Below are 45539 nucleotides of genomic sequence, written 5' to 3'. Positions count from 1 at the left end.
TCTCGAAACCATTGGGGATAGCGCATTCGACGGCTGCATTGGACTGACGGGCATCACTTTGCCGGACGGTGTCACCTCGATTGGGTATGGCGCATTCTACGGCTGCAGCAGCCTGACGGGCATTACTCTGCCCGACGGTGCTACCTCCATTGGGGAGGGTGCATTCTACGACTGCAGCAGCCTAACCGAGCTGGTGCTGCTGGCCCAAACGCCCCCGGATCTGGGGATGAGTGCCTTGTTTGGTGTCGGTTCGACGCTTCGCATCGTGGTTCCCGGGGGGAGTGTGGAAGCGTACAAACAGGCTCCAGACTGGGTGGGCTATGCCGCCTCTATCGAGGCCCTGTCCTATGGGCTGACAGTCGCCACGGACAGCCCTTCCCTGGAGCTGCCCCAGGGGGCAACCCCCGCTGGGGCGGCGTTCACCATCACCAATAACAGCAACGTCACCGTCTCCGGCCTGAAGGTCTCCTTAACCGACAGCGGCAATTTTGAGCTGGACACCTCAGAAATGGCCGCTTCCCTGGCCCCGAACGGCGCCACGACCTTTACCGTCACCCCCAGGAGCGGCCTGGCGGCGGGCTCCTATTCCACCGATGTCAATGTGACCAGCATGATTTCCAGCGTACCCGCCACCGCCAGCCTGACCTGTACCGTGAAGAAGGTGGAGATTGCCGCCGATCCCGCCAGCCTGGACTTTGGCAGCGCCTACACCGGCTATACCCAGCCCGGGAGTCAGACCGTCACCGTCACCAACACGGGTGAGCAGGCGGTTACCCTGACCCAGCCCCTGGACACCGCCTACTTTACGGTTGGCCCCCTCTCCGACGCTGCCTTGGCCGCAGGCGAACAGGCTGCCTTCACCGTCCAGCCCAAAACCGGGCTTGCCCCGGGGGAATATAGCGAAACCCTTGCCATTTCCGGCCAAAGCGGCGGCAGACCGGTGAAGCTCCAGGTGCTCCTCTCCTTCAAGGTGGCGGAGCCGGTCTACGGGATTTCCTCCGATACCACGGTATGGAACTTCGGGACAGTGACCGAAGGCTATTCAGAGGCCCCCGCCGGGAAAGAAGTTACCGTTACCAATACCGGCAACCAAACGGTAACGGTTACGCTGCCCGCCGGCACGAATTACGCCATCACAGCGGGAGCGGGCTTCGCGAATGACGCCGCTACCCTCGCCCCGAATGGTACGGCCGCCTTTACCATCCGGCCCAAGACCGGACTGGCCCCGGGAACTTACAGCGAAACCCTTACCGTTTCCGGCACTTACAGCGTGAGCGCCGACGTGGCGCTGCGCTTTGTGGTGGAGCGGCAGAGCGGTGGCGGCAGCTCCGGCGGCGGTGGCGGCGGCTCCGGCAGCGCCATGTATGCCGTGTCCCTTGCCGCTCCGGAGCACGGCACAGTGACGGTATCCCCCAAGAGCGCCGTCAAGGGCAGCACCGTGACGGTGACCGCCACCCCCGATGAGGGCTACCGGCTGGACACCCTGACCGTCACCGACAGCCAGGGCAACCGGCTGAAGCTTACCGACCAGGGCGGCGGCAAGTTTACCTTTATCATGCCCGGCTCCCAGGTGAAGGTGGAGGCCTCCTTCGTCCTGATCCCCCAGGAGCCGGAGCCCCTGCCCTTTGCCGACGTGGCCGAAACCGCCTGGTACTACGACGGGGTGCGCTATGCCTACGAGCATGGCCTGATGACTGGCACCAGCGAAACCACCTTCAACCCCGACGGGGCCACCTCCCGGGCCATGCTGGCCGCCATCCTGTGGCGGCTGGAGGGCAGCCCGGTGGTCAACTACGCCATGGATTTTGCCGATGTGGAGGAGGGCCAGTGGTATACCGAGGCCATCCGCTGGGCGGCTTCTGAGGGGATCGTCACCGGCTACGGCGACGGTACCTTCGGCACCAACGATTCCATCACCCGGGAGCAGTTTGCCGTCATGCTCTACCGCTACGCAGGCACGCAGCCCGCCTCCAGTACGCTGAGCGCCTTCCGGGACGGGGCGGCCGTCAGCGAGTGGGCGGCGGAGGCCATGGGCTGGGCGGTGGAAGCGGGCCTGATCACCGGCACCGGCGACGGCTCCGCCCTCACTCCCCAGGGCCAGGCCACCCGGGCCCAGGCCGCCGTCCTGCTCATGCGGTTCTGTCAGGAATACATGGCCTGAGCGGCCCACCATACGAAAAAAGCCCCATAGGTACGGTTCCGTACCTATGGGGCTTTCCCTTTGTCTACAGCAATGTGGGAATTAGCTCCGCCAGCTTCTGAGCCAAAAGCCGGTGGCTCTCCTTTGTCAGATGCATATGGTCCACGGTGTTCTGCGCCAGGCCCAGCTGGTTTGCGTCCAGGAAGGAGCACCCCAGCTCCCTGGCGGCGGCCCGGAACTGGCCGGGCAGCCGGAGGGACTTTTCCACACACCCGGCCCCCATCTCCTGGGCCACCGGGGAGCGCTCCACCCCCTTGCCGATGGCCAGGGGGGCGATGACCAGGATGTTGGCTCCGCCCGGCCCCCAGCAGTCTATGGTCCGGGCCTTCCGGACCAGCCGGGTCAGGCCCTTTCCGATGGCGCAGGCGTTGGCGCCCAGCCGCTCCTTGGTGTCGTTGGTGCCCAGCATGATCACCAGCAGGTCCACCGGGGCGTGGCTGTTCAGGCAGGGGTAGAGATAGGGCAGGGCGGGCATGCCCTCCTCCACCGGGTCCTCAAAAACCGTGGTGCGTCCGGGCAGACCCTCCTCCACCACCAGATAGTTCTGGCCTAGGAGCGCCTGCAGCAGGCAGGTCCACCGCTCCTCCTCCCCAAAGCGGAAGAAGGGGGCCTCGGGGCTGTAGCCGTGGGTGTTGGAATCCCCCAGACAGACGATGTGCCGGCGCACTTACTTCAGCTCGGGCAGGGAAGCGGCGGCCACCGACTGACCCACCCGGCGGGCCTTCTCGTCGGGCAGGGTGGGGATGATCTTGCCGGAGAGCTCCGGATACTCGTCGGCCAGCACCTGCTTGCAGGTGTCCAGGATGATGTCGCCGCCCTTGCCGGACATGACCCGGCCCAGCAACAGCACGTGCTTGAAGCCGTAGAAGTGGTGGTACAGGGCCAGAGAGTGGCCCAGATACACGCCGATGGAGCGGTAAATGGCCTCTGCCGGGGAGTTGGGGCTCTCCATGATCTTCTGGACTTCCTTCAGCTTCTCGGCGGGGGAGAGGTCGGGGGAGAGGTTGATGCCGGCGGCGGGAGCCAGCTTGATCACGCCGTCCTGGGAGAAATACTTCACGCCGCAGCCGATGTCGCCGGACCACTCGTCCTCCATGGCGGCGGGGTTGGCGTCCACCGGGGCGAAGGCCAGCTCGTTGAGCCAGCCGGTGATGTTGCCGTTCTGGTCCACGTAGCCCACCGCCTCGCTGGTGCCCATGGCGATGCCCATGATGTTGTTTTCCTCCAGGCTCATGGCCCCGGCCAGGGCGGACACGTCGCCGTCGTTGGCCACCACGTAGGGCACGTCGCCGAAGGTATCGGTGATGGCCCGGATATAGATATCCTTCACCTTGGCGTCAAAGTCCTCCTTGGGCACCTTCAGGAACAGGGAGGCCACCATGGTGCGGTTTTCGATGTAGATGCCGGCGGAGGACACGCCCACCGCGTCTACCCGAGGCATATGCTCGGCGGCCGACTTGAGGGCGGCCACAATGCCGTCGTAGTGGTAGTCGGGGTCGGAAGTGGTCTTGGGGTGCCACACCACCTCCTCGGAAAACACCGGCTCGCCGTCGATCACGGCGGACACCTTCCGGTCGGAGCCGCCGGCGTCAAAGCCGATGCGGCAGCCGCCCAGGTGGCGGCCCACCGCCTGGGGATTGCTGCACTCGGCGGGCAGAGCGTCGCAGGACACCACCTCAAAGGGCTTTTCATAGACGTTGGACATAAACTCGGCGTCGAAGGACCGCTGACCGCCCACGCAGTAGGTGGCCTTCATGGCCGCGAAGATATCCTTGTCGCCGCAGATATAGACCTTGAAGCCGCCCATGTACCACAGCATGGTCTTGATCAGCCGGTCCACATAGTACCGGTCGGCCTGGGCCATCTCCGGGGTGCCGTGGATGAAGGTGTTGTACACCGCCACCTCGCCGCCGGCCCGCTCCACCGCGATGCCCAGGGGCTTTTTGGCGTCCTTTAAAAAGGCCTGGAAGAATTTGCCCAGAGGCAGAAAGCCGGGGTCCAGCTCCGGGCTGTGCTTGACGGAGACCTCAATTCCAAGATGATTCATAGAAACCGTTCCTCCTTATTTTATATGAAATAGACGGCATTGCTTGTCTATAGGCTATCAGCTTTTTTGAATCTGTCAAGCATATTTTCAGAGTTTTGAAAATTATTTTCTTTTTTCCCTTGACGGGGCGTAAACCGGCGGGTATGATGGAGGTAGTTCAAGGTGTTTTTTTAAGTTTGGAAAGGTGGGTTTGATCATCATGGATATGACCGCGCGTCTGCAAGGGCATCAGAAGTGGATCCAGGAGGAGCTGGAGCGCAGCGTGGCCTTCTGGCTGAACAACGGAATGGACCTGGTCCACGGGGGCGTCTATACCTGTCTGGACCGGGAGGGCAAGGTGTTTTCCACCGACAAGAGCGTGTGGATGCAGGGCCGGTGCGCCTGGACCTTCGCTTACCTGTGCCATGTGTACGGGGTAAAGGAGGAGTGGCTGAAGGCCAGCCGCAGCTGTCTGGACTTTATGGAGAAGTACTGCATCAACCGGGAGGCGGGCAACCGGATGTACTTCACCGTCACCGCCGACGGCAAGCCCCTGCGCCAGCGCCGGTACTGCTTCTCCGAGGGCTTTTATGCCATCGCCAACGCCGAGTATTACGGCGTTACCGGGGAGAAGGTGTGCCTGGAGCGGGCCCGGGCGGCCTATGAGCTGATCTGGAATCTGAACCAGGGCCTCATCAAGGACCCCACCGGCCTGGGGGCCAAGACCATCCCCGAGACCCGGTCCGGCCGGGCTCTGGCCAACCCCATGATCTACCTGAATATCACCTCCGTGCTCCGCCGGGTGGACCCGGAGCAGGAGGCCCTGTACGATCAGCGGGCCAAGCAGTGCGTGGAGGAGATCTTCCGCTACCACTACAAGCCCGAGCTGGGCTGCACCCTGGAGAGCGTGGGCCCCAACGGGGAGTTCCGGGGCGACGTGACCGAGGGCCGGGTAGTCAATCCCGGCCACGACATCGAGTGCTCCTGGTTCCTGATGGAGGACGCCAACCGCCGGGGGGACAAGGATCAGCACGCCACGGCGGTGAAGATCTTCGACCAGGCCATCAACGCCGGCTGGGACTATCAGTACGGCGGCCTGCTCTACTTTATTGACTGCCTGGGCCGTCCCCCCGAGGCCTATGAGCACGACATGAAGCTGTGGTGGCCCCACGACGAGATCCTGATTGCCTCTCTGATGATCTACCGTGACACCGGCGACGAGAAGTACCTGACCTGGTTTGAGCGTACCCTGGACTACTGCAAGGAGCACTTCTCCGACCCCGAGTTCGGCGACTGGTACGGCTATCTCCGCCGGGACGGCAAGCCCACGGAGCCCGCCTGCAAGGGCAGCACCTTCAAGGGCCCCTTCCACCTGCCGCGCATGCTCATCATGTGCGACCGGATGCTGGACCAGCTGCTGAACAAGAAATGAGGGGGCGTCTATGCCCTTGGGTAATGTTTTTGAGAAAATCAACACCGAGTATTATGAATTGACCAGCGCTGAGAAAAAGGTGGCCGACTATGCGGTGATCCACCAGCAGCGTACCCAGTTCATGTCCATCTCCGAGCTGGCGGAGGAGGCGGGAGTGGCGGAGGCCACCATCTCCCGCTTCTGCCGCCGGCTGGGCTATAAAGGGTACAGCGCGTTCAAGCTGGCCATTGCCACCGCCACCGCCGGACGGGGGGAGCAGACGCCCAGGGAGGACCAGGTGCTGTCGGCGGACAGCGTGCAGGAGATGGCCCGGAAGGTGTACGACGCCGACCTGGCGGCCATGACCCAGACCCTGGAGCTTGTTCAGCCGGAGGCCATCCGCAAGGCGGCGGATCTGCTGGTGTCGGCCAACCGGGTGCTGTGCATGGGACAGGGGGGCTCCATGATCCTGGCCCAGGAGTGCGCCCATCTGTTCAGCACCGTCCAGCCCAATTTTGTTCCCGTGATGGACTCCCATCTACAGGCCATGGTCGCCGCCCAGCTGACGCCGGGAGACGCGGTGATCTACTTTTCCTACTCCGGCTCCACCAAGGAACTGCTGAAAAACCTGCGCATCATCCGGGAGCGGAAGGCCAGGGTGATGCTGATCACCCGTTTCCCCAAGTCTCCCGGCGCCTCCTTCGCCGACGTGGTGCTCCAGTGCGGCTCCCGGGAGGGCCCGCTGCAGGGCGGCTCCGTGGCCGCCCGCATCGCCCAGCTCTACCTGCTGGACGTGCTCTTCGGCGAGGTGTGCCGCCGGGACCCGGAGGGCTGCCTCCGGCGGCAGGAAATGGTGGCCGAGGTGCTGTCAGACAAGCATATCTGACCGGGGCTGAAAATGAAAGAAATTTGCAGAAGGAAAAAGAAAAGAAAAAAGTTTTGAAATCGTATTGACAAATCCTGCACAAAACTGTACAATCTATACAACGGGTCCTTTGTAGGAAAGAAGCAATTTTATAAAAAATGAGGAGGATACGACTATGAACATGAAGAAACCTCTTGCCCTCCTGCTGGCCGCTGGCATGACCCTCGGCCTGGCTGCCTGCGGCGGTACCCAGGGCAGCACTGAGTCCCCCGCTGCCGGCGGCGAGACCGGCGGCAGCAACACCGGCAGCACGGTGGAGCTGAGCCTGTGGGCTTTCAACATCGGCGGCTTTACCGAGGCCTCCAACTGGGATTCTCTGATCGCCGCCTTTAACGAGGCCAACCCCGGCATCAATGTCACCGTCACCCCCATCAACTACCAGGACGGCGACCAGAAGCTGACCACCGCCATCAGCTCCAACAACGCCCCCGACATCATCTTTGAGGGCCCCGAGCGCATCGTGGGCAACTACGCCCGCAACGGCCTGATGGTGGATCTGGGCGACCTGTGGACCTCCGGCGGCTCCGACATCGCCGAGGGCATCTCCTCCGTGTCCCAGCTGGACGGTACTTACTACATGTATCCCCTGAGCGTGGCCGCCCACTGCATGGCCATCAACTACGAGGCCTTTGAGGCCGCCGGCGCCCTGCAGTATCTGGACGAGGAGAACCGCACCTGGACCACCGACAACTTCGTGAAGGCCATGGAGGCTGTCCGCGACGCCATTGCCGACGGTACCATCGCTGTGAAGGTTCCCGGCATCATCTACTGCGGCGCCCAGGGCGGCGACCAGGGTACCCGCGCTCTGGTGAACAACCTGTACTCCGACTACTATGTCAATGAGGACGGTACCTCTTACCTGGCCAACAGCGAGAACAACGTGAAGGCCCTGACCCTGCTGCAGGATATGGTGAACAACGGCTCCATGAGCGCCAACGCCAGCTTCGCCGCTGCCGACGAGCTGCAGGCCTTTGCCAACCAGACCGCTGCCGTGACCTTCTGCTGGAACTACTCCAACTACACCCAGTATGCCGAGCAGACTCAGTTCACTCCCTTCGCCATGGCTTTCCCCTCTGACGACGGCGTGCCTGAGCTGGAGATGGCCGGCCCCTATGGCTTTGGTATCTTCGACAACGGCGACGAGGCCAAGATCGAGGCCGCCAAGAAGTTCATCCAGTTCGTCTGCGACGACCAGACCGCTGGCGTGGAGGCTGTGAAGACCACCGGCTTCTTCCCCGTGCACTCCAGCTGGGGCGACGTCTATGCCGGCGCTGAGGACGCCGAGCTCCGCGCTCCCTTTGCTCTGATGAGCGATTACCTGGGCCGTTATTACAACCTGACCGGCGGCTGGACTGAGCAGCGTGCCCTGTGGTGGCCCATGCTGGCTGCGATCATGACCACCGGCGCCGACGTGCAGACTGAGGCTGACAACTTTGTTCAGCAGGCTAACGCCAACATCGGCTGACCCTGAGCCGACAAGCCTGACGTGAGGTAACAATGTTGTGCCCGCTCCCTGAGAGGGGGCGGGCACATTTTTTATCCCCGGGAGGTCCCGGACGAGCGATACTGGATTGAAAGAGGGGAGAGACTCATGGCGCAAAACACCGTAGCGGCTCCAGCCCAGACCAAGCCAAAAAAGCAGAAGCCATCCCAATTCTCCGGCATGAGCAAGGCGTTGGTCCGGAGAGAGACCATTTCCGCCTACTTGTTCCTGCTGCCCAGCCTGATTTTCTTTGTTTCCTTTGTGGTGGTACCCATGTTTATCTGCGTGGTGTACAGCTTCCTGGAGTACGATCTGAGCGGCGTAAGGGGCTTTGCCGGGCTGGATAACTACATCAAGCTGTTCCAGGACCCTGTTTTCCACCGGGGCTTTCTGAACACGGTGCTCATCGTGGTGGTGGCGGTGCCCACGGTTGCCGCCTTCTCCCTGTGGGTGAGCTCCGCCATCTATAAGATGCACCCCCTGCCCCGCTCCTTCTTCCGCTGTGTGTTCTACCTGCCGGTGGTCACCGGCTCGGTGGCCATCACCGTGGTGTGGAAGTGGATCCTCCACCCCTATTACGGCCTGCTCAACCAGGTGGCCGGCACCGGCACCTTTGACTGGCTGGGCAATCAGCACACCGCCATCTGGTTTATCATCCTGATTCTGTTCACCACCTCCATCGGCCAGCCCATCGTGCTGTATGTGGCGGCCCTGGGCAACGTGGACCAGTCCCTGGTGGAGGCCGCTCAGGTGGACGGCGCCACCAAGCTCCAGGTGTTCTGGAAAATCAAATGGCCCCAGATCATGCCCACCACCCTGTACGTGCTGGTCATCACCACCATCAACTCCTTCCAGTGCTTCGCCCTCATCCAGCTGCTGACCAAGGGCGGCCCGCTGAACTCCACCATGACCATCATGTATCAGGTGTACGATACCGCCTACCGGCTCAACGATCTGGGCTACGCCAACGCCATCGGCGTGGTGCTGGCCATCATCATTGCCATTTTCTCCGCGGTCCAGTTCAAGCTGGCCAAGACTGAGTAAGGGGGGAGAGAGAACATGAAAGCAAAAACCACCGATCTGAGCGGAACGTCCACCGGCTACAAGGTATTTGCCGCCGTGGTGCTGGTGCTGCTGGCGATTTTCTTCCTGTTCCCCCTGTACTGGATTGTCACCGGCTCCTTCAAGAACGTCATTGAGATCAACGCCAACTATCCCATCTGGTTTCCCCAGAACCCTACCTTAGAGAACTATGCCACGCTGTTTGAGCGCCCCGCGTTCAAGTGGCTGTTCAACATCATTTTCATCTCCGCCGCCGCCATGGTGCTCACCTGCCTTACCGCCGCTCTGGCCGGCTATGCCCTGGGCAAGAAGCGGTTTTATGGCCGGGCCGTCCTGTTTACCATTATCATCTGCGCCATGGCCCTGCCCAAGCAGGTCATCGTCATCCCCCTGCTGCAGGAGATGACCTTTTTCCACATGAATGACAACCTGTGGGCCGTGATCCTGCCCACTGTGGGCTGGCCCTTCGGCGTATTCCTGATGAAGCAGTTCTCCGAGACCATCCCCAACGAGATCCTGGAGGCCGCCCGGGTGGACGGTGCGGGCGAGCTGCGCACCTTCTTCAGCGTGGTGTTCCCCATGATCAAGCCGGGCATCGGCGCGCTGGCCATCTTCACCTTCGTCAATACCTGGAACGACTACTTTCTCCAGCTGGTCATGCTGACCAGGGACAAGAACTGGACCCTGCCCCTGGCCATTGCCAACCTGCAGGGTGAAATGTCCACCGACTTCGGCCTGATCATGGCCGGCGCGGCCCTGGCGGCCATCCCCATCGTGGTGGTGTTCATCGCCTTCCAGAAATACTTCACTCAGGGTATTGCCATGGGCGCCGTAAAGGGTTAAAATGATATAACAAGATTGAGAGAAGGATTGTAATATGAGCGACCTGAAAAAGTACCAGGGCGTCATCCCTGCTTTTTATGCCTGCTATGATGAGGCGGGCAACATTTCTCCCGAGGGCGTCCGCGCCCTGACCCGCCACCTGATCGGCAAGGGGGTCAACGGCCTGTATGTGGGCGGCTCCTCCGGCGAGTGCATCTACCACAGCGTGGCTGAGCGCAAGCTGGTGCTGGAGAACGTGATGGCCGAGGCCAAGGGCAAGGTGGTCATCATTGCCCATGTGGCCTGCAACAACACTGCCGACTCCTGCGAGCTGGCCGCCCACGCCGAGAGCCTGGGTGTGGACGCCATCGCCGCCATCCCCCCCATCTATTTCCACCTGCCTGAGTACGGCATTGCCCAGTACTGGAACGACATTTCCGCCGCCGCCCCCAATACCGACTTCATCATCTATAACATCCCCCAGCTGGCCGGCGTGGCCCTCACCCCGTCCCTGCTGGCTGAGATGAAGAAGAACCCCCGGGTCATCGGCGTGAAGAACTCCTCCATGCCCGTCCAGGATATCCAGATGTGGCGGGACGCCGGGGTGATCGTGTTCAACGGGCCCGACGAGCAGTACATCTCCGGCCTGGCCATGGGCGCCTGCGCCGGTATCGGCGGCACCTACGCCGTCATGCCCGAGCTGTTCCTGAAGATCTATGACCATTTCCAGAAGGGCGAGATGGAGCCCGCCCGTCAGATCCAGAACGACATTGACCGCATTATCTATAAGATGTGCTCCGCCCACGGCAACCTGTATGCCGTGATGAAGGCCATTCTGGCCAAGAGCGGCGTGGTCTGCGGCTCCGTCCGCAAGCCCATGCCCGGCCTGATTGACAGCGACGCCGCCGTGGTGGACGAGGCTGCCGCCATGATCGCCGACGCTATCGCCAAGTATTGTTGATAGGAGATAACCGGTATGCGTATTTATCAATCGGAAGACTACAAGGCCATGAGCCGCCGGGCGGCCAATATCATTTCCGCCCAGGTGATCTACAAGCCCGACTGCGTGCTGGGTCTGGCCACCGGCGGAACCCCGGTGGGCACCTACAAGCAGCTGGTGGACTGGTACAAGGAGGGCGACCTGTCCTTTGCCGAGGTCCGCTCGGTGAACCTGGACGAGTATCTGGGCCTGTCTCCCCACCATGAGCAGAGCTACCGCTATTTCATGCAGAGCAATCTGTTTGATCACATCGACATCAAGCCGGAGAACACCCACGTGCTCAACGGCCTGGCCAAGGACCCCCAGGCGGAGTGCGCGGCTTACAACAAGCTGATCCAGGACCTGGGCGGCATTGACCTGCAGCTGCTGGGCATGGGCCACAACGGCCACATCGCCTTCAATGAGCCCGGTGACGACTTCGGCCTGGAGACCCATCTGGTCACCCTCACCGACCGCACCATCGACGCCAACACCCGGTTCTTCGACAGCCGGGACGACGTACCCCGCCAGGCCCTGAGCATGGGCATCAAGAACATCATGAACGCCCGGCGGATCCTGATGGTGGTCAGCGGCGAGGACAAGGCGGAGGCCGTGCTCAAGGCCTTTGCCGGCCCCGTGACCAAGGAGGTGCCCGCCTCTGTGCTGCAGCTCCATCCCGACGTAACTCTGGTGGCCGACAAGGCTGCCCTCAGTAAATTGGTGGAAGCAGGTGTGTCTGTATGCGGATAACCGGCGGTCAGGTCTTTGACCTGCAGGAGGGGTTTGTACAGCGGGACGTGTGCTTTGACGGCCGCCTTCTGTCCAACTCCAGCTCCGACGGCCAGAGCTATGACGCTACTGGCTGCTACGTGATCCCCGGCCTCACCGACCTGCACTTCCACGGCTGCAAGGGCCACGACTTTTCCGACGGCGACCCGGAAGGGCTGCAGGTGATGGCTGAGTACGAGCTGTCCCGGGGCGTGACCCAGATCTGTCCGGCGGGCATGACCCTGCTGGAGGAGCAGCTGACCAAGATCTGCCAGGTAGCCGCCGCCCACCGGGCGGCCGACAAGCCGGGCGCCGCCCTGTGCGGCATCAACCTGGAGGGGCCCTTCCTCTCCATGGCCAAGAAGGGCGCCCAGAACGGCGACTGGCTCCACGCTCCCGACGTGGCCATGCTCCGCCGCCTGATGGCGGCCTCCCAGGGCCTGGTGAAGCTGGTGTCCCTGGCCCCTGAGGAGCCCGGTGCCATGGAGTTTATTGAGGCGGTGGAGAGCGAAGTTACCGTCTCTCTGGCCCACACCACGGCGGACTACGACACCGCTATGGAGGCCTTCCGGCTGGGCGCCCGGCAGGTGACCCATCTGTTCAACGCCATGCCTGCCTTCAGCCACCGGGCTCCCGGCGTGGTTGGAGCGGCTTTGGATACCCCTCTGTGCAATGTAGAGCTGATCTGCGACGGCGTACATATCCACCCCGCGGTGGTGCGTGCCGTGTTCAAGATGTTCGGCGCCAAGCGGGTGATCCTGATTTCGGACACCATGCGGGCCGCCGGCATGCCCGACGGCGCTTATACCCTGGGCGGCCAGGACGTAACCGTGAAGGGCAAGTACGCCACCCTGGCCGACGGCACCCTGGCCGGCTCGGTCACCGACCTGATGAGCTGCATGAAGACTGCCGTGTCCTTCGGCATCCCTCTGGCGGATGCCGTCCGGGCCGCTGCGGTCAATCCGGCCAAGTCCATCGGCATTTTCAGCCGGGCCGGCAGCCTGGAGCCCGGCAAGCGGGCCAACGTGGTCATTCTGGATGAGAATCTGGAAGTCAAAGATGTCTTTTTCCGCGGCAAGCCAGTCAGCCGCTGATAAAGAACCCCCAAATCAAGCCTCCGGTCCTACTCCATTTTTATAGGGCCGGGAGAGCCGTCAAAAAGGAGGAAAAAACCGCCGGCCGGCGGTGCGGCAGTGTGGAGACCTGTCGTAAAGTCCGTGGGGTAGCCACTCCCCGCGGGTGAGAGGGCGGTTGCGGAGGTAGCGTCCTTACGGCCAAGCATTATGGCAACAGTATCTCTGAAAGGCATCAAGAAGATCTACGACAACAAGGTGACTGCCGTCCACGACTTCAATCTGGAGATCGCGGACAAGGAATTCATCGTGCTGGTTGGACCTTCCGGCTGCGGCAAGTCCACCACGCTGCGGATGGTGGCCGGTCTGGAGGACATCTCGGAGGGCGACCTGCTCATCGGCGGCAAGCGGATGAACGATGTGGAGCCCAAGGACCGGGACATCGCCATGGTGTTCCAGAGCTACGCGCTGTACCCCCATATGACGGTCTATGAAAACATGGCCTTCGCCCTGAAGCTGCGGAAGGTGCCCAAGGAGGAAATTGACAAGAAGGTGCGGGAAGCCGCCGCCATTCTGGATATCACCCAGTATCTGGACCGCAAGCCCAAGGCTCTGTCCGGCGGCCAGCGTCAGCGTGTGGCCATCGGACGCGCCATCGTCCGTGATCCTCAGGTGTTCCTGATGGACGAGCCGCTGTCCAACCTGGACGCCAAGCTGCGTAACCAGATGCGCGCCGAGATCATCAAGCTGCGCCAGCGCATCAACACCACCTTTATCTACGTGACCCACGACCAGACCGAGGCCATGACCCTGGGCGACCGGATTGTGATCATGAAGGACGGCTTCATCCAGCAGATTGGCACCCCTCAGGAGGTCTTTGACCGTCCCGCCAACCTGTTTGTGGCCGGCTTCATCGGCACGCCCCAGATGAACTTCTTTGACGGCAAGCTGACCAAGCAGGGCGGCAAGTACCAGATCACCGTGGGTACCGCGGTGATGGAGCTGGCCGACCAGGCTCAGCAGATTCTGACCGAGAAGGGCGCCGGGGACATGGACGTGACCGTGGGCGTCCGGCCCGAGCACATTACCTTTGCGCCTGAAGCCGGCTCTCACACCATCTCCAGCAAGGTGGACGTGTCCGAGATGATGGGCAGCGAGGTGTACCTCCACGTCAACGCCGTGGGCAAGGACGTGGTGCTGCGGGTGCCCACCGTGGACCTGCCTGAGGAGCACCGGGCCGGTATTCCCTATGGCACCGAGATCAACTTCACCTTCCGGCCTGAACTCATCCACCTGTTCAACCCCGAGACCGAGCGCAACGTGCTGTATTGATTCCAACAAAAAGCTCCGCGAACCTTTGGTTCGCGGAGCTTTTTCTTTTTAGTAGGGATCCAGCGGATCCACGTCCACCGGATGGGTTTTGCGGTACTCCTTGGTCCAGCGGGAGAGCTGAAACAGGGTCCACAGGTCGGCGGCGCCGGAATAGACCAGGGCTGCGCCGATGAGCTGCACCAAGGTAGCGCCTGCCAGCATGGGCCAGAATACCACCACCAGGCCCAGTACCACGGTGATGAGGGAGAGCACCAGATAGATGGTCCAGCCGCCGTGCTCCATCCGCCGCAGCTCCAGGGCCCGCTTCAGGTTGAGCAGCCCGTCAATGAGGATATAGATGCCCAGAATCATGGTCAGGATGTTCTGGAACAGGGTGGGCTGGAAGAGCAGCACCACGCCCACTGCGGCGGCCACAATGCCCAGCAGCAGCGCGAGGAAGCTGACCGCCCGCCGCTCCTCCGCCCGGCAGAAGCCCACGATGGCAAATATCCCGTACAGCAGCAGGATCCCTCCGGTGAGGTAGCACAGCACGTCCATCACCGTGACGGGCCACAGCAGCAGCACCAGACCCAGCAGCACATAGAGGATGGCCAGCACCACAAAGCTGACGGTGAGATTTTTCAGCCGGTCTCTCATGTTACGACCTTCCTTTCCGGGGGCAGCAGCTTACTGCCAGCCCTTGCACACGTCAATCCAGCCGGCGCTGTTTGCCAGCTGGGCCAGCTCGTCGCAGTTGAGCTGAACGGCGGAGGCGGCGTTGCCCGCCGCGGGGTAAATGGTGTCAAACCGCTGCAGGGATACGTCCAGATAGGCGGTGACGTTGGGGTGGGTGATGGCGAAGGGGCACACCCCGCCGATGGTGTGTCCGGTGAATTCCACCACCTGGTCGGGAGTGAGCATGGTGGCCTTGTGGTGGAACTGGGCCTTGAACTTGCTGTTGTCGATCTTGGCGTCCCCGGCGCACACGATGAGAATGGCCCCGTCCTCATGGACAAAGGAGAGGGTTTTGGCAATGTGGGCGGGCTGGCAGCCCACTGCCTGAGCGGCCAGCTCCACCGTGGCGCTGGAGACGTCAAACTCCCGGATCCGGTCCTCGTAGCCCCGCTCCCGCAGGTAGGCCCGGCAGGCTTCGATGGACATGGCTCACTTGCCTCCCTTTTTGGCCTCAGCCTTGGCCAGGAACCGGTCCACGGTGATGATAAACCGCTCATGAGTGCCGCCGCCGATGGCCCCGGCCTCGTCAAAGGCCTTCACCGCGAAGGTGAGCTTCTTGCCCTCCACGGCCGTCAGCTCCGCCTCAGCCCACACCTTCATGCCCACGGGGGTGGCGGCGTCGTGGGTGACCTCCAGCTTGGTGCCCACCGTGCCCTGGCCCTCCTCCAGCTGAGCCTGCACCGCGTTGACGGCGGCGTTCTCCATCAGGGCGATCATGTAGGGGGTGGCGAATACGGGCACCAGGCCGCTGCCTACGGCGGCGGCGGTGTTCTGCTCGGTTACGACGGTCTCCGCCTTACCCTTGCTTCCAACAGCGAGAGACATGTTGTTCAAACTCCTTTCGATTCCAGCATGCGTTTGAGATATTGCCCGGTGTAGCTCGCCGGACAGGCGGCCACCTCCTCGGGGGTGCCGGTGGCCACGATGGTGCCGCCGCCAGAGCCCCCCTCGGGGCCCAGGTCGATGATGTGGTCGGCGGTCTTGATCACATCCAGGTTGTGCTCGATGACCACCACCGTGTTGCCCACCTCCACCAGCTTCTGCAGCACTTCAATGAGCTTGTGGACGTCGGCGGTGTGCAGGCCGGTGGTGGGCTCGTCCAGAATATAGATGGTCTTGCCGGTGGATCGCTTGGCCAGCTCGGTGGCCAGCTTCACCCGCTGGGCCTCGCCGCCGGACAGCTCGGTGGAGGGCTGGCCCAGCTTCACGTAGCTCAGGCCCACCTCGTAGAGGGTCTGGAGCTTGTTGTACAGTCTGGGCAGGGCCTCAAAGAAGGGGAGGGCCTCCTCCACCGTCATGTCCAGCACCTCGTAGATGTTTTTGCCCTTGTAGCGCACCTCCAGGGTCTCCCGGTTGTACCGCTTGCCCTTACACACCTCGCAGGGCACGTAGATATCGGGGAGGAAGTGCATTTCGATTTTGATGAGGCCGTCGCCCTGGCAGGCCTCGCACCGGCCCCCCCGCACGTTGAAGGAGAACCGGCCGGGACCGTAGCCCCGGGCCTTGGCGTCGGGGGTGAAGGCGAACAGGTCCCGGATGTCGTTGAACAGCCCCGTGTAGGTGGCGGGGTTGGACCGGGGGGTGCGGCCGATGGGGGACTGGTCGATGTCGATGACCTTGTCCAGATACTCCTCCCCCTCGATGGCGGCGTGCTTGCCCGCCCGGGTCTTGGCCCGGTTCAGGTCGGCGGCCAGCCGCTTGTAGAGGATCTCGTTGACCAGGGAGGACTTGCCGCTGCCCGACACGCCGGTGACGCAGGTGAAGGTGCCCAGGGGGATGGACACATCCACATGTTGCAGGTTGTTCTCCGCCGCGCCCTTGATGGTGAGGAAGTGGCCGTTGCCCTTCCGCCGCTCGGTGGGGACGGGGATCTGCTTCCGGCCGGAGAGGTAGTCGCCGGTAATGGAGCCGGGGGTGTTCATCACCTCTTCGGCGGTGCCGCAGGCTACCACCTGTCCGCCGTGGACGCCGGCCCCCGGGCCGATGTCCACAATATAGTCGGCCTGGCGCATGGTGTCCTCGTCGTGCTCCACCACCAGCAGGGTGTTGCCCAGATCCCGCAGGTGCTTTAAGGTGTCCAGCAGCTTGTCGTTGTCCCGCTGGTGCAGGCCGATGGAGGGCTCGTCCAGAATATAGAGCACCCCCATCAGGGAGGAGCCGATCTGGGTGGCCAGCCGGATGCGCTGGCTCTCGCCGCCGGACAGGGTGGCGGCCGCCCGGCTGAGGGTCAGGTACTGCAGCCCCACGCTCTGGAGGAAGCCCAGCCGGTTTTTGATCTCCTTGAGGATCCGGTCGGCAATGAGCATCTTCTGCTCCGACAGCTCCAGGCGGTCGATGAAATCCAGCGCGTCGGTCACCGATTTCCGGCAGAAGGCGTCGATGTTCAGCCCTCCCACCGTGACCGCCAAAGCCTCCTTCCGCAGCCGCTTGCCGCCGCATTCGGGGCAGGGCCGCTCGCCCATGCAGTCCTCCAGGTCACGGCGCATGGCGTCGGACTGGGTCTCCTTGTACCGCCGCTCCAGGTTGTTGATGATCCCCTCAAAGGGCTGCATGAGGGTGCCGTGGCCGTTGGCCCGGTCATAGGTCAGCTTCAGCTTTTCCCCACGGGTGCCATAGAGGATCACGTCCATGACCTCCTCCGGCAGATCCTTTACCGGGGTGGTGAGCTTGAAGCCATATTTTTTGGACAGGGCGTCGAAATACATCCGGGAGATGGAGTCCCCCTTGATGTTGTTCCAGCCGGAGGCGGTGATGGCCCCGTCCAGAATGGACAGCTCCTTGTTGGGGATGATCAGGTCGGGGTCCACCTTCAGCTGGGAGCCCAGGCCGGTACAGGTGGGGCAGGCGCCGAAGGGGTTGTTGAAGGAGAACATCCGGGGGGAGAGCTCCTCAATGGAGATGCCGCAGTCCTCGCAGGCGTAGTTCTGGGAGAACAGGATGTCCCGGTCCTCCCCCACGATGTTGATGACCACCAGCCCCCCCGCCAGGTTGGAGGCCACCTCCACGCTGTCGGTAAGCCGCCGGGCGATGTCCTCCCGGATCACCAGCCGGTCCACCACGATCTCGATATTGTGCTTCTTGTTTTTGTCCAGCTCGATGGTCTCGGTCAAATCGTACAGGGACCCGTCGGCCCGCACCCGGACGTAGCCGGACTTCCGGGCGTCCTCAAAGATCTTCTGATGGGTGCCCTTCTTGCCCCGCACCACCGGGGCCATCACCTGGATCCGGGTGGCCTCGGGGAGAGAGAGCACCTGGTCGATGATCTGGTCAATGGTCTGCTGCTTGATCTCCTTGCCGCACTTGGGGCAGTGGGGGGTGCCCACCCGGGCCCACAGCAGCCGGAGGTAGTCGTAGATCTCGGTCACCGTGCCCACGGTGGACCGGGGGTTTTTGGAGGTGGTTTTCTGGTCGATGGAGATGGCGGGGGAGAGGCCGTCGATGTAGTCCACGTCGGGCTTTTCCATCTGCCCCAAAAACATGCGGGCATAGGAGGACAGGGACTCCACGTACCGGCGCTGCCCCTCGGCGTAGATGGTGTCAAAGGCCAGGGAGGACTTGCCGCTGCCCGACAGGCCGGTGAGCACCACCAGCTTGTCCCGGGGGATGTCCACGTCGATATTTTTCAGGTTGTTGGCCCGTGCGCCTTTGACGGAAATATGGTCCAGCATAATGGAAGAACTCCTTTGAAACGATCAGTAGCCGAATACCTTGGCCACATCCTCCAGCATGTCCCGGATGGGCAGGTTGTAGGGGCAGCGCTTTTCGCAGGCGCCGCACATGACGCAGGATCCGGCGTGATAAGGCATGGCCTTGTACCGCTCCTGGGCCCAGCCCGCCAGTCCGTACTTGCGGGCATAGTTGGCCAGCAGGAAGTTTTGGGGGATGTCGATGCCGTTGGGGCAGGGGGCGCAGTAGCCGCACCGGCGGCAGAACTGGGTGCCCAGCTCCTTGCGGATGGCGGCGCAGCGGTCCAGCTCCTCCTGGGTGAGGGGGGCGGTCAGGTCCACGGCGGCGTTGCGCTCCACCTCCTCCGGGGAGCCCATGCCGGGGATGGCGATATCCATGACGCCGGAGGCGGCGATGTACCGCAGGGCCAGGTTCCAGTCCTCCAGATTGCCGCCGGCCAGAGGCTTCATGGCGATGGTGCCCATCCCCTTCTCCCGGGCCAGGAGCAGGATGTCCTTGCCCTGGTCCTCCACGATGTTGAAGGGGAACATGACGGTCTCCAGCTTGTCGGCGTAGCGCTCTACCACAATTTTCATGGCGTCGGCGCTGTGGCAGGTGACGCCGATGTGGCCCACCTTACCAGCGGCCCGGGCCTCGGCCAGGGCCTCGTAGGCGCCGTCCGGCCCGAACACCGTGTCGATGTCCTTTTCCAGCAGATTGTGGAGCTGGTAGAGGTCAATGTGGTCCGTGCGCAGGTTTTTCAGACTGGTCTCCACGTCTTTGGCCATGGAGGCCTTGTCCCGAGACATGCTCTTGGTGGCCAGGATAAACTTGTCCCGGCGGCCCTCCAGGGCGGTCCCCAGATACTCCTCGGACACGGTGTAGCCCCGGGCGGTGTCGATATAGTTGATGCCGTATTCCTCCAGCTTGTCCACCGCCGCCAGGGTGTTGGCGGCGTCGGCGCGCTGGATGGGGATGCCGCCGAAGGAGAGCACGGAGGCTTTGAGTCCAGTTTTACCCAAAGTAACGTAATTCATGTCAAACACCTCGTCTATTTTCCATATCATCCCGGATCAACCGGGAGAAGCTCAGCCTTGTCCCCGCAGTTCGATGATGCGGTCCCGGAGCACGGCGGCGTACTCGAACTCCAGCCGCTTGGAGGCCTCCCGCATCTCCTTCTCCAGCTTGGCGATGGCGGCCTCCCGCTCCTTCTTGGACAGGGCCTGCTTGGAGTGGGGCAGCTCCCCCTTCTCCTCCGACAGGTCGATGACGTCCCGCACCGACTTGATGATGGTCTTGGGCACGATGCCGTGGGCCTGGTTGAAGGCGTCCTGCTTGGCCCGCCTCCGCTCGGTCTCGTCCATAGCCCGGCGCATGGAGGGGGTGATGGAGTCGGCGTACATGATGACCAGGCCGTCGGCGTTGCGGGCCGCCCGGCCGATGGTCTGGATCAGGGAGGTCTCGGAGCGGAGGAAGCCCTCCTTGTCGGCGTCCAGAATGGCCACCAGACTGACCTCCGGCAGGTCCAGGCCCTCCCGCAGCAGGTTGATGCCCACCAGCACGTCGAAGGTGCCCAGCCGCAGGTCCCGGATAATCTCCATCCGCTCGATGGTGTCGATGTCGTGGTGCATATACCGCACCTTGATGCCCGCGTTGGTCAGGTAGGCCGTCAGGTCCTCGGCCATCTTCTTGGTGAGGGTGGTGACCAGCACCCGCTCCTTCCGGGCGGTGCGCTCGTTGATCTCCCCAATGAGGTCGTCGATCTGCCCCTCCACCGGCCGCACCTCGATTTTGGGGTCCAGCAGGCCGGTGGGGCGGATCACCTGCTCCACGATCTGGCCCGACCGCTCCCGCTCATAGTCGCCGGGGGTGGCGGACACATATACCACCTGGTTGAGCCGCTTCTGGAATTCCTCAAATTTCAGCGGCCGGTTGTCAAAGGCGCAGGGGAGCCGGAAGCCGTAGTCCACCAGGGAGGTCTTGCGGGCCCGGTCGCCGTTGTACATGGCCCGCACCTGGGGGAGGGTGACGTGGCTCTCGTCGATGAAGAGGACAAAGTCCCTGGGGAAATAGTCCAGCAGGGTGTGGGGGGGCGACCCGGCGGGCCGGCCCTCGATCACCCGGGAGTAGTTCTCAATGCCGGTGCAGTAGCCCAGCTCCTGCATCATCTCCACGTCGTACATGGTGCGCTGCTTGATGCGCTGGGCCTCGATGAGCTTGTTTTCCTGTTCAAAGAAGGCCACCCGCTCCTCCAGCTCCCTGTAGATCTCCTGGATGGCGGCGTCCATCTTCTCCTTGGGGGTGACATAGTGGGTGGCGGGCCAGACGGGGATGGTGTTGAGCCGCCGGATGGGGGCGCCGGTGACCACGTTGATCTCGGAAATGCGGTCGATCTCGTCCCCGAAGAACTCCACCCGGATGGCGGAGTCCTTCCAGTAGGCGGGGAAGATCTCCACCGTGTCCCCCCGGACCCGGAACATGTTGCGCTCAAAGGCGATGTCGTTGCGCTCATAGCGGATGTCCACCAGCTTTTTCAGCAGCTGGTCCCGGTCCATGGTGGCCCCCACCCGGAGGGAGACCATCATCTTGGCAAAGTCCTCCGGCTCGCCCAGGCCGTAGATGCAGGACACTGAGGAGACCACGATCACGTCCCGCCGCTCCATCAGGGAGGCGGTGGCCGCCAGCCGCAGCCGGTCGATCTCCTCATTCACCGCCGAGTCCTTTTCGATAAAGGTGTCGGTGTGGGGGATATAGGCCTCCGGCTGGTAGTAGTCGTAGTAGGAGACGAAATATTCCACCGCGTTGTGGGGGAAAAACTCCTTGAACTCGGCGCACAGCTGGGCGGCCAGGGTCTTGTTGTGGGCCAGCACCAGGGTGGGCCGCTGCACCGCCTCAATGACCTTGGCCATGGTAAAGGTCTTGCCCGAGCCGGTGACCCCCAGCAGGGTCTGTTCGTCCAGGCCGTTCTCAATGCCCGCCGCCAGGGCGGCAATGGCCTCCGGCTGGTCGCCGGCGGGCTGATAATCGCTGACTACTTCAAATTTCGGCATACCGTCACCTCACGCCCCCATTGTACCAAAACAAATGTTCTAACGCAACAGAAACTTCCACGCCCTCAGGGCTGGTAATAGCCGCTGTCCCGAAGGGAAACCATATCGTCGTCCACGAAGATCAGGTGGTCCACCAGCGTAATGCTCATAGTGCTCAGGATAGAGGCCAGGCTTTGGGTGGTGGCCAGATCCTCGGGAGAGGGGAAGGCCAGGCCCGATACGTGGTTGTGGGCCAGCACCACGCCGGCGGCGTTGAGGGACAGGGCCGCCTCTGCGATGAGCCGGGTGGTGACGGTAACGGCGTTAACGTTGCCCTCCCCCAGCCTGCGCACGCCCAGCACCTTATGCTTGCCGTCCAGGCAGAGCAGGCACAGCATCTCATTCCGGGCGCCGAAAAAGTAGGGCCGCAATAAGGTATAATAGTCTTTGGAACTCTGTGCAATGTCGTCTACCTGGGTGCGGATAGTGAGATACCGGCCGGCCAGCTCCTTTACCACCTTGAAGAGAACGGCGGCGTGCTCTCCCACGCCCTTGACCTTCTGCAGCTCCTCCGGAGTGGCGTCCAGCACCCCGGCCAGGGAGCCGAAGTGCTCTATCAGCTCGTGGGCCAGGGGATTGGTGTCGCTGCGGGGGTTGGCGTAAAAGAGCAGGAGCTCCAGGACCTTGTGGTCGGGAAAGGAGTCCGGCCGGGCCAGAAATTCAGTTTTCATGCGCTGGCGGTGACCGTCGTGGGTGCCCATGGCCAGACCTCCTCCCTGTCAGTTTAGCGGGCGCCGTACTCCTTCAGGTAGGCCTCCATTCTGCCCCTCATCTCGTCGTCGATATACACCTTGCCGTCGATCTCCCGGTTGTGGAGGAAGGAGATGATCTCCTTCACAGTGACGATGGGGTGGACGGCGATGCCGTAGTCCTCCCGCAGCTCGTCCAGGGTGGAGCAGTCCCGGGTGCCCCGCTCCATCCGGTCCACAGAGACGATGAGGGCCTTCATGTTCACCTTGGCCACGTGCTTGAACAGCTCGATGGACTCCCGGACGGCGGTACCGGCGGTGACCACGTCCTCCACGATCACCACGTTGTCCCCGTCCTGGGGCTTGTAGCCCACCATGGAGCCGCCCTCGCCGTGGTCCTTGACCTCCTTGCGGTTGAAGCAGTAGGGCAGGTCCCGGTCATAGTTGCGGTACAGGGAGGCGGCGGCGGACACCGCCAGGGGGATGCCCTTGTAGGCGGGGCCGAACAGGCAGTCGATGCCGTCGGGCAGGCTGTTCTGGATGCAGGCGGCGTAGTAGTCACCCAGCTTGGCGGCCTGGGCGCCGGTCTTGTAGTTGCCGGTGTTGATGAAGTAGGGGGTCTTGCGGCCGGACTTGGTGGTGAAATCTCCGAAGGTGAGCACCCCGGCGCGCACCATGAAGGTGATAAATTCTTCCTTGTAGGTCATGGCAGAAAACCTCGCTTTTCCAAAATTGTCGAACCATTATACCACTATTTATAGTTACCGGCAAGGCGGAGCTGGGTAAGACAGGAAAAACTGTTTTTTAGGAAAATTTAATGTAACAGCTGCCATAGATGTGATACAATACAAAAGATTTCAAAAGAGGAGTGTTGTACTTGGAACTGCTGAAGTGGCTGACGTCCACCAATCTGGGAGAGATGTTTTTCACCATGCTGGTGTCCATGGTGCCCGTCATCGAGCTGCGGGGGGGCGTGCCCTTCGGGACCGCCCTGGGCCTGCCGGTAGGTCAGGCGCTGGTGGCCGCCATCATTGGCAATATGATCCCTATTCCCTTTATTATTGTCTATATCCGCCGGATTTTTCTCTGGATGCGGCGGAAATCCAAAAAGCTCAACGCCCTGGTGGATAAGCTGGAGAAGAAGGCCCACCTGAAGGGGCAGAAGGTGAGCAAGTACAAGTATGTGGGCCTGTGGCTCTTTGTGGCCATTCCCCTGCCGGGCACTGGCGCCTGGACGGGGGCCCTGGTGGCGGCCTTTCTGGACATGCCCCTGCGGAAGGCCCTGCCCTCCATTTTCCTGGGGGTGGTGACCGCCGGACTGATCATGACCTTCGCCACCGGCCTGGTGGTGGCCACCGTGGGGGGCTGAGACCCTTTTTCCCTCTGCCGCATAAGATGGGGCGGAGGTGAGCGGTTGTGCAGGAAATTTTGCAGGCGGTGTTCGCGCTGCTGGCGGCGGCGGGGCTGCTGGCCCTGGGCTGGCTGCTGCTGGGCAGGCTGGTGACCCCCATCGGGGATACCGGCGGCCCGGTGTACGCCGTGGTGCCCGCCGACGGCGGGGGAGAGCATCTGGAACAGGACGTAAAGGGCCTTTTGTGGCTGCGGGGCGGAAATCTGGCCCGCTTCACCATCGTCATCGCCGACAAAGGCCTGAACCCGGCGGGCCGGGCAGTGGCGGCGGCTCTGCTGGCCGACTCCACCGGCCTGGTGGTGTGCCCGGCAGACCAGCTGGGGGCGTACATTTTGGATAAATAGGATTCGACAAACCAGCCGCTTGATGGTATGATATCCCTGAACAGACAAGGAGGGGCGACCATGCAGGAGGCGGAACAGACTTACATCGAGGGCACCGTGTCAGCCGTAGTCTACCAGAACCAGGAGAACGGCTACACGGTGCTCCGTCTTGACATGGGGGATGGCGCCGCCATCACTGTGGTGGGCTGCATGCCCGGCGTGGCCCCCGGGGAGGGGATCTCGGTCCAGGGGGCCTGGATGCGCCATGCCTCCTACGGGGAGCAGTTCAAGGCCGAGGCGGTGGAGCGGCGGCTGCCTGCGGGAACAAAAGCCATCTATGATTACCTTTCCTCCGGGGCGGTGCGTGGCATCAGGGCCGCCATCGCCCGGCGGATGGTGGAGGAGTTCGGGGAGGACGCCCTCCGGGTGCTGGAGGAGCGTCCGGAGCAGCTGACCAAGATCAAGGGGATCACCCGCAAGCGGGCCCTGGCCATCGGGGAAAACTTCCGGCTCCAGATGGGGATGCGGCGGCTGCTGGAATTTCTGGGGGAGCATGAGGTGCCCCTCCAGCTGGCCATGCCCCTCTACCGCAAATTCGGGGACCGGGCCCTGGAGGCCATCCGGGGCAACCCCTATCTGCTGGTGGACGAGGAGCTGGGGGTGGCCTTTTCCGACGCCGACCAGCTGGCCCTGTCCATGGGCATGGAGGGGGACGACCCCCAGCGGGTGGAGGCCGCCCTGCTCTTTGAGTTGACCCACAATCTGGACAACGGCCACACCTTCCTGCCCCGGCGGAAGCTGATTCCCGCCACCGCCCAGCTCATCGGGGTGGAGGACGAGGCGTTGGAGGACGCCCTGGAGACCCTGCTGGAGCGGGGCGAGGTGATTCAGGAGGCGGTGGCCGGGGAGGAGGCGGTGTACCTCCATGACCTGTGCGAGGCGGAGCAGTACGTGGCCTGGCGGATCACCGAGATGGCCCGGGGGGAGCTGACGGTTCCACGGGGGCTGGACAGGCTCATTGACCGGCTCCAGGCCGACCAGGGGATCACCTATGCCCCCCAGCAGCGCCAGGCGGTGATGCTGGCGGCCCAGCGGCAGGTGATGCTCCTCACCGGCGGCCCCGGCACCGGCAAGACCACCTCCCTGCGGGGTGTGCTGGCCCTCTTTGAGGAGCTGGGGCTGGAGACCGCCCTGGCGGCTCCCACCGGCCGGGCGGCCAAGCGGCTGGGGGAGCTGTGCGGGGCGGAGGGGTACACCATCCACCGCCTGCTGGAGACCCAGTACGACCCCCATTCCGGCCGGCTGGTGTTTGCCCACGACGAGGAGGACCCCCTGAAGGCGGACGCCGTTATCGTGGACGAGACCTCCATGGTGGATATCGTGCTCATGCGGGGCCTGCTGTCCGCTCTGCGGCCCGACTGCCGGCTGATCCTGGTGGGAGACCCGGACCAGCTGCCCAGCGTGGGGGCGGGCAACCTGTTTTCCGACCTGATCCGCAGCGGGGTGGTGCCCATGGTGCGGCTGACGGAGATCTTCCGCCAGGCCGCCGAGAGCGCCATCGTCCGCAACGCCCACGGGGTCAACCGGGGGGAGCTGCCCGACCTGAAGGACCGGGAGCACGACTTTTTCTTCCTCCGGCGGAAGGACCCCGCCCGGGCCGCCGAGACCATCGTGGAGCTGGTGCAGACCCGCCTGCCCAACAACATGGGCATCCCCGCCGACCAGATCCAGGTGCTCTCCCCCACCCGCAAGCGGGTGGCGGGTACCGCCAGCCTGAACCGGGCCATTCAGGAGGCGGTGAATCCCCCCTCGCCCGACCGGCCGGAGCGGCGGTTCGGGGAGTATGTGTTCCGCCAGGGAGACCGGGTCATGCAGGTGCGCAACAACTACGATGTGGTGTGGAAGGACGGCCTGACCTCCGGCATGGGCATTTTTAATGGGGATATCGGCCGGATCATCCGGGTGGACAACCGGGAACAGACCCTGACGGTGGACTTTGAGGGCCGGCAGGTGGAATATACCCCCGACATGCTGGTGGAGCTGGAGCCCGCTTATGCCATCACGGTCCATAAGGCCCAGGGCAGCGAGTACCGGGCGGTGGTGCTGTCGGTGAGCGAGGGCCCCTCCGTGCTCCTCACCCGGGGGGTGCTGTATACCGCCATCACCCGGGCCCGGGAGCTGCTGATCCTGGTGGGTGACGAGGAAGTGGTGGCCGCCATGACCGCCAACGACCGCCAGCAGAGAAGGTATTCCGGCCTGCGGTGGCGGCTGGTGCAGATGGCGGAGTAAGAGGCAGAGGGGCTTTTCTGCGTAATGGTCCCGCTGTACCGGATTGGTAACGCGAGTTCCCCTCCGGGGGGTACATCCAATAGGGGGGCCCGCAGGCCCCCCTGATTGGTCGTTTTAAGGAGGGGGTACAGGGGGAGGGAAATCGAAATCCCTCCCCCTGTTGGCCTTTCGCCCCTTTCCGCCAGTGGAAAGGGGCCCGCCGGAGGCAATCCAAATATGGCGAACTTAACATGCACGCATAAGTCCAAGGTGCGTGCATAAAATAGGTAACATCACCTTGAAAGGTGGTGTTACCATGAAGCGAGACAAACACCTTGGAATCCGGCTGGACAGCCAACTGCATAAGAAGCTGGTCTATATTGCAGAATACGAGGGCCGTTCCCTGAATTGGCAAGTGATCCACCTCATTCAAGAATGCGTGCGCAATTTTGAAGCGGAGCACGGGCCCATCCCGGAGGAGGAACAGCCATGAGCAGCTGGGCGGCGAAGCTGTTGGATCTGCTGTTCCCGCCCAAATGCGTCTTTTGCGGCAAGCTTCTGCCCACGGGGGCGACCCACCTCTGTCCCCGCTGCCAGGAGGAGCTGCCCTGGCTGGAGGGCGGGGCGGCGGAGCAGACGGGGGAATTTTTCTCCCTGTGCGTCTCCCCGCTGCGGTATCAGGACAAGGTGCGGGAGTCGTTTCACCGGTATAAATTTCAGGGCCACCGGGGTTACCACAAGGCCTACGGCCTGCTGGTGGCCCAGTGTGTCCATGACCATCTGGCGGGGCGGTACGATCTGATCACCTGGGTGCCCCTCTCCAGCAAGCGGAAACGGGAACGGGGCTATGACCAGGCCTTTCTGCTGGCCAGCGCCGCGGCGCTGGAGCTGGGGGCGGTGGCGGTGGAGACCCTGCGCAAGGCCAGGGATAACACGCCCCAGTCCGGCCTGGAGGGAGAGGCGGAGCGCCGGGCCAATGTGCTGGGCGCCTACCAGCCGGTGGACCCGGAGCTGGTGGCGGGCAAGCGGGTGCTTCTCATCGACGATGTGGTGACCACCGGCTCCACCCTGTCGGAGTGCGCCCGGACCCTGCGCGCCATGGGCGCGGCCGATGTGGTGTGTGCGGCTCTTGCACGGGCCCATTGACGAAAAATTAAGAAAATTCGGAGAAAATGCCGTTGAAAAGGGGATAGTAGTCCGGTATAATAATAGGGACTATCCATGTGGTTTTGGGATACACTAAAAATATAGGTTTTATGACTATGAGGTGCTGATATGTTCACAAAAGATATCGGGATTGATCTGGGCACGGCCTCGATCCTGGTCTATGTAAAAGGCAAAGGCGTGGTACTGCGGGAGCCCTCCGTGGTGGCCATTGACAAGAATTCGGGCAAGCTGCTGAAGGTGGGCACCGAGGCCCAGCAGATGCTGGGGCGTACCCCCGGCAACATTGTGGCCATCCGTCCCCTGCGGGAGGGCGTGATCTCCGACTACGACATGACCGAGCGGATGCTGAAGGAGTTCATCCGCAAGGTGACCTCTTTCCGCCTGTTCAAGCCCCGTATCGTCATCTGCGTCCCCTCCGGCATCACCGAGGTGGAGGAGCGCGCCGTCATCGACGCGGGCATCCAGGCCGGCGCCCGCCGGGTGTACCTCATTGAGGAGCCGGTGGCCGCCGCTATCGGCGCGGGCATCGACATTGCCAAGCCCGACGGCCATATGATCGTGGACATCGGCGGCGGCACCACCGATATCGCCGTCATCTCCCTGTCCGGCATCGTGGAGTCCACCTCCATCAAGATCGCCGGCGACCAGTTTGACGAGGCCATTGTGAAATACATCCGCCGCAAGCACAACGTGCTCATTGGTGAGCGGACGGCCGAGGAGCTGAAGATGCAGATCGGTTGCGTGTTCCCCCGTCCCGAGGAGCAGACGGTGGAGATCAAGGGCCGCTGCCTGATGACCGGCCTGCCCCGGGTGTTCTCCGTGTCCTCCAGCGAGATGATCGAGGCCTTTGAGGAGGTCTCCACCCGGATTCTGGAGGCCATTCACGGCGTGCTGGAGCGCACGCCCCCCGAGCTGGTGGCCGATATCTCCACCAACGGCATCTGCATGACCGGCGGCGGCTCCCTGGTGTGGGGCTTTGACAAGCTCATCGAGTCCCATACCGGCATCGAGACCCACGTGGCCGACGACGCCATCTCCTGCGTGGCCTACGGCACCGGCAAGAGCCTGGACAACGTGGACAGCATGCAGGACGGCACCATCAACCTCTCCCGGCGCAAGCAGATGAACTGAATCACCAAAGCCCCCGGCGTCCGCCGGGGACTTTTTTTCGCCTGGAGTAGTTGAAACGGCGGGTTTGGTACGGTATACTGAAACAAGAGAAACGGCCCTGCGGCCTAATTGAGAAATGGAAAGGTGAATCGGATGGAACAGTCAAAGGTCCAGACCATAGCTGTGACCGCCGCCCGGGGGCGGCTGCTGGCCATGGATATGGTGCACGCCGCGGCCTCCGGCCATATTGGCGGCTCCCTGTCCTCCATGGACATTCTTACCACGCTGTATTTCCACGTCATGCGGGTGAACCCCGCCAACCCCAGGGACCCGGAGCGGGACCGGTTTGTGCTCTCCAAGGGGCATTGTACCCCCGCTCTCTACCCCATGCTGGCCCTGCGGGGCTTTTTCCCGGTGGCCGAGCTGTCCGCGTTCCGGCGCATTGACGGGCATATGTCCGGCCACGCCGAGATGCACGATGTAAAGGGTGTGGATATGTCCACCGGCTCCCTGGGCCAGGGCATTTCTGCCGCCGTGGGCATGGCCCTGGCGGGCAAGGCGGACCAGAAGGACTACCGGGTGTACACCCTGCTGGGCGACGGCGAGATCGAGGAGGGCCAAGTGTGGGAGGCCGCCATGTCCGCCGCCAAGTACCACCTGGACAACCTGTGCGCCATTGTGGACGTGAACGGCCTGCAGATCGACGGCCCCACCGCCGAGGTGATGCCCTCCGAGCCGCTGGACAAGAAGTTTGAGGCCTTCAACTGGAACGTGCTCCACGTGGACGGCCACGACTTTGACGCCCTGGACAAGGCCTTCCAGGCGGCGGCCGCCTGCAAGGGCAAGCCCACTGTGCTGCTGGCCAAGACTGTCAAGGGCAAGGGGGTCTCCTTCATGGAGAACAACTTCGGCTGGCACGGCAAGGCCCCCAACGACGAGCAGTACGCCCAGGCCCACGGGGAGCTGCTCCAGGGGCTGATGGAGCGGATGGAGCAGGCCGGCCTGCCGGCGTCGGAGCAGACCGCCACCACTTACGGCGTGCTCAGCGACAAGGAGGGAGTGTAAGCCATGAGTGAGAAGATCGCCACCCGGGTGGCCTACGGCAAGGCACTGGCGGAGCTGGGCAGCCAGTATCCCAATCTGGTGGTGCTGGACGCCGACCTGTCCGGCTCTACCCAGAGCCAGTTTTTCGCCAAGGCCTTTCCCGAGCGCTTTTACAACATGGGTATTGCTGAGGCCAATATGACCGGCGTGGCCGCCGGTCTGGCCACCTGCGGCAAAATGCCCTTTACCAACACCTTCGCCATGTTTGCCACCGGCCGGGCCTACGAGCAGGTGCGCAATTCTGTGGCCTATCCCCGGCTCAACGTAAAGATCGTGGGCTCCCACGGCGGCCTGTCCGTGGGCGAGGACGGCGCCACCCACCAGTGTATTGAGGACTATGCCCTCATGCGGGCCATCCCCAATATGATGGTGCTCTCCCCCTGCGACGGCCCCGAGATGCGCCTGGCGGTGAAGGCCCTGCTGGACTACGATGGCCCGGCCTATATGCGCCTGGGCCGGCTGGCGGTGGACAGCATCACCGACGAGGTGCCCGGCTATACCTTCCAGCTGGGCAAGGGCTCCGTGCTGCGGGACGGCTCCGACGTGACGGTGATCGCCACCGGCATGATGGTGCAGATGGCCTATGCCGCCGCCCAGACTCTGGAGGGAGAGGAGATCTCCGTCCGGGTCATCGACATGCACACCATCAAGCCCCTGGACCACGAGCTGGTGCTGAAGGCCGCCCTGGAGACCCGGTGCATTGTCACCAGCGAAGAGCACACCGTCATCGGCGGCCTGGGCTCCGCCGTGGCTGAGTTCCTGTCCGAGCACTGCCCGGTGCCGGTGGTACGCCACGGGGTCAACGACGAGTTTGGACGCTCCGGCGAGGCCAAGGCGGTACTGAAGGCCTACGGCCTCACCCCGGAGGGGATTGCCGACAAGGTGCGCCAGGCCCTGAAGCTGAAGAAATGAACGATATTCGACTGATTTGCCTGGACATGGACGGCACCCTGCTGGACGAGGACCACGCCACGGTACCTGAGCGCAACGTGGCCGCCCTCCGGGCGGCGGCGGAGCGGGGGGCGGCGGTGTCCATCGCCAGCGGCCGGGCCTGGGATCTGCTGCGGGAGGTACATGAGCAGCTGGGCGTTGCCCGGTATGCGGTGCTCTCCAACGGCGCGGCGGTGCTGGACGTGGCCACCGGAGAGTGGCTGTACGAAAATTGTGTGCCAGACGAGAGCAGGGTGAAGCTCATCGAGCTGCTGCTGGACTGGGGCCTGCCTGTGGAGGTCTACAGCCGGGGCAAGAACTATATCCAGCTGGACCAGCGGGAGCAGGTGCTGCAGTACGCCTTCAGCCCCCGGTTCAGGCGGGTTCTGGAGACCTGTTCCGAGTTTCCTGAAAGGCTGAACGAGGCCATTCCGGCGGGGACTGTGGAAAAGATCCACGTCTTTTATGTCCCGCCGGAGCGGCGGGAGGAGCTGAAGCGGCAGGCTCTGGCCTGGGGCCCGCTGTCTATCACCAACTCCTTCCAGAGCAATATGGAGTTTACCGCCGCTGGCGTCAACAAGGGGACGGCAGTGCAGGCTCTGTGCGCCAGGCTGGGCATCGGGCCAGAGCAGGTGATGGCCTTCGGCGACGCGGGCAATGACCTGGAGATGCTCCGCTGGGCGGGGTGGTCCTTTGCCATGGCCAACGGCAGCCAGGAGGCCAAGGCGGCCGCCCGGTATGTCACCGGCACCAATCACCAGGCCGGTGTGGGCATGGCGGTGGAGCAATATCTGCTGAACGGCTAAAAAAGCGGCGCATGACTCAGTCATGCGCCGCTTTTTTCCGGACTTGCCGGAGCCCGTTTCAGGCTGCGGAAATACCACAGCAGGAAGCAGAGGGTAAATACCAGGCACAGCCCCTCGGAGAGCAGGGGGGAGAGCCAGATGCCCGTATCCTGGAACAGGGTGGAGAGCGCCACCAGAGAGCCGGAGATCAGCACCAGACTCCGGCCGAAGGAGATGGTGAGGGCGGGCACGGGATGTTCCGTGGCGGTGAAAAAGCCGGAGATCACCACGTTGAAGCCCATAACCAGGAAAGACAGGGAGTAGAGCCGCAGGGCGTTGGCGGTGTAGTCAAACAGCGGGTCGCCGGACTCCAGGAACAGCCCCACAATAGGCCCGGCGAAAAGCTGGCAGATGAGGAAAAAGCCCAGCCCCGCCGCTGCCACCAGCCGCACGCCGTAGGTCAGGAACCTGTGGCACAGGGGCCGCTCCCCGGCTCCCAGATGGAAGCTGGACAGGGGCTGAATGCCGTGGGCGGTGCCGATCATAGTCATGAGCACCAGGGTGTTGACATAGCTGATGATGGTGTAGGAGGTGAGGGCGTCCTCTCCGATCACCGACAGAATGATCTGGTTGAACAGGAAGATCACAAACCCGTTGGAAAACTCGCTGAGTCCGTCGGACACGCCCAGGGGGATGATCCGGCGGTAAGCGCCCAGGTCAAACTTGAATTTGCCGAACCGCAGGGTCTCCCGATGGGTAAGGAAGTAGACCACGAACACAATGGTGGAGGTGACCTGGGACAGGCCGGTGGCCAGGGCGGCACCCCATACGCCCCAGTGGAAGTGCATCACGAACACATAGTCCAGCACCACATTCATGATTGCGCAGGACAGCACGCCGATGGTGCTGACGTGGGGGGCGCCGTCCGCCTTCACCTGGACCTCCAGGTTGTAGGATACGGTGAAAAACACGGAGAAACAGGCGATGATGCCCACATACTCCTTCACCAGGGGGAGCAGGTCTCCGGTGGCCCCCAGGAAGAGGGCCACCCGCTCCAGATTCAGCAGCACCGCCGCTGTCAGGACCAGGGAGAGCACGATGACCACAAACAGGTTCTGGTTAAAATAGTTGCGGGCTTTTTCCTTGTCCCCCTGCCCCAGGGCCAGGGACAGGACGGTGGAGGTGCCGGTGGCCAGCAGGATGCCGATGGTGAACACCAGGGAGACAAAGGGCATGGACAGATTGACTGCGCCCAGGGCATGGCTTCCCACCCCGTGGGCCACGAAAATGCCGTCTACCATGGTGTACAGGGAGAAGATCCACATGGAGACGATGGACGGGATGGTAAACTTGAAAAATTTGCTTACTAAGTTCAAGGGTAAAACCTCCTCTTGGGACTATGATAAACCCTCGAACCATCCGAGAGTCAAGGGGAGGAGAGAAAAAAGTTGAAGGAATATTATCCGATCCACGAGCTGGCCAAATTGTTTGACCTCTGCCCGGACACGCTGCGCTATTATGAGGAGAAGGGGCTGCTCCACCCCACCCGGGGAGAGAACCGCTACCGGCGGTATGGCATCCAGGATATCTGTACGCTGAATATCATCCGTGCGCTCCGGGCGCTGGATCTGCCCACCGGGGAGATCCGGGGCTACCTGGAGCGCCGGTCGGTGGGGGAGACCCTGGAGCTGCTGGGCCGGGAGGAGGCGCTGCTTCGCCGGAGGATGGCGGAGCTGGAGTCCGCCTGCCGGGAGGCGGAGGAGCGCCGCCGGCGGCTGGAGCGCTATCGGGACGTGGAGGCCGGGCAAGTGGAGCTGGTGGAGGAGCTGGAGCGGCCCTATGTGTTTCTGGAAAAGGACTTTATTCTGGAAAAAGAGGTGGATTTTCAGCTCAAGCGCCTGGAGCAGCGCCACCAGGACTACATTCAGGTGATCGGCAGCCAGTGTATGGGGGCGGCCCTGGACGGGGAGAGCCTGAAGCAGGGGATCTACAATCACTTTTCCCGTGTGTTTTTCCTCACCAAGCCCGGCCTTCCCTTTGACGACACGCTGCCCGCCGGAACCTATGCCCGGCTGTATTATCGGGGGGCCTATGACCGCCTGAAGGAGCACCTGGGTATCCTGCTGGCAGGGGTGAAAGGGGCCGGATACCGGCCGGCCGGGGCGCCCTTGGAGCTCTACCGCATCGACGCCCACGACACCAACCGGGAGGAGGAGTATGTGACCGAACTGCAGGTGTGGGTAACGGCCGCCGTATAAGGACAAACCTTGTCGGAATACAGTGGGACCAGGAGGTGTGACAGATGGTTCCAGCCTGGATTCTGCTGATGCTCAACAACCTGTTTTTTACCCTTCGTCTCTCTGGCGGAGTGACCGGCTCCTTTCCGCGGCCTCTGAAGGCGGAAGAGGAGCGGCGCTATCTGGAGCTTGCCGCGCAGGGAGATCTGGAGGCCCGCAACAAACTCATCGAGCACAACCTGCGCCTGGTGGCACATATTATTAAGAACGGTTGATGCGGAAGGAAAGAAATCCCGCAAAGCCAGCGGCGACGCGGCTTTGCGGGATTTGATATAGGATAAAGAAATGTGAATATGAAATACAATAAAGCTGGAGCAGCTGTGGTCTGACCTCAATTTGGATAAAGCACAGATGGAGATATGGATAGGGACAACTGTGGAAATCCATCCCCGCGCTGTTGATTCTGTGCGGTAAGGATGTTCCGTATTGCTTGTCTATTCTGCCAGAGACATTTTACTTTTTCAGTAAGCGCCTGGCTTTCCTCCAGAGGAAGTACCCAGTTCTCCATATGCAAATCACGGGCGATACCCAGAGATTTGACGGAATAACCCACAACCAAGGTGGGAACACCGGAGGAGTAACCCGCGATGGAAGCATGCGTTCTGGTACAGACCAGCAGTTCACACTGAGCAATCAGATATTTCAGCTGTGCTGCATTCAGTGGAGTGTTTGGCCGGCAGACACGCAGCTGTTCTTCTGGAGTCAACTGTTCCATAAGTGCGGTAAGGGCAGCTTGATCGTTATCTGACGGCATGGTGACATGGGGCAGTAGCAGCAATGCCTGTGTATGTTGAAGAAGCTGATGGGCTGTCTGGAGAAAATGCGCCATCAGCCCATCTTGCCGCCGCAATACAAGAGGGCTGAGATTGATTGCTGCAGTCCGACCTGGACAGAAGCCCTCTGGCAGCGGTACAGGCTGAGCGGGTAGGGTAAAGGCTGGATCAGACTGCAAGGAAAGATGTGTTATGCCATGGGTGAGCAGTGCCCGGTATGTCTCGCTTTCTCTGGTATAAATATGGTCGTGTTGACGTAGGATCTGTTCCATTCGACAATCAATCGACTCAGGCTGAATGGAACAGCCCCAGAGAATGCTGGTTGCTCCCCGTGTGTTTGCTGCTTTGTGAAAGATAGCTTGTCGGTGCCAGTTTGGATAGCAGTAATTATCGCCTCCAATACCAATACAAACGGTATTTTCATCTATTTCGGACAATGCATCGTGGTAAATCTGCCGGGCCCAAGATTCCCTTTCATCCAGTGTGGCGGCGGCACGTTCTTGGGGAACCAGAGATAGATCCGCAGGAATGAGTTTGTCCACCAGCTTGTCCACACCGAATTCTCTGTCCTGCTCCGGGAAATGTGTAGACAACAGGATTGGACCGCCCAGCTGCCGCAGGAGTGGAACCGTAGTGCGCACAATGGCCTCGGCCCCATGGTTGTAGGCACCACCATACCCATAGAGCAGAAATTTTTTCATGGTTTGGTTTCCATCTCCTTTAACGCAAGCTTTATAGCTGCTATATCATCCTGCTCCTCCATCCCCATTTCATCCAGTTCCTGCAGAATGTCTTTGCAGGCGGCGATATCCCTTTTTTCCAGATAGAATTGGGCTAGTTTCACCTTTCCGAACAGGAAGGCAGGCACCTGTTGTTCCAGTGCGGCCAGAGTCAGGTATAACTGGAGATAGGACTCTGCTCCATAGGAGAGCTGGCAGTTCATCAGAGCCTCCGTCATCCCATCCAGGGCGTTGATATTGTTCCCTTTTATTACCTCTGCACAGAGAGAGGGGTAGGTTCGGTAAAATTTGGCGTCCCGGATGGTGGAGATGGGGTTTTCTGGGAGCAGCCCGGCAAGTATGCCGGGCAGATCAAATTGCTTGATGTAACGCCCATGGGCGATCCGCTCTCCAAGTGCCAGAGCCAGCGAGGTCAGATTGTCCTGAAGAAGAAGGGACTGTAGGGCAGCATCCTTCTGGCAGAGCTTTAGAAGCTCCCCAGAGGTGTGGACACCGCATTGGGGACAAACAAGCCGTAATACAGGGAGCAGTGCGTCAAAATCCGCCTCGGTGCCCCGTTGGAGGGCTATAGATGCCAGTTGACGCAGCATTTCAAGGAAGTTTGTGCGTTCATTGGAACTGCATTGCAGCGCCTCAGCTGTTTGAGGGTGGGCTGCGATCTCCCCGCAGACTTCCAGCTTTTTACGCAGGGTGTTCTGCGCACCCAATGCTAAACGAACAGACTCACTTATGGAAGAGAGATATACCCGTTTCAGCCACTCCTTTTTCTGAGCATCAAACGTGTGGTGGTTCACCAGAAATGTGCGGATGTGGTCGCAATAGGCCAAATTGGCTTCAAACCGTTTGGGGTTGTACTCGTAGCTTACACTGTTTTTCCGGATACGGTAATGGTACATGGCCGAGTTGTCAATACCAATACGGTTACACTGCTCTAAATATTTGAGCATAGTTAGAGTATCGCCACCATAGGCATATCGGCGTTCTAAAATAGATCTGTAATCCGTTTTTCTCCATAGATCCAACCGAGTGATACTTGCCCATGTTGTACTTGGGAATGTCCAAATTTGGGGATATTGTATGGCAAACTGATCTGTAGATAGCACGACTGGATTGTTCAATTTTCGTAAAACATTTCTTGTATTGGTGTCCTCGTGGTGACATATGGTGCCTGTTAGTGCAATATCTAAATCATTTTCTTCCAGTAAAGAAATCGTTGTTTTTAAATAATTAGAATCCCACCAATCGTCAGAATCCAACATTGTAAACAATTCGCCGCTGGACATTTGCGTAATTAGGTCTGCCCAAAAACCGCTTCGGTTAATATCAAAACGTATAAGCCTAATTCTAGAGTCTTTTGATGCAAAGAGTCTCAATAATTCGCTACTACCATCTGTACAACCATTGTCTACTATAATATATTCAAAATTTGAGTATGTTTGCTGTAATACACTTTGTATACATTGTTCCAAATACGGTTTAGTATTATAAACTTGTGTATAAACAGTTACTTTCGTATCCATAGAAGTATCCTATTTTATTTGTTCTGCTGGTGGAAAGCGAATAGAATCATCGCACAAACCATTGCAATAAGCACATGATTCGGAAAATTTTGCTTCTTTTAATCTTTGAATTTGATTTCTTTTTTCTGTTAAAGACACATTGCTATATATGTCAACTATATCGCTTGTGTTTTCTGGAAGTATACCAAGATACTTACGGTAAGTTGCCCGGTTACAACGTGACAAATACCTACAAGATGATGCTACAAAAAAGATATCTTTACGAAAAGCACATTTTATAGCATGAGCTTTAATTTCGTCCATTGTATGATATTTCTTGCTGTGATCTCCATAATCTACCCAACCACCATGAAACATATCCTGACCATGATAGCATATTCTGCGGTAGTCTATACATAATTCCTCACAAAGTTGGCACAAATAGTCCGCATTAGCGGATAAAGCAGGTCCATAATCACTGATATGAAATCGAAGTTTATTCCAAATTTTGGAATAATATTTTTGCAGTTCTAGTAAATATATTCTATTTGGCAATATAGTTCCATTTGTCAAAATAAGTAATCTGTTTATTCTGTTAGAATATTTAGAAGCATATGCAATCATACTCCACAAGTCTTGGTGCAACAATGGTTCCCCTCCAGAAAAAGACAGGTCACCGACTTCATCTACAATAGAAAATATTTCATCTAAGAAGGTTTCTACTTCTTTTAAAGTATAGTGAGGTTGCGGCTTATAATAAGGTGAGTATTCTGCGCATAATTTACACTTGAGTGTACATCTTTCAGTCACAACAATAGATAATCTAGGCAAATCTAATTTATTCAAAAGTATCCTCCTCCTGTCCGGAAAAGTTTGCGGGAAGTTGCTCGGCCGGAACATACCGTTTGGAGTCGGGTAATACGCCGTCACAATATGCACACGAAGTTGTAAATCCTTTTGAAATCATTTTTTTTACAATGTTTCGCAGTTCTTCAATAGATTTACTTGTATCATAAAAATCTACAAATTCATCTGGATTTTTTGGAATTAGCCCTAAATATGTTCTACGGTAAGATCGTGCGCAATTATGCATTTCTCCACCTGTAATAATAAAACACTGTCCTCCTGTTTGCTTTAAACACATCTGTGCGTGATTCTTTATTTCATCTTCAGTGAAGTACTTTTGTACATGGCGTCTTAAATCCACCCAGCCATCACAAAATAGCTTATCTCCTGAATACGAAATCTCTCGATATTTTATTTGGTTTTCTGCCAAAATATTTTTTAAGTTATCGCAATAAATAGATTTATCATTTCCGTAGTTACTAATATTTACTTGAAATTTTTCACCGCACTTTTTCATCTCGTTTAGCAATAAATCGTCAGGCAGCATTGTGCCGTTTGTAAGGACAAGCAACCTGTCATATTTTGAACTATATTTTCTGGCTCTTTCTAAAAAGATGGGCAAATCATGGTGTAACAGCGGTTCACCGCCACTAAAAGATATATCACCTACATGATCCACGACAGAAAAAAATTTGTCTATTGTTGTTATGATTTGCTCTTTTGTAAAATGAGGCTTGGGATTATAATATGGAGAATAACTTCCACATAGTTTGCAGCGCAAGGTACACCGATGAGTAATAATTATACCAACACGCAATAATGTTACTGAATCCAATGCCACTGTTAATCGCTCCATTCTTTATTTTCTAGCAATTCCCTTGCTTTAAAATAGCCTATGTTATCTAAAAGAGAAAAAAACATACTTCTATATAAATTGGAGTTCGTAGGGACAGAATTTATGATACACGCATTATGATTTTTCACGAATTCTAATGAGATATTATCAATCGTATATAAATTTTGAACCGTATGCCAAAGCTGCTTACCCTTTTCTGAATGTATTATCACTACAGAAACACCTTTGTTTACATCTATGTCCTGAAGCAAATTTTCTATTCCCCAAAAGTCACCAAGCGTTAGATCGACAGGCCTGGAAACACCTTTGAAACTGCATTGATAGCAGGATGGACGCATATAACAACTGATCTTTCTTTTGATGTACCCAAGCATAAATGGGTCTGTCTCCCTGTCTGCTAAATAGACTTCTCCATTCTCAAAGAGAATCTTTGTGCAAAAATGGTTCCAGCCATGGGTTTTGTTTTTAAACCAGACTTGTTTGATTGGAGAACGATAAGTCCTTTCGAGCTCTTTTAGATAAGCTAAATATACTTTGGGGGAATTAACACCCCGGCAAATAAAATCACAAAGGTATAGATGGTCATATTTCTGGCCGAGAAAAATGTTGAGTGCGGCACATTGACACGGTGTGCCAACAAAAAGCACCGGAGTTCCGCTCTTTAAGGCGGCCTGGACCTGGCGATAAATATATCCCGCTTCACTTTGTACATATTTTGACTGGCGGAGCTTTTCAAGCTCATTCGAGGAGTGGATCAATACGTGCTCCACAAGGTGGTCTTTGCGGTATTGGGCGCCTGCTACCATGCCGCCTTCCGCAAAAACTGCCTCAGCTAAATGAGTAAAAACACCGCCGGAGGTGCTATGAAAACGCACACTCTCATTTTTTGACCATGCGGCATAGCATTTTGGCTTTTCCCAAGAGAGTGGCTCTGACACAGGGGAAAGAACGGGACACACGGTTACGCATTTGGAACACTGAATGCATTGATTTGTATTAATTACAGGATAGAAAAAGCCTTCCTGATCTGTCTCCATGGAGATACAGTTAGTCGGGCACCGATTTAAGCATGCCCAACAACCGGTACACTGCTCTTTGGGTAAGTCAGCAACGGTGACTAATTCCATGACACATTCTCCCTTATAATGCGGGCCGGTACTCCTGCCGCAATGCACCGTTCAGGGATATTCCCAGTAACAACGCTTCCGGCTGCAATGACCGCGCCATCTCCAATGGATACCCCTTTAAGAATAATGGCACCATAACCGATCCAAACATGGTTTCCGATTCTGACGGGAGAGGGCGGGTTGCATAGATTCCCTTCCACATTCAGCAGAGCGTGATGATCCGAGTCGGTTATATAGACATTTCGAGCTACAAATACACCATTGCCAAGGGTGATGGATTGCGTACACATAATAGATGAACCCGTATTCAGATACCCTTTGCCAACGGTTAAGCAGGCGTTTTCTGTAATTTCTATAGATGCACCGAAAAACAGTTGGAAACGCTGTTTTACCTGAAAGCTGCCGTTCTCACGGAGTTTAAGAAATGTTTCAGCCTGGCTTCCGCTGCGAAGATTTCCACCGATGACCAATTCGCTGGATAGTTGTATAGATGCTGTAGGTGCAAGGTCAAGAATAGCATGCCCACATAGTGTTATTTTCCCGCCTTGCCGCTGAATCTGCGATGTAAAATGATTTCGGTACCAACTGATTACCGGATGAAAACCGGTAGGTCTATGGGACACAATAATTCCCCCCGCTCAGGATGTACTGCTCCATAAACTTTTTTTCGTAGGGCAAAATTTCTGGACACGTTAAAAAGCGTTCTCGAAATGTCCACAGTTGCCCCATCAACTTGGCGCCTATGTCCTTACACCCTTTTAGATCCAACCGTTGAATCTTTTCCACCATGGAGATCATAAATGACCATTCAAAATATTGAAAGACCTCGGCGCTGTTTGGAAATTTTTCACTCAGCCACTGGGTACGGGTGCGATAGGCATCCAGATATTCCTGCAGGGTCTCCGGGGTAAGCAGACTGTGGTTTGTTGTCCATGCGGAATTGTTGCCTGGATGGCGGCAGATATTATATTTCAGCAGGCCGTGATAAGCGACTTGCTCACATTCTGCCAAGAGACGATACATCAATGCGATATCATCGTATGTTACTGCCTCTGGAAAACGCAGCAACTCCATTTTTTGTTGGCGGATCATTTTGGTTGGAAATCCTACATTGTACTTTTTTCGCCACATCAGTTCGATAAGGGCTTCCTCGGCGGTCATGATCTTTTTTTCGTCAAAGACCCGGCCGGTGGCGCCGCAGATGGCCACATCGGCTCCATTTTCCTCCAGAAGGCTGACCAAAAATTCCAGAAAGTCCGGCTCGGCCCAGTCATCATCGTCAATGAAGGTCAGATACTTTCCCCGGGCGGCATCCAGCGCTGTATTACGCCCGGCCCCGATGTTGCCCCGCGGGCGGTGAATGACTCGTATCCTGTGATCCAGAGCGGCATATTCCTCCGCAATGGCGCCGCTTTGGTCCGTGGAGCCGTTGTCCACGATAATAAATTCAAAGTCAGAAAAGGTCTGAGCCAGTATGCTTTCGATTGCCCGGCTCACCATGGTTTCCCGGTTATAGGTCAGCATGAGGACCGAGACCGTTACTTCTTCCAAACGACCCATGGGGCATCTCCTTTCTGCCACAGAGCCTCCAACAGTCCTTTATCCCGCTGGGTGTCCATACACTGCCAAAAGCCGGGATGCTTATAGATGCCCAGCTTGCCCTCTTTTGCCAGGGCCTCCAAAGGGGCACGTTCCAGCACACAGGACTCGTCGGCGCTGAGATAGTCGAACAGCTCCGGCTGGGCCGCCATAAAGCCGCCGTTGATCCAGCCGCCGTCCTCCTTGGCCTTTTCGCGGAACCCCACCACGGTGTCACCCTCCTCCGCAAGGTCCAGCACGCCGAACCGCCCGCCGGGCTGGATGCCAGTGAGCGTCACCACCTTGCCGCTGCGCTGGTGCTGCTCCAACAGGGCGCGGAGGTCCACATTGCTCACCCCGTCGCCATAGGTCAGCAGGAAGGGTTCGTCCCCAACGTATTTCTGCACCCGTTTGATCCGACCTCCTGTTTGGGTTTTCAGACCGGTATCCACCAGTGTTACCCGCCAGGGCTCCGCCACATTGCTGTGGACAGTCATCCGGTTTTCAGCGGAAAAATCAAAGGTCACATCAGAGCGGTGCAGGTAATAGTCGGCAAAGTATTCCTTGATAATGTATCCTTTATAGCCGCAGCAGATAATGAAGTCCTCAAAACCAAAAGTGGAGTAATACTTCATAATGTGCCACAGAATGGGCTGGTCGCCGATGGCGATCATGGGCTTGGGCTTTAGGTGGCTCTCCTCGCTGATACGGGTGCCCAGCCCACCGGCCAGAATGACCACTTTCATGGATAAAACATCCTTTCGCTATTGTACCAACCCGCCAAAAACAGGGGCGTCCAGGCCATCGATCAAATAAGCTACCTTTTGGTAGACATCACTCTGCTTTAGTGCAGCTACCGCCGGGTCATCAGGGGGATACTGCGCCAGTATAGCCCGCACCTTTTCCGCCAGCGCCAGCAGTTCGGGCGATGCGTTTTGCCGCTGCCGCTCCTCCAGCTGCTTTAAGAGGTAGTCCACCATATGCTTCATAGCGGGGGCGGCGCCCAGTGCGGCTTTCAGGGCACGGACATATTCCAGGTTATTTCCCTGGGAAAAGGCGGTATTGGCCCGTATGAGATACAGCGCAAAGCGGTGCAGCCCAGGCAATACAAGCCATTCCCCCTCATCCAACAGTAGTTGCGGATGATAGAGTGCGGGGAGATAGTCGGCGGCCAAGTCGATGAACAGGGTGGCCAGTTCCATCAGGCCGGATCCGCCTTCCCAGTCTGCACCTCGCACCGCGGCGGCGGAAAGCTGGAACAGGAACTGAAATCGAATCATAGAGGCTCTGAAATCATCGCATGTTGCCCATTGCGGCAGGTATGTCCTCAGGGTTGGGGCTTCCCCAAGTGCTGCGGCTATGGTACGCAGGCGTTCCCCGCCTTGTTGATAAAAGGCTGCCGGCAGCGCAACGCCCTGTTCCACAGCGTGAAGTACGACTGCCACAGGAACATCCTTCCAGCACTCCAGGGTATTCAGTTCCTCCGCAAGCGCTTTTTTTTCCGACAGATCCATCACGCGGGCAGATCTGCCCAAATCTCTGGGTGCCTGGGAGTACAGCCGCCAGCTGCCGGAGCGGTCCTGAAAAATCTGCCCAGCCTGGAGAATACAGGCTCGTTTCAGCTCCTGAACCTGAGTATCGTCCGGCTCATCCAAGGCCCACAATGCGGAAAGGATACGGCTATATAATGCGCATGCTTTTTCCCATACCTGCTTTAGGCGAGTCAGAAGGCCCAGCGTGCGCAAGAAAAGCGTTGAGGCATGGCACAGCCGCCTCAAATCCAGTCCTTCTAAGCCCTGGAGCGCCTCCTCCTGTCGGCCAAGCGCCTCCAGAGATTCACAGCGCAGCAGGCGTCCGAACAACATGGAATTGGGAATCGCATAGGTGGGTGCGCTGCGGGAGATTTCCATCAGGTCGTAGCGCTTGGCCCAATAATCGGTGCAGCCCTGCTCATATCGTTCCACCCAGTCCAGAGCAGTCTGATAATCCTGTTTCCCGTGATAGTAAGCGGCGGCGGAGGCGGACACATCAATTCGGCAGATAATGGATTGGAAAAAAGGCTGCTCTACGCCCCAGGCCAGCCATTCCTCGGCCTGTGGTAGGTCTTCCTCCAGTGCGGTACACACGGCGTACCGATACAGTGGGGCCACACAACCCGCATTTGCAGAGGAAATCTGCCCGCCCTGTACAAACTCCATGGCCTGGTACAGATAGCCCATACGTTCATCCTTGTGGTACCGGCTGGACTCAATGCATTGCAGCAGCCGGTCTGGGTCTTTGGGATGATTGGCCAATTCCTGGCGTAAAAGAAGCAAGTTTCGCTCCATTTTCGCCTTTTTTGCCGTTAGATCGTCAATGGTGTAGCCGTCGTGGTGCAAAATGACCCGCTCCAGCAAACGGGTCGGTATCCGGGCACCCTGGGGCCAGGTTTCATGAATTTGCCCTTCGTAGCGGGCACCCGTATCCCGTCGGGCCAGGCGCTGAGCCATGAAATCGCTGTAGTCATCCTCTGCCATATCACGGGTATGGTAGTTCCGCTGGACCACGGCGGCAAACCCATTTTGCTTGTCCCGAGGCAAAGAAAGAAATTCCACCAGCTGAGAGATATCCGGGTCCAGATATTCGTCAGCGTCCACAGTGAAGTACCACTTACCAGAAGCTCTGTCCATCACAGCATTGCGGGCTGCGGAAAAATCATTCACCCATGGAAAATCAAAGACCAGATCGGCATACCGCTGTGCGATCTCCCGCGTTGCGTCGGTGGAGCCGGTGTCGGCGATAATCAGCTCACAGGGAAGCGCGTTTCGCAGAGGTTCCAGGGCTTTCAGACATTTTTCCAGACTACGTGCTTCATTTTTTACAATCATTCCGATGGACAGCAGGGGTTTCGTCATGGAGATGGCACGTCCTTTCATCAGCTGGGTAGAATGAAAAAGGGGGCGGCCCTATGGAGCCGCCCCCTTTTATCAGGCTTCTCAGAGCAACAGATCTGAGGCGACCTGGGATTACTGCAGCAGCTGCAGCACGCCCTGAGGCACCTGATTGGCCTGAGCCAACATGGCCTGAGCAGACTGGATCAGGATGTTGTTCTTGGTGTAGGACATCATCTCGTCGGCGATGTCGGTGTCGCGGATGGTGGACTCGGCGTCCTGGATGTTCTCCTGCATCACGGACAGGTTGTTGATGGTGTGGTCCAGACGGTTCTGGGTGGCGCCCAGAGTACCACGGACGTCAGACACATAGTTGATGGCGTCCTTGATCTGGTCCAGAGCGGCGGCAGCGCCAGACTGAGTGCCGATGTCCAGGCTGGAGATGCCCAGAGCGGCCACGTGGCAGTCCTTGATGGCCACGTTCAGCTGGTTGAAGCTGTCGCTGGTGTCGCCGATCTGCAGGGTCAGGGAGTTGCCGGTCAGGCTCAGGGTATCCTTGGTAAAGAGGATGTCGGTATCGCTGATTCCAGAATTTGCCGGTTCGGCACCCGTATCATACACCTTGGTCTCCATGCCGGTGACACGGCTCACCTCGGCTGCGATTTGCTTAGCATCATCATTATCAATTGCGTCATCGTCCTGGCTGATGATGGTGACGTCGTCACCCAGGGCCTTGATCTGGTCGTTGGTCAGGCCGGTACCGATCAGGAACTTGTGGCCATCCAGCTCAAAGATCTTGGCCTGCAGATCCTCCAGCTTATCGGTGGCCGCACCCACCTTCAGCTTGCCTGCATCAAATTTCTGCATGGAATCCAGCGCCGCCGTGGTGACAGTGGCGTTGTCACCCATGGAAGCAGCAAGAGCGGGATTGTTTTTTCCAATGGAGAAGTTGTGGCTGACGCCGGTGGAGATCACCTGGGCGCCGGCGCTGCCCTCAGCGCGGGCGGTAAACTGGAAGGCATTATTGGTGACGGTAATATCAAAGTTGTCGGAGAAGGTCTTGTCCGCCTTCAGGCTGGCCTGGATCGCATCGGATACCTGAGCCGCGGTCAGGGTGCCGGTGCTGGAGAGGGCATACTGATTGCCATTGACATCAGTGAAGTAGTTGTTGGAGGTGGTGCTGCTGACAGCGCCAGTGCCGTCGCCCTGATAGGTCAGCTTGACGGTGGTGGTCTGCTGCTTGCCGTTGCCGTCCGTCCAAGTGACGGTGTAGTCCATGCTCTTGCCAATGTCGTCAGTGGTCAACCCCCTGAGGTCCACGGTGTTAGCGGCGGCGGCAGTGGTGTACACACCCTTGATGGCCACGCTGTTGTCCATGGCCACGTTGTCCACCTGGGAACCACCGGACAGGGAGCCGTCCAGCAGCTGGATGCCGTTGAAGTTGGCGGAATCGGCGATACGGTCGATTTCGGTCTTCAGCTGGGTGACTTCCTTCTGCAGCTGGGCACGGTCGGTCTCGTTCTCGTAGGTGCCGTTGGCGGACTGCTCAGCCAGGGAGTACATACGGTTGAGCATGTCGTGAACCTCAGTCAGGGCGCCCTCAGCGGTCTGCACCA

Annotated in this window: 42 protein-coding genes; 21 read left to right on the top strand and 21 right to left on the bottom strand. The window is 59.4% G+C overall.

The annotated features are described in order from the left end of the window. Positions 1 to 2161 (top strand): S-layer homology domain-containing protein (locus B5F88_RS09085; RefSeq protein ID WP_087344670.1); only part of this gene is annotated, 2161 nt, incomplete at its 5' end. A gap of 64 nt (positions 2162 to 2225) precedes the next feature. On the opposite strand, the gene B5F88_RS09080 is transcribed toward B5F88_RS09085, so the two are convergent. Both B5F88_RS09080 and B5F88_RS09075 read right to left on the bottom strand, forming a co-directional pair. Continuing rightward, positions 2226 to 2867 carry a GDSL-type esterase/lipase family protein gene (locus B5F88_RS09080; protein ID WP_087344666.1) on the bottom strand — a complete coding sequence of 214 codons (642 nt, stop codon included), beginning with the start codon at positions 2865 to 2867 and terminating at the stop codon, positions 2226 to 2228. Next, positions 2868 to 4247, bottom strand: coding sequence for an ROK family protein (locus B5F88_RS09075; RefSeq protein WP_087344663.1), 1380 nt, complete (start codon positions 4245 to 4247; stop codon positions 2868 to 2870). A gap of 199 nt (positions 4248 to 4446) precedes the next feature. Between B5F88_RS09075 and B5F88_RS09070 the strand changes: the two genes are divergently transcribed. From B5F88_RS09070 to ugpC, 9 genes are all read left to right on the top strand, one after another. Beyond that, positions 4447 to 5658 (top strand): AGE family epimerase/isomerase, encoded by a 1212-nt coding sequence (locus tag B5F88_RS09070; protein ID WP_087344683.1) that lies wholly within the window; start codon positions 4447 to 4449, stop codon positions 5656 to 5658. 10 nt (positions 5659 to 5668) lie between these two features. Continuing rightward, positions 5669 to 6523, top strand: coding sequence for a MurR/RpiR family transcriptional regulator (locus B5F88_RS09065; protein ID WP_087344660.1), 855 nt, complete (start codon positions 5669 to 5671; stop codon positions 6521 to 6523). A 154-nt stretch (positions 6524 to 6677) separates the two neighbouring features. Further along, the gene (locus tag B5F88_RS09060) at positions 6678 to 8027 is read left to right on the top strand and encodes an ABC transporter substrate-binding protein (protein ID WP_087344657.1); all 1350 of its coding nucleotides are present in this window, start codon (positions 6678 to 6680) and stop codon (positions 8025 to 8027) included. A 126-nt stretch (positions 8028 to 8153) separates the two neighbouring features. Further along, positions 8154 to 9089, top strand: coding sequence for a sugar ABC transporter permease (locus B5F88_RS09055; RefSeq protein ID WP_087344653.1), 936 nt, complete (start codon positions 8154 to 8156; stop codon positions 9087 to 9089). A gap of 15 nt (positions 9090 to 9104) precedes the next feature. Then, positions 9105 to 9950, top strand: coding sequence for a carbohydrate ABC transporter permease (locus B5F88_RS09050; protein ID WP_087344648.1), 846 nt, complete (start codon positions 9105 to 9107; stop codon positions 9948 to 9950). Positions 9951 to 9984: 34 nt separating this feature from the next. Further along, on the top strand, positions 9985 to 10890 hold the full coding sequence (locus tag B5F88_RS09045) for a dihydrodipicolinate synthase family protein (RefSeq protein WP_087344645.1): 906 nt from the start codon (positions 9985 to 9987) through the stop codon (positions 10888 to 10890). 15 nt (positions 10891 to 10905) lie between these two features. Continuing rightward, a complete protein-coding gene (gene nagB / locus B5F88_RS09040) occupies positions 10906 to 11658 on the top strand; it encodes a glucosamine-6-phosphate deaminase (RefSeq protein WP_087344639.1) in 753 nt (250 codons plus the stop codon). Next, a complete protein-coding gene (gene nagA, locus B5F88_RS09035) occupies positions 11649 to 12770 on the top strand; it encodes an N-acetylglucosamine-6-phosphate deacetylase (RefSeq protein WP_087344634.1) in 1122 nt (373 codons plus the stop codon). Before nagB ends, nagA begins: the two co-directional genes overlap by 10 nt. Before the next feature lie 189 nt (positions 12771 to 12959). After that, the gene (gene ugpC, locus B5F88_RS09030) at positions 12960 to 14081 is read left to right on the top strand and encodes a sn-glycerol-3-phosphate ABC transporter ATP-binding protein UgpC (protein WP_087344630.1); all 1122 of its coding nucleotides are present in this window, start codon (positions 12960 to 12962) and stop codon (positions 14079 to 14081) included. Between the two features lie 48 nt (positions 14082 to 14129). Here ugpC and B5F88_RS09025 read toward each other — a convergent pair whose 3' ends face one another. The 8 genes from B5F88_RS09025 to pyrE form a co-directional block, all read right to left on the bottom strand. Further along, the gene (locus tag B5F88_RS09025; protein ID WP_087344627.1) at positions 14130 to 14717 is read right to left on the bottom strand and encodes a DUF308 domain-containing protein; all 588 of its coding nucleotides are present in this window, start codon (positions 14715 to 14717) and stop codon (positions 14130 to 14132) included. Positions 14718 to 14747: 30 nt separating this feature from the next. After that, the gene (locus B5F88_RS09020) at positions 14748 to 15221 is read right to left on the bottom strand and encodes a YbaK/EbsC family protein (RefSeq protein ID WP_087344623.1); all 474 of its coding nucleotides are present in this window, start codon (positions 15219 to 15221) and stop codon (positions 14748 to 14750) included. Between the two features lie 3 nt (positions 15222 to 15224). Continuing rightward, on the bottom strand, positions 15225 to 15620 hold the full coding sequence (locus B5F88_RS09015) for a thioesterase family protein (RefSeq protein ID WP_087344620.1): 396 nt from the start codon (positions 15618 to 15620) through the stop codon (positions 15225 to 15227). A 5-nt stretch (positions 15621 to 15625) separates the two neighbouring features. Then, positions 15626 to 18463, bottom strand: a complete 2838-nt coding sequence (gene uvrA / locus B5F88_RS09010; RefSeq protein WP_087344616.1) for an excinuclease ABC subunit UvrA — start codon at positions 18461 to 18463, stop codon at positions 15626 to 15628. Positions 18464 to 18487: 24 nt separating this feature from the next. Beyond that, positions 18488 to 19498 carry an aldo/keto reductase gene (locus B5F88_RS09005; RefSeq protein ID WP_087344613.1) on the bottom strand — a complete coding sequence of 337 codons (1011 nt, stop codon included), beginning with the start codon at positions 19496 to 19498 and terminating at the stop codon, positions 18488 to 18490. Between the two features lie 51 nt (positions 19499 to 19549). Then, a complete protein-coding gene (gene uvrB, locus B5F88_RS09000) occupies positions 19550 to 21511 on the bottom strand; it encodes an excinuclease ABC subunit UvrB (RefSeq protein ID WP_087344609.1) in 1962 nt (653 codons plus the stop codon). A gap of 65 nt (positions 21512 to 21576) precedes the next feature. Then, complete coding sequence (radC, locus tag B5F88_RS08995; protein ID WP_087344605.1) at positions 21577 to 22251, bottom strand: DNA repair protein RadC; 675 nt, start codon at positions 22249 to 22251, stop codon at positions 21577 to 21579. A 23-nt stretch (positions 22252 to 22274) separates the two neighbouring features. Further along, on the bottom strand, positions 22275 to 22946 hold the full coding sequence (pyrE, locus tag B5F88_RS08990; protein WP_087344601.1) for an orotate phosphoribosyltransferase: 672 nt from the start codon (positions 22944 to 22946) through the stop codon (positions 22275 to 22277). A 170-nt stretch (positions 22947 to 23116) separates the two neighbouring features. Between pyrE and B5F88_RS08985 the strand changes: the two genes are divergently transcribed. The 9 genes from B5F88_RS08985 (at position 23117) to B5F88_RS08950 (ending at position 31358) form a co-directional block, all read left to right on the top strand. Continuing rightward, positions 23117 to 23608 carry a small multi-drug export protein gene (locus B5F88_RS08985; RefSeq protein ID WP_242959703.1) on the top strand — a complete coding sequence of 164 codons (492 nt, stop codon included), beginning with the start codon at positions 23117 to 23119 and terminating at the stop codon, positions 23606 to 23608. Positions 23609 to 23655: 47 nt separating this feature from the next. Further along, the gene (locus B5F88_RS08980) at positions 23656 to 23994 is read left to right on the top strand and encodes a hypothetical protein (RefSeq protein WP_087344598.1); all 339 of its coding nucleotides are present in this window, start codon (positions 23656 to 23658) and stop codon (positions 23992 to 23994) included. Positions 23995 to 24054: 60 nt separating this feature from the next. Beyond that, positions 24055 to 26262, top strand: coding sequence for an ATP-dependent RecD-like DNA helicase (locus B5F88_RS08975; protein WP_087344595.1), 2208 nt, complete (start codon positions 24055 to 24057; stop codon positions 26260 to 26262). Positions 26263 to 26557: 295 nt separating this feature from the next. Continuing rightward, a complete protein-coding gene (locus B5F88_RS21050) occupies positions 26558 to 26734 on the top strand; it encodes a hypothetical protein (protein ID WP_191399417.1) in 177 nt (58 codons plus the stop codon). Then, positions 26731 to 27387, top strand: coding sequence for a phosphoribosyltransferase family protein (locus tag B5F88_RS08970; RefSeq protein ID WP_087344591.1), 657 nt, complete (start codon positions 26731 to 26733; stop codon positions 27385 to 27387). The genes B5F88_RS21050 and B5F88_RS08970 overlap by 4 nt, the downstream gene beginning before the upstream one ends. Before the next feature lie 129 nt (positions 27388 to 27516). Then, positions 27517 to 28539, top strand: coding sequence for a rod shape-determining protein MreB (gene mreB, locus B5F88_RS08965; RefSeq protein ID WP_087344588.1), 1023 nt, complete (start codon positions 27517 to 27519; stop codon positions 28537 to 28539). 132 nt (positions 28540 to 28671) lie between these two features. Further along, positions 28672 to 29583 carry a transketolase gene (locus tag B5F88_RS08960; RefSeq protein ID WP_087344585.1) on the top strand — a complete coding sequence of 304 codons (912 nt, stop codon included), beginning with the start codon at positions 28672 to 28674 and terminating at the stop codon, positions 29581 to 29583. A gap of 3 nt (positions 29584 to 29586) precedes the next feature. Continuing rightward, positions 29587 to 30534, top strand: a complete 948-nt coding sequence (locus B5F88_RS08955) for a transketolase family protein (RefSeq protein ID WP_087344582.1) — start codon at positions 29587 to 29589, stop codon at positions 30532 to 30534. After that, positions 30531 to 31358, top strand: coding sequence for an HAD family hydrolase (locus B5F88_RS08950; protein WP_087344579.1), 828 nt, complete (start codon positions 30531 to 30533; stop codon positions 31356 to 31358). Before B5F88_RS08955 ends, B5F88_RS08950 begins: the two co-directional genes overlap by 4 nt. Positions 31359 to 31378: 20 nt before the next feature. Here the strand turns inward: B5F88_RS08950 and B5F88_RS08945 are convergent, their stop codons facing one another. Then, positions 31379 to 32713 (bottom strand): MATE family efflux transporter, encoded by a 1335-nt coding sequence (locus B5F88_RS08945; RefSeq protein WP_242959702.1) that lies wholly within the window; start codon positions 32711 to 32713, stop codon positions 31379 to 31381. A 72-nt stretch (positions 32714 to 32785) separates the two neighbouring features. Here B5F88_RS08945 and B5F88_RS08940 point away from each other — a divergent pair, with 72 nt between their 5' ends. After that, positions 32786 to 33595, top strand: coding sequence for a MerR family transcriptional regulator (locus tag B5F88_RS08940; RefSeq protein WP_087344576.1), 810 nt, complete (start codon positions 32786 to 32788; stop codon positions 33593 to 33595). A 44-nt stretch (positions 33596 to 33639) separates the two neighbouring features. Then, entirely contained in the window at positions 33640 to 33849 is a 210-nt protein-coding gene (locus B5F88_RS08935) for a sporulation sigma factor SigK (RefSeq protein WP_087344573.1), read from the top strand. A gap of 116 nt (positions 33850 to 33965) precedes the next feature. On the opposite strand, the gene B5F88_RS08930 is transcribed toward B5F88_RS08935, so the two are convergent. The 10 genes from B5F88_RS08930 to B5F88_RS21785 form a co-directional block, all read right to left on the bottom strand. Further along, positions 33966 to 35108: a polysaccharide pyruvyl transferase family protein gene (locus B5F88_RS08930; RefSeq protein WP_087344572.1), complete on the bottom strand. Its 1143-nt coding sequence runs from the start codon at positions 35106 to 35108 to the stop codon at positions 33966 to 33968. Next, a complete protein-coding gene (locus tag B5F88_RS08925; protein ID WP_087344569.1) occupies positions 35105 to 36667 on the bottom strand; it encodes a glycosyltransferase family 2 protein in 1563 nt (520 codons plus the stop codon). Before B5F88_RS08925 ends, B5F88_RS08930 begins: the two co-directional genes overlap by 4 nt. Before the next feature lie 9 nt (positions 36668 to 36676). After that, the gene (locus tag B5F88_RS08920) at positions 36677 to 37492 is read right to left on the bottom strand and encodes a radical SAM protein (protein ID WP_162612149.1); all 816 of its coding nucleotides are present in this window, start codon (positions 37490 to 37492) and stop codon (positions 36677 to 36679) included. After that, complete coding sequence (locus B5F88_RS08915) at positions 37485 to 38333, bottom strand: radical SAM protein (protein ID WP_162612148.1); 849 nt, start codon at positions 38331 to 38333, stop codon at positions 37485 to 37487. The genes B5F88_RS08920 and B5F88_RS08915 overlap by 8 nt, the downstream gene beginning before the upstream one ends. A gap of 2 nt (positions 38334 to 38335) precedes the next feature. Further along, positions 38336 to 39475 (bottom strand): Coenzyme F420 hydrogenase/dehydrogenase, beta subunit C-terminal domain, encoded by a 1140-nt coding sequence (locus B5F88_RS08910; RefSeq protein ID WP_087344558.1) that lies wholly within the window; start codon positions 39473 to 39475, stop codon positions 38336 to 38338. Then, entirely contained in the window at positions 39466 to 40098 is a 633-nt protein-coding gene (locus B5F88_RS21790) for an acyltransferase (protein ID WP_087344554.1), read from the bottom strand. Before B5F88_RS21790 ends, B5F88_RS08910 begins: the two co-directional genes overlap by 10 nt. After that, entirely contained in the window at positions 40088 to 41035 is a 948-nt protein-coding gene (locus B5F88_RS08900) for a glycosyltransferase family 2 protein (protein WP_087344549.1), read from the bottom strand. The genes B5F88_RS21790 and B5F88_RS08900 overlap by 11 nt, the downstream gene beginning before the upstream one ends. After that, complete coding sequence (gene rfbF, locus B5F88_RS08895; protein WP_087344546.1) at positions 41014 to 41799, bottom strand: glucose-1-phosphate cytidylyltransferase; 786 nt, start codon at positions 41797 to 41799, stop codon at positions 41014 to 41016. Before rfbF ends, B5F88_RS08900 begins: the two co-directional genes overlap by 22 nt. An 18-nt stretch (positions 41800 to 41817) precedes the next feature. Next, entirely contained in the window at positions 41818 to 43947 is a 2130-nt protein-coding gene (locus B5F88_RS08890; RefSeq protein ID WP_162612147.1) for a glycosyltransferase, read from the bottom strand. A 111-nt stretch (positions 43948 to 44058) separates the two neighbouring features. Next, positions 44059 to 45539, bottom strand: a 1481-nt coding sequence (locus B5F88_RS21785) for a flagellin (protein ID WP_275532926.1), incomplete at its 5' end; no start/stop codon positions are given.

Source organism: Flavonifractor sp. An306, from assembly GCF_002159455.1.
Classification (GTDB): Bacteria; Bacillota; Clostridia; order Oscillospirales; family Oscillospiraceae; genus Flavonifractor.
The sequence above is the reverse complement of the archived record's forward strand: the minus strand, read 5'-3'. Positions and strand labels throughout refer to the sequence as shown.

Excerpts from the sequence above, each read along its gene's own strand:
- B5F88_RS08955 (WP_087344582.1), top strand. The coding sequence starts at position 29,587 with ATGAGTGAGAAGATCGCCACCCGGGTGGCCTACGGCAAGGCACTGGCG.
- B5F88_RS08975 (WP_087344595.1), top strand. The coding sequence starts at position 24,055 with ATGCAGGAGGCGGAACAGACTTACATCGAGGGCACCGTGTCAGCCGTA.
- B5F88_RS08900 (WP_087344549.1), bottom strand. The coding sequence starts at position 41,035 with ATGGGTCGTTTGGAAGAAGTAACGGTCTCGGTCCTCATGCTGACCTAT.
- rfbF (WP_087344546.1), bottom strand. The coding sequence starts at position 41,799 with ATGAAAGTGGTCATTCTGGCCGGTGGGCTGGGCACCCGTATCAGCGAG.
- B5F88_RS08930 (WP_087344572.1), bottom strand. The coding sequence starts at position 35,108 with ATGAAAAAATTTCTGCTCTATGGGTATGGTGGTGCCTACAACCATGGG.
- B5F88_RS21050 (WP_191399417.1), top strand. The coding sequence starts at position 26,558 with ATGAAGCGAGACAAACACCTTGGAATCCGGCTGGACAGCCAACTGCAT.
- B5F88_RS09015 (WP_087344620.1), bottom strand. The coding sequence starts at position 15,620 with ATGTCTCTCGCTGTTGGAAGCAAGGGTAAGGCGGAGACCGTCGTAACC.
- B5F88_RS09025 (WP_087344627.1), bottom strand. The coding sequence starts at position 14,717 with ATGAGAGACCGGCTGAAAAATCTCACCGTCAGCTTTGTGGTGCTGGCC.
- B5F88_RS08910 (WP_087344558.1), bottom strand. The coding sequence starts at position 39,475 with ATGGAATTAGTCACCGTTGCTGACTTACCCAAAGAGCAGTGTACCGGT.
- uvrA (WP_087344616.1), bottom strand. The coding sequence starts at position 18,463 with ATGCTGGACCATATTTCCGTCAAAGGCGCACGGGCCAACAACCTGAAA.
- B5F88_RS08890 (WP_162612147.1), bottom strand. The coding sequence starts at position 43,947 with ATGACGAAACCCCTGCTGTCCATCGGAATGATTGTAAAAAATGAAGCA.
- B5F88_RS08950 (WP_087344579.1), top strand. The coding sequence starts at position 30,531 with ATGAACGATATTCGACTGATTTGCCTGGACATGGACGGCACCCTGCTG.
- B5F88_RS09050 (WP_087344648.1), top strand. The coding sequence starts at position 9,105 with ATGAAAGCAAAAACCACCGATCTGAGCGGAACGTCCACCGGCTACAAG.
- B5F88_RS09075 (WP_087344663.1), bottom strand. The coding sequence starts at position 4,247 with ATGAATCATCTTGGAATTGAGGTCTCCGTCAAGCACAGCCCGGAGCTG.
- pyrE (WP_087344601.1), bottom strand. The coding sequence starts at position 22,946 with ATGACCTACAAGGAAGAATTTATCACCTTCATGGTGCGCGCCGGGGTG.
- B5F88_RS09065 (WP_087344660.1), top strand. The coding sequence starts at position 5,669 with ATGCCCTTGGGTAATGTTTTTGAGAAAATCAACACCGAGTATTATGAA.
- B5F88_RS08960 (WP_087344585.1), top strand. The coding sequence starts at position 28,672 with ATGGAACAGTCAAAGGTCCAGACCATAGCTGTGACCGCCGCCCGGGGG.
- B5F88_RS08925 (WP_087344569.1), bottom strand. The coding sequence starts at position 36,667 with ATGGATACGAAAGTAACTGTTTATACACAAGTTTATAATACTAAACCG.
- B5F88_RS09045 (WP_087344645.1), top strand. The coding sequence starts at position 9,985 with ATGAGCGACCTGAAAAAGTACCAGGGCGTCATCCCTGCTTTTTATGCC.
- radC (WP_087344605.1), bottom strand. The coding sequence starts at position 22,251 with ATGGGCACCCACGACGGTCACCGCCAGCGCATGAAAACTGAATTTCTG.
- B5F88_RS09055 (WP_087344653.1), top strand. The coding sequence starts at position 8,154 with ATGGCGCAAAACACCGTAGCGGCTCCAGCCCAGACCAAGCCAAAAAAG.
- B5F88_RS09070 (WP_087344683.1), top strand. The coding sequence starts at position 4,447 with ATGGATATGACCGCGCGTCTGCAAGGGCATCAGAAGTGGATCCAGGAG.
- B5F88_RS09020 (WP_087344623.1), bottom strand. The coding sequence starts at position 15,221 with ATGTCCATCGAAGCCTGCCGGGCCTACCTGCGGGAGCGGGGCTACGAG.
- mreB (WP_087344588.1), top strand. The coding sequence starts at position 27,517 with ATGTTCACAAAAGATATCGGGATTGATCTGGGCACGGCCTCGATCCTG.
- ugpC (WP_087344630.1), top strand. The coding sequence starts at position 12,960 with ATGGCAACAGTATCTCTGAAAGGCATCAAGAAGATCTACGACAACAAG.
- nagA (WP_087344634.1), top strand. The coding sequence starts at position 11,649 with ATGCGGATAACCGGCGGTCAGGTCTTTGACCTGCAGGAGGGGTTTGTA.
- nagB (WP_087344639.1), top strand. The coding sequence starts at position 10,906 with ATGCGTATTTATCAATCGGAAGACTACAAGGCCATGAGCCGCCGGGCG.
- B5F88_RS09005 (WP_087344613.1), bottom strand. The coding sequence starts at position 19,498 with ATGAATTACGTTACTTTGGGTAAAACTGGACTCAAAGCCTCCGTGCTC.
- B5F88_RS09060 (WP_087344657.1), top strand. The coding sequence starts at position 6,678 with ATGAACATGAAGAAACCTCTTGCCCTCCTGCTGGCCGCTGGCATGACC.
- B5F88_RS08935 (WP_087344573.1), top strand. The coding sequence starts at position 33,640 with ATGGTTCCAGCCTGGATTCTGCTGATGCTCAACAACCTGTTTTTTACC.
- uvrB (WP_087344609.1), bottom strand. The coding sequence starts at position 21,511 with ATGCCGAAATTTGAAGTAGTCAGCGATTATCAGCCCGCCGGCGACCAG.
- B5F88_RS08970 (WP_087344591.1), top strand. The coding sequence starts at position 26,731 with ATGAGCAGCTGGGCGGCGAAGCTGTTGGATCTGCTGTTCCCGCCCAAA.